The following is a 56,867-nucleotide window of genomic DNA, read 5'->3' as shown; positions in this document are numbered from 1 at the left end:
TCTTCAGCAGGTTCTGCACAGCAGGCACCGGACCGATTCCCATCACTTCAGGGCGGACACCTGCATGGGCGTAGCCCAGAATACGGGCCTTGGGCTTCAGGCCAGCTTTCTGGGCAGCCTCAGCTGTGGCCATGACGATTGCGGCGGCACCATCGTTGATGCCGCTTGCGTTGCCAGCAGTGACACGGCCGTCCTTCTTGAACACCGGTTTCAGGCCGCCAAGTGTTTCCATTGTGCTGGCCTTGGGGTGTTCATCCACCTCAAAGGCCACCATGTCACGCTTCACCTTGACCTCGACCGGCGTGATCTGGCTGGCAAAATGCCCGGCCTCGATTGCCGCAGCGGCGCGGGTCTGGCTGGTCAGCGCAAATTCATCCATCTGGGCGCGCGTGATGTCATGCTCATCCGCGACGTTTTCTGCGGTCACCCCCATGTGACCGGTCCCAAAGGGGCAGTTCAAGGCGCCCAGCATCATGTCGAGCGCGCGGGCATCGCCCATTTTCTGCCCCCAGCGGGCGCTTGGTACGATGAAGGGGCTGCGCGACATGTTTTCGGCGCCACCGGTGAGGGCAAATTCCGCGTCGCCCAGCATCAGCGACTGGATGCCGGAGACAATCGCCTGTGCGCCTGAGCCGCAGAGGCGGTTCACGTTCATCGCAGGCGTACCGTTCGGAATGCCGGCCTGCATCGCAGCGACACGACTCAGGTACATGTCGCGCGGTTCGGTATTGATTACATGGCCAAAGACCACATTGCCGATCTGCCCCGGCTCAACGCCGGAACGTTCCATAGCGGCTTTGGATGCCACGGTTGCCAGATCAATTGGGGTGGTGCCCGCCAGCGATCCACCAAAGGTGCCGATGGCGGTACGGGCGCCATCCAGGATCACGATATCGGTCATGGTCTCTCTCCTCATGAGTTTCGCGCTGATTATGCAGATGCAGCATGGCCTGTCCTGCGAAACGTGCCGTCATAACAGTTTAGCCCTGATGCCGCTCCTGTTTGACAAATGGATTTCAAAGGCGCAGAGATTCCGCCATGACGGAAAATGTAGACGATATCCTGACGCTTCTGCCCGCCCGCCTGAAAGAGGCGCGTCGTGCCCAGGGCCTCAGCCTGGAGGCTGTGGCCAATCTCTCCGGTGTCAGCCGCTCCATGGTGAGCCAGATTGAACGCGGCGAGAGCTCACCAACGATTGCGACCCTGTGGAACCTGACGCGTGCGTTACAGGTGGATTTTGCGGGGCTGCTGGACAGTCAAGAGGCACAGGACCGGATCGAAGTCCTGCGCGATGGCGATGTCCCTTCCATTGAAAACATGGGGGAGGGCTGTCTGATCCGCATTCTTTCTCCACCTGAAGACGCCGGCGGCCACGAGGTCTACGATATCCGGCTCAAAGAAGGGGGCGCATTGAACAGCCAGCCTCATGGGCGCGGAACGGTCGAACACCTGACGGTTCTCGACGGGACTGTTGCGCTCTGTTCGGGCAGTGCGACCGAACGGTTGCACGCAGGGGATACCGCCCGCTATGCTGCAGATGTGACGCATTCCATCGCTGCACAGGACGGTCCGGCACGTCTGTTTCTGATCGTGAAGAATGCGTGATTGGCCAGAATAGGCGTGCCTTCCATTTTGACGGATTTTTGTCCACTATCTTGAAATCCCCTATTTCGGAAATTTATCCGCTATGCTAGAACTCCGACTCGAACGAGAAGGAGTTTCCGCATGTCTACTGATTTTCTGACCGACATCTCCAAGACCCTGGAAGAGATCAAAGCTGATGGTCTTTACAAGCGGGAACGAATGATCACCTCCCCTCAGGGGGGCGAGATCAGGGTTGGGGATGCGGCGGTCATCAACCTGTGTGCCAACAATTACCTTGGCCTTGCAGATCACCCCGACCTCATCGCTGCTGCGCGCGGCGTAATGGATGACAAAGGCTTCGGGATGGCTTCTGTCCGCTTCATCTGCGGCACTCAGGACATTCACCGGGAGCTGGAGCAGCGGCTGGCGAAGTTCCTCGGGAAAGATGATGCAATCCTGTTTGCTGCCTGTTTCGACGCCAATGGCGGGCTGTTCGAGCCGCTCTTGGGGCCGGAGGATGCGATCATTTCCGACAGCCTGAACCATGCCTCGATCATCGACGGTATCCGGCTGTGCAAGGCGAAGCGCTACCGCTACCTGAACAGCGATATGAACGATCTGGAGGCCTGGCTGAAACAGGCCCGGGAGGACGGCGCGCGGCATATCATGATCGCCACCGACGGCGTGTTCTCAATGGACGGTTATCTGGCGAAGCTGCCGGAGATCCGGGCGCTGGCGGACAAATACGATGCCATCGTGATGGTCGATGACTGCCATGCGACCGGCTTCATGGGCGCAACAGGCGCCGGCACGCCGGAGCATTTCGGAGTGGACGTGGATATCGTCACCGGGACATTGGGCAAAGCACTTGGGGGGGCCATCGGCGGTTACATCGCTGGGCCGCAGCCAGTGATCGACCTGCTGCGGCAGCGGGCGCGGCCCTATCTGTTCTCCAATTCGCTGCCGCCATCAATTGTTGCTGCCGGGCTGGAAGCGATCCGGCTGGTGGAGGAAGGTGACGGGCTGCGGGCGCAGCTGTTCGAGAATGCGAAATACTGGCGCGCGGGGCTGGAGAAACTGGGCTTTGATCTGCTGCCGGGTGAGCATCCGATCATCCCGGTGATGCTGGGCGAGGCGCGGCTGGCGCAGGATATGGCGGCGCGTCTGTTCGACGAGGGCGTCTATGTCTCCGGCTTCTTCTTCCCTGTGGTGCCGCGCGGCCAGGCGCGGATCCGCACTCAGATGAATGCGGCGCTGACACGGGATGAGCTGGACCGTGCATTGGCCGCCTTTGGCAAGGTGGGCAAGGAATTGGGGATCCTGTCATGAGCCGTCCGAACACGATGAAGGCGCTGGAAAAGAGCCATCCGCAGGAGGGTCTGTGGATGGTGCAGGCGCCGGTGCCGGAGATCGGCCCGGACGAGGTGCTGATCAAGGTGAAGAAAACCGGCATCTGCGGCACCGACATCCACATCTGGAACTGGGATGAATGGGCCGCCCACACCGTGCCGGTGCCGATGATCACCGGCCATGAGTTCGCGGGCGAGATTGTCGAGATCGGCCGCAATGTCACCGATCTGACGGTGGGGCAGCGCTGCTCCGGCGAGGGGCATCTGATCAAGACCGACTCGCGCCAGAGCCGGGCCGGCAAGTTCCACCTGGACCCGGGCACCCGCGGCATCGGGGTGAACGAGCAGGGGGCCTTTGCCCAGTACCTGAAACTGCCGACATTCAACGTGGTGCCGCTGCCAGATGACATTCCGGATGAGATCGGCGCCATCCTCGATCCGCTCGGGAATGCGGTGCATACCGCGCTGAGCTTTGACCTCTTGGGGGAGGATGTGCTGATTACCGGTGCGGGCCCCATCGGCATCATGGCGGCGGCGGTGGCGAAACATGCCGGCGCGCGGCATGTGGTGATCACCGATATCAACCCGGACCGGCTGGCGCTGGCAGAACATGTGGTGCCGACCGTGCGCGCGGTGAACGTGGCACAGGAAGACCTGCACGACGTGGTGCGGGAGCTGGGGTTGAAACAGGGGTTCGACGTTGGGCTGGAGATGTCCGGCAGCCAGGCGGCACTCGACCAAATGGTGGAGGCGCTGGTAATGGGCGGCAAGATTGCACTCCTGGGCATTCCGCCGGGCAAATCGCCGGTCGACTGGTCACGGATCGTGTTCAAGGCGATCACCATCAAAGGCGTCTACGGGCGCGAGATGTTCGAGACCTGGTACAAGATGATCGCAATGCTACAGAACGGGCTGGATGTGAGCCGGGTCATCACCCACCGGTTCGGCGTCGATGATTTCGCCGACGGCTTTGCGGCAATGAAATCCGGCTCCAGCGGCAAGGTGGTGCTGGACTGGACGTGATGTCGGGAAGAGGGGGCTTTGCCCCCTCGCGCCCCTGGCGCTCACCCCCAGGATATTTGAAGCCAGAAGATGGGCTTATGGGGTGAGGGCCTGTCGGCCTTTGCTGGTGAGCAACCAGACCAGGCCGGATTCGAAAACGGCTGTGCTGAGCGGTTTGCCGAAACCGGCGCCGCTGTCGAGGTTCACGCGATTGCCATAATGTGTAGCGCGCTCCACCGGAGTGTGACCGTGAACGATAAGCTTGGGGTGGGGGGCGCGTTCCTGATGAAAGGACTGGCGTATCCAGACCAGATCATTTTCGATCTGGTTTTCCAGCGCAACGCCAGGCCGGATTCCTGCGTGGACGAAAGCGAGATCGCTGGTTTGATGCATGGTTGTCAAACGTTTCAGAAAGGCGACATGGCTGTCGGGGACCGCGGCTCTCGCCTCGGCATGGACGTCGGCAAGACGGGTTCGCTCTGGGAAGGTCACTCCGTAGCTTTCGAGCGTTTCGAGACCACCGATACGGTCGTGCAACCAGTGATAGCCCACCAGCATATGCGGGTCGTGGCGCGGCGTATCCTCCATGAACCAGGCGAACATGCGGTCGTGATTGCCCAATAGGGTTATCCAGTTGCGACCGTCCTTTTGCCCGGTGATCAGGTGATCGATCACCCCCCGGCTGTCGGGGCCGCGATCAATGAAGTCGCCCAGGAAGACCACCGACGCATCGCGCCCGCCATCTGCCTCGATCAGGTCCAGAGCCTCTTCCAGCATCCCAAGCTGGCCGTGGATATCGCCGATTGCATATATTGGGGCGGTCATGGGACTCTCCTGCGGGATATTCATGGTGCCAAACGAGAAATGCGCCGCCTTCATAGCTCGGCGGCGCATTCATTGAAATCTCTGATAGGCTAGGGATCAGCTGAGATCAAACTGCAGCGGCTTGATCTGGTTGAAAAACTCGGTTTCCGCCAAGGCCGCGCGAGCCGCAGCCGGTACCGGTTCATCAACGTAGAGCAGTGCGATCGCCTCACCGCCGGCCTGCGAACGGCCAAGCGTGAAGTTGGCGATATTCACGCCCATATCGCCCAGAATGCGACCGAGGGTACCGATGATCCCGGGCACATCCTCGTTGGTGGTATAGAGCATATGCGCGCCCACCTCTGCGTCGATATTGATGCCCTTGATCTGGATGAAACGAGGTTTGCCATCCGAGAACACCGTCCCGGCCACCGAACGCTCACGCTTGCTGGTCACAACCGTGACCTTGATATAGCCGTCGAAGGCGCCGGATTTGTCCTGATTGGTGGTGGAAATCTGAATGCCACGTTCGCGGGCCACCACGGGCGCGGAGACCATGTTCACATCGGGATTGAGCTTCTTCATGATGCCCGCGACCACCGAGCAGTTCAGTGCCGCTAGGTTCATCTCGGCGGCCACGCCATCATAGAGGATGTTGATGGCCTGAATGGGTTCATCCGTCATCTGACCGATGAAGCCACCGAGATGCCCGGAAAGCGCGACCCATGGGCCCATCACGCGCGCCTCCTTGGCGGTCATCGAAGGCATGTTCAATGCGTTCTCAACCGCGCCGTCGAGCAGGTAATTCGACATCTGCTCGGCAACCTGAAGGGCAACGTTTTCCTGGGCTTCGCTGGTGGCTGCACCGAGATGGGGGGTGCAGACTACATTTGGCAGGCCAAACAACGGGTTGGTCATGGCCGGTTCTTCGGAGAAGACATCAAAAGCAGCACCGGCGACATGGCCTGAGGTCAGCAGCTCCGCCAGCGCCGCTTCATCCACCAGACCGCCACGGGCGCAGTTGATGATACGCACGCCTTTCTTGGTTTTGGCCAGGTTCTCCTTGGACAGGATATTCCGGGTCTGGTCGGTCAGCGGCACGTGTAGGGTGATGAAATCGGCGCGGGCGAGCAGCTCGTCCAGGTCAACCTTCTCAACACCCATCTTGTCAGCTTTCTCCTGGCTGAGAAACGGATCATAGGCGACCACTTTCATCTTCAGGCCGCGGGCGCGGTCGCAGACGATACCGCCAATGTTGCCGGCGCCGATCACGCCGAGGGTCTTGTTGGTCAGCTCAACGCCCATGAATTTGGATTTTTCCCATTTGCCGGCATGGGTGGAGGCCGAGGCCTCGGGGATCTGCCGGGCGACGGCGAACATCATGGCGATGGCGTGCTCCGCGGTGGTGATCATGTTGCCAAAGGGCGTGTTCATCACGATCACGCCCTTCTGAGAGGCGGCATCCTTGTCAATATTGTCCGTCCCGATGCCAGCGCGTGCGATCACCTTGAGATTGGTGGCATTGTCGAGGATTTTCTGGGTAACTTTCGTCGCGGAGCGGATCGCGAGACCGTCGTAATCGCCGATGATCGCGGCCAGCTTGTCCTTGTCTTTGCCAAGGTCCGGCTGGAAATCAACATCGATGCCGCGATCACGAAAGATCTGAACAGCGGCTTCAGAGAGTTTGTCGGAGATGAGAACTTTGGGAGCCATGAGTGGGGTCCTTCATGCGGGGGTCGGTCGGGCCGAATGTCTGGGTGAAACGCCTGTGTCGGCGGCAAGTCGTCTGATGCCTGCCCAGCTGGTGCGGGGCAGGCGCTTGGGGGTCAGGCTGCGGCGGATTGAGCCGCGATTTCAGCCTCAAACGCCCATTCAAGCCAGGGCAGCATGGCCTCGATATCAGAGGTTTCGACGGTGCCGCCGCACCAGATGCGCAGACCGGCAGGGGCATCCCGATAGGCGCCGATGTCCAGGGCGACATCTTCGTCTTCGAGACGTTTGGCAACAGCCTTGGCGAAGGCAGCACCATCTGCAATGCGCGCATCGGTGAACTTCAGGCAAACCGATGTATTGGAGCGGGTGGCAGGGTCGGCTGCCAGATTCGCAAGCCATGGCTTGGCGGCGCAGAAATTGAAGATTGCCTGTGCATTGGCGTTGGCGCGGGCCTTTAGCCCGTCAAGGCCGCCGACGGACCGCGCCCAGTCCAGCGCGAGAAGATAATCCTCAACGGCGAGCATCGAGGGAGTGTTGATGGTCGCGCCTTTGAAAATACCGTCTATCAGCTTGCCGCCCTTGGTCAGGCGGAAAATCTTCGGCAGAGGCCAGGCGGGAGTGTAGCTTTCCAGTCGTTCAACCGCGCGGGGGCTGAGGATGATCATGCCGTGCGCCGCTTCGCCGCCCAGCACCTTCTGCCAGGAGAAGGTTGTCACATCCAGTTTGTCCCAAGGCAGATCCTGCGCGAAGGCGGCGGAGGTGGCGTCACAGATTGTGAGGCCCTCGCGATCAGCGCGGATCCAGTCGCCGTTTGGGACGCGCACACCGGAGGTGGTGCCATTCCAGGTGAAAACGACGTCCTTGGTGAAATCGACTGTGGCCAGATCAACCAGCTCACCATAGTCAGCGGTCTTGACGGTGGCGTCCAGCTTCAGCTGTTTCACCACATCGGTCACCCATCCTGCGCCAAAGCTCTCCCAGGCCAGCATTTCGGTTCCGCGGGCACCCAGCAGGTTCCAGATTGCCATCTCGACCGCACCGGTGTCAGAAGCAGGAACGATCCCGATCTTATAGTCCGCCGGTACGCCGAGAATTTCGCGCGTGCCTTCGATCGCGGCCAGCAGCTTGTCCTTGCCGACAGCGGCACGGTGGCTGCGTCCCAGAGGAGCGCCAGCAAGCTTGGTCAGATCAAATGCGGGGGGTTTGGCACAGGGGCCGGAGGAGAAACGCGGATTGGCAGGTCGCGCGGTAGGTTCGTGCACGGTTGCGTGCAACGCCGGTTCTTCAATAGCCATAATGCTATCCTTCCAGATAAGCGCCTCTCGTTGGGGAGAGGTGTCCCGCCCTCAGAGCTAGTGTGCTGCAGCGCGGCACGCAATAGAAATTTCGGAAAAATGCGGCTGTTCATCTGTTTTTTGCGACATGAATTTCCACCATCGGAAACTTAGAATTTCCACCGGAAAATATTTGCGCACGGAATCTTCTTGTGATTCAATGGTGAGGCCCACCGGCGTTTCATGTGTAATCTTGTCGGATTAGCAGCCCTTCTTGGGCTTTGAGCGTCGGTGCGGCTTCACCGGAACAGTCTTGGGTCCCGGCTTTTTAGTCGTCCGTACAGTTCGCGTTACCGTCTTGCACGATTTAGCCATTAGCATCACCTCCTTTCTGGAGCAGGCGCTACCAGATCTAGTGTGCCGACGGGCCTCAATCACATCATCAGTGAGTCGCACACAATAAATCAAGCAAAAAGAGTCGCTTAGTCCTTATATTCAGTCGCGTTTTGGCATATTGCCCGCTTCAACCAGTTAAGGAGCCTGCCGATGTACACCGCCACCCTGCTTTGCAATCCCGCCAACCCGTTGCTGGAGCCCGCGCTGATCGAATCGCTGCGCAATGCCTGGGGCGGTGATGAGGCGGTGTGGCTGGCGCTAGGGGCCGCGGCCGAGTTTCCGCTGAAACAGATGCCGGACAACCGCTGGGACGTTTGGGCGGATCTGCAGGATCTCGGCGTGGATCTGGTGATCCAGCCGACAGCGGGGCGCCGGAAGAAGATGCTGCTGGCGGATATGGACTCCACCATGATCCAGCAGGAGTGCATTGACGAACTGGCCGAAGAGGCCGGTGTGGGTGCGCAGGTGAAGGAGATCACGGCGCGGGCCATGAACGGTGAGCTGGATTTCGACGGTGCCCTGCGGGAGCGTGTCGCGCTGCTGAAAGGTTTGCCCGTCGCGGTGATTGATCAGGTTCTGGATCGCCGTATCACGCTGATGCCGGGCGGCCCCACGCTGCTGGCAACGATGAAGGCCGATGGAGCCTATGCCGCCCTGGTGTCTGGTGGTTTTACCGCCTTTACCGAATGCGTTTCGGATCGGTTGGGTTTTGATGAGAACCGGGCAAACACGCTGCTTGTGGCGGATGGCGTCCTCAGCGGTGAGGTCGGTCTGCCGATCCTGGGGCGGGCCGCAAAGGTCGACGCGCTAGAGCAGATCACTGCGCGTCTGGGATTGACCGAGGCGGATGTCATGGCGGTTGGCGATGGTGCGAATGATCTTGGCATGTTGGGGCGTGCCGGGGCCGGTGTAGCACTCCATGCCAAACCATCGGTTGCCGCAGAATGCGACATTCGTATCAACCACGGTGACCTGACGGCGCTTCTTTATATTCAGGGCTATGCCCTGAGCGATTTCAAAGGCTGACATTATGTTCGAGGTAGGGTTTGAAGTCCTGCTGCTGTTGCTGGCAGCAGGGTTTGCGGCTGGGTTCATTGATGCCATAGCCGGTGGCGGCGGGTTGATCACGGTGCCAGTTTTGCTCTTGGCTGGGGCCAACCCAATCACCGCCCTTGCCACCAACAAGATTCAGGGATTGTTCGGGGCGGCCACCGCTGCCCTCAGCTATGCGCGCGGCGGTCACGTCGATTTGCGCGGGCAGGCTGGATCTGCGCTGATTGCAGGTATTGCGTCAATCTGCGGCGCGCTGTTGATTTCGGTGCTGCCGACGACGTGGATCCGGTGGATCCTGCCGCTGTTGCTGATCGGAATTGCCGTGTTCTTTGCCACCAAGAAGGGGCTTGATGACAGCGATCGGGCGCGGCGCCTGTCGCCAGCGATATTTGCTGCCACCATCGTGCCGCTCTGCGGTTTCTACGACGGATTGCTGGGGCCGGGTGCTGGCAGCTTCTACATGCTTGGTTTTGTGTCTCTGGCCGGGCTTGGCATCCTGCGTGCGACGGCACATACGAAACTATTGAATTTCGCGTCCAATGCCGGAGCACTGCTGGCCTTTGCTTTTGTTGCGACGCCATGGTGGGGCGTTGGCTTGGCGATGGGTATCGCGCAGATCGCCGGTGCCCGGGTCGGTGCCGGGTTGGCGCAGAAGCAGGGCGCTCGCATGATCAAGCCATTGCTGGTTCTGACCTCAGTTGTTCTGGCGCTGCGGCTGCTGTGGGACATGCTGTGATCTTCTGAACGTCGGCGTCAACGCGGCAAGACGGATCACAACACTGCTGCGATAGAATTTAACCTATCCATTAATTAACTCATGTGTTAATATTGGGTATGACTCCATTACTCAAATCATTCTCCGCCCTCTCTGACGGCACGCGTATGGCCATCATCGAACAGCTGATGGAACACGGAGAACTGCCAGCCGGTGATCTGGTGCGGGGATCGGGCATCACTGCGCCGGCGATCTCGCGCCATCTCAAGGTATTGCGTGAGGCTGGATTGGTGGCGCAGCGCGCCGATGGGACACGCCGATTGTATTCAGCGCGGCCTGAGGGACTGAAGCTGATCGCAGACTGGACCCTGTCGCGGCAATCGTTCTGGCAAAGCAGCCTCGATCGGCTGGAAGCAGCACTAAGGGAGGAAATGGAATGACGGATTTGCGCTTGGAACGCGAATTCCAGGTGTCGCCGGACTGGCTGTTTGCCTGGATCAGCGATACCGAGAAGCTCCTGCAATGGTGGGGACCAGAGGGGCTGACCGTGCCTGAGCATACGCTGAATTTCCATCAGGAGGGGCCGTGGTCCACGGTCATGATGAATGCCGATGGAGACCGTTATCATGTCTCAGGTGTGGTCACCCATGTGCGTCCGCCGCAGTCGATCGGATTTACCTGGGCGTGGCACGACGAAGCAGGCGCGCGCGGGCACGAAAGCCATGTCACCCTCACCGTTGAAGCTATTGAGACGGGTGCTCGGCTGATTGTTGATCATCGGGATCTGGACAACTCGGAGATGGCCGAAAACCACCGGGTCGGATGGGAATCGTCTCTGCGAAAACTGGTGTCCAAGCTCCCGTGATTGCGGGCTTGCGACAATGAGAAGCTGTTTTAACGAAGACCTAAACAGGGGAGGAGTACCCAATGCCACAGTTCATTTTTGCATATCACGGCGGCAAGACACCGGAGACACCGGAAGAGGGCGCCAAGGTCATGGATGCCTGGAAAACCTGGATGGGCGGGATGGGAGACGCGCTTGTCGTGCCGGGGAATCCTGTCGGCATGTCAAAGACGGTTCAGAAGTCTGGCGTCGCGGACAACGGTGGTGCCAATCCGCTCTCCGGCTATTCCGTGGTCGAAGCGGTCGACATAGATGCCGCCTGTAAAATGGCCAATGGCTGCCCGATGGTGACCAGCGGTGATGGTTCTGTTGAGGTCGCCGAAATCATCGAAATGTGACCACATATAGCTGTCTTGGAACACGCCTTTGATTGCCCCGGTCCGCGTTCTGCGTGCCGGGGCAATCTTTGGTCAGAACTGCATTTCAGCTGAGGGCCGGATCGAACCACAGTCGATGCCTCGGCGATTGATCAGGGGGGCGTTGCGATATTTCAGTGTTGCCGGATGGTCGGCATCCAGAACGCCCAGCCCCACCAGAATACTTGCAATTGCGCATTCGCTGGCGCGGGTGGCACCGTCGGTGATCTTCAGCGCCACACCCAGTTTCTGTTCGGGCAGGATGGCGATGAAGACGGCTTCAGCGCCGGTTTTGATCGCGACCTTGCCACCCATCGCACGCATAAGGTTGGTGCAGGCGCGGGTTTCGCCAGCGACCAGTTCGGGATGCGCTGTCATCGCGGCCACCAGCTGCTGCGCGGCATCGGCATCGCGGTCCGAACGGTCAGAGGCGGAGGCAAACCAGGCCATCGCCCGTGCCAGACCCTTCACGGAGGTTGCGAAATTCGGCGCTGAACACCCGTCAATGCCATAGCCAGGGCTGGATTCGTCGGTCACCTGCTCAAAGGCGCTGCGGCAGGCCTGTTGTACCGGATGGTCGATCTCTACATATTCGGGTCCGGCCCCCAGGTGCTGGGACAGCGTCAGAAAGCCTGCATGCTTGCCGGAGCAGTTATTGTGAACCTGACACGGGCTTGTATCGGTTTTGATCAGCGCGTTTCGCGCCGGAATATCGTCTGGCAGCTGCGGGCCGCAGCGGAAATCATGATCGGTCATGGACAGCTGATCCAGCCAGGCGTTGACGCGGCTGGTGTGAATCTCGGCACCATTGTGCGAAGCACAGGCGAGGGCGAGCTGCTCAGAGGTCAGCCCGTATTTTGCCGCTGCGCCCGATGTGATCAGAGGCAGCGCCTGGATCATCTTGGCGGAACTGCGCGGGTAAATAATCGCGTCGGGATCGCCCCAGCTGCGCACGATCTCTCCCTTGGCGTTACAGACAACGGCATGGCCCAGATGCAGGCTTTCCAAGAGCGGACCGCGCCACACTTCAGTCATCGGTACGGGTTTGGTCATCACAAAACGCCTTTCCTGTTGGCAATTTCCCGCCAAAACGGGCTTTCACACGTGGCGATAGTTACGATAGTGTGTATGAGTACACAAGCGAGGGGATCGGGACCAGACGGCGAAGGTAACGCCGCATGTACCCTGGCTTATTTGAGGTAACGACAGTCTTTGGAGTTGGGACAAATGGCATCAAAACTCGTCCGCTGCGTCGCGGGCCTGTGTCTGGCCGCAATGGCCACCAGCGCATCCGCACAGCAGGCAGAATCTGACAATCGCGTCGCGAGCAATGTCGACTGGAGCGTGTTTCAAGGCGAAAGTCCCAAGGAATGCTGGGGTGTCTCCGCTCCGAAAGAGACCGTAAACACCCGTGACGGCCGCGTGAAAGCCGTGCGTCGTGGCAAGATCCAACTGTTCGTTTTCTATCGGCCAGAAACCGGCGACAAGGGGCAGGTGACTTTCACCGGCGGCTATCCCTTTGCGCCGGGCTCAACCGTGAATCTCGCAGTGGGCGATACCGAATTTGAGCTGTTCACAGAGGGTGAGTGGGCCTGGCCTGCAACGGCTGCGGATGACGCCAAGATCATCACCGCGATGAAACGTGGCGCGCAGGCTGTCCTGACAGCCCGGTCAGCACGTGGGACACAGACCAAGGACACGTTCTCGCTCCTGGGCTTTACCGCCGCGGTCGAGGACGCCGAAAAACGCTGTAACTGATTGCGCTCGGCGGTCGCCCCCAGAGCGTCGCGCACGTGCGAGGAGACCCGGCCTGCATCCGGGTTTTGAGCTGTCGAACGGGTCGGAGGTGTTTTGCCCGGCCCGATAACATCTGTCATGACACCCTAGGAGTTCCACATCATGCGGCGCCACATCGTCACACTCGCCTTGGCATTGCCGTTGCCGGTTCTGGCGGATCCTGCAATGGAATGCAGCGGTGCTGTTTCTCAGGTTGACCTGCGCAGCTGCCTTGAGGCGGATGAAACCCGCGCCAATATGGCTCTTTCACAGGCGTTTGATTATGCCCGCAATACGATGGCCGAACTTGATGATACCACCGGACGACCTACCGCAATCCCTGCACTGGAGGCGGGGCAGGCATCCTGGGAGACGTTCCGTGACGATCATTGCGCGTTTGTCGGGGAGACCTTTGCCGGCGGTTCGGGAACCGGTATCGCGGTTCTATCCTGTCGTATTGGCCTGACACGGGATCGGGTCGACGTGCTGATGGATTACGCCCGGTAAGAGAGTGCCGAAGCAAAATCGGGAGGATTCCTTTTGATCTTTGGCAAGAATCCTATATAGAGCCGCATCCACCCAAACAGACCGAGTCTTTTTGCCATGACCGCCAATGCGCCGATCACCCAGGACGTCCTGACCCTGCCTCGCAAGATGCCTGAGGGCGGCAAGATCAATCTAGTAGGTCTGACCCGCGACCAGTTGCGGGAAACACTGATCGCACATGGTACGCCGGAAAAGCAGGCCAAAATGCGGGTCGGGCAGATCTGGCAGTGGATCTATCAATGGGGCAAGCGCGACTTTGCGGAGATGACGAATCTCGCAAAGGCTTATCGCGCGCAGCTGGACGAGCATTTTGAAATCGCGATTCCCGAGGTGGTGAGCAAACAGGTCTCTACCGATGGCACACGCAAGTATCTGGTGCGTATCGCTGGCGGCCATGAGGTCGAGGTGGTCTACATCCCTGAGGAAGGGCGCGGTACACTGTGTATTTCCTCGCAGGTGGGCTGCACCCTGACCTGTTCGTTCTGCCATACCGGCACGCAGAAACTGGTCCGTAACCTGACGGCGGCCGAGATCGTTGGCCAAATCATGATGGCGCGTGACGATCTGGACGAATGGCCGGTTCCCGGCGCGCCCAAGGATGAGACGCGCTTGCTGTCGAATATCGTGCTGATGGGGATGGGAGAGCCGCTCTACAACTTTGACAACGTGCGCGACGCGATGAAGATCGCGATGGACCCCGAGGGGATCAGCCTGTCGCGGCGTCGCATTACCCTGTCAACTTCCGGTGTGGTGCCGGAAATCGCGCGCACGGCCGAGGAAATCGGCTGCCTGCTGGCTGTGTCCTTTCATGCGACCACCGATGAGGTGCGCGACAAACTGGTACCGATCAACAAACGCTGGAATATCGAAGCACTTCTGGACGCGCTCCGCGCCTATCCGCGCCTGACCAATTCGGAGCGGATCACTTTTGAATATGTGATGTTGAACGGCGTGAATGACAGCGACGAAGACGCCCATCGTCTGGTTGAGCTGATTGATGGGATCCCGGCGAAGGTCAATCTGATCCCATTCAATGAATGGCCAGGTTCGCCCTATACGCGTTCGTCAAACAACCGGATTCACGCCTTTGCCAACATTATTTATCAGGCTGGCTATGCCTCTCCGATCCGTACACCACGGGGCGAGGACATTCTGGCGGCCTGTGGTCAGTTGAAATCGGCTACCGAGCGTGCGCGCAAGAGCCGTAAACAGATTGAGGCCGAGGCGGGGCTAAACCCCTGACCTCGACCTCCAGGCAGGTCCCCGGCTGCCTCAACTGAATATGAAATCCGCTCCCGTGAGGGTGTCGGTGTAGTTGGTCAATTCCACTTCGAACCAATTGGAATAGGAGATGGTGGTGCTGCCGTTATCTTCGACGATGTCGAGCTGGTCGAGACTGCCGATCCAGAGGCCAGACACGTCAATCACATCTGCGCCACGGCCAAAGTCGGTGATCCGGTTGACGTCATAGGCATCTGCCTGATCGAAGACAAAAGTATCCGCACCGGAGCCGCCGGTCAGCGTATCGCTGCCATCGCCGCCGACCAGCGTGTCACGGCCGACCCCGCCCAGCAGTTGATCGTCGCCGGATCCGCCATGGAGCAGGTCGTGCCCACGCTTGCCGTGGAGGATGTCGCTATCGCTACCGCCGGAATAGGCATCATCAGTGGTGCCGCCTATCAAGAGATCTGCACCACTGCCGCCGAACAGCCGGTCTTCGCCCAAGCCCCCGATTATAGTATCGCTACCACCGGCACCGCGCAGGGTATCATCTGCCTCGCGCCCCTGAACATGGTCATTACCACCTCTGGCGTTGATCGTGGTGTTCTGGTCGGTGCCGATCACCGTTTCCGCCGCATTTGTGCTTCGGATGATAATGGGATCACTGCCACCGCCGAGGATCTGCCAACCTGCGAAGCTGTCGCTGCTTCCATAAACGTGCTGCATCGCCTGAATGTCGAACGTACCCAGCTCCGTTACATATGTAGGGCTGTGATTGTATGTCATTACCGTGTTTTCAGGCGTGTCGGCGTGGTGGTCCAGCGTCAGCCCGCCATCATGCGAATGCTGCAAGCCAAGGGCATGGCCAACCTCATGCAAAAGCGTAACATAACCATAGGTACCCTTGGTCATGATGGCTGTGTCGATGGTCAGGTCACCGCGACCGGTGAAGCCATCCCCGGACATCGCAATATTGGCCCAGCCGCCCGCCGTGCTACCGGTCGAGCCAAAGGCATTGATCATGCCTCGGCCTTCGACTTCGATGAAACGCACCCCCGAAATATCTTCGTATTGAGACAGGCTTTCGCGAAACAGATCGCGTTGATCGTCATCAAAGGCCCAATATTCGGTCGCGCCATAGGGGTCGCTCTCAGCCGGATCCGCGAGGCTACCTGTTTCGGTAAAGCTGTAGGTGATGATGGCCTGCGTTCCCAGATCCGCCGGGGCATTCCAACGGAAGTGGTCGCCGTCGAGGTAGTATAGAAGGGCTGAATAATCCGAAACTCGGGGCATGCGACAACTCCACTTGGGTTGTCGTCAATCTGGTCAATGAATGTGGCGCTGATGGGTCGATTCTTGGGGAATTTTTGGGGCGCTCGACGCCGCTACAGATAGAAAGGGCACGAACTGGGCCGGTCGGTACCCCAAGTTTCAGTTCTGTGATGCGCTTGATATTTCTGTTTATTCAGAGGCTTAACCTGATCGCCCAGGCTCCCTCTCGGATGTCGCTCCTCGGGGCTGCGAAAAATGGCGTTTCGGCGCCAAAGCCTCACATTGTGAACAATAGCATTAAATTTGACCGATTCTGATGATTGAGAACTGTCGCGACCGGGGAACAGGAGCGGTCACCGATTGAATCGTCACCAGTTGGTCTGATCTTGCGTTGTCGGCGCGTATTTACTGCTGCGCGCATCAAGAATCGCGGTGCTGCCCAGAAATTTCCACAATCCGGGTACATTTCCGCCATTCCAACAGAACAGTTTCCAAATTGTAGACAGTCGATGGAAGGGAAAGAGATCATGGCAAGTCATACAGCGGCCGCTGCGCCGATTGAGCCCACCGTATTGGATCTGGTTCGCGAGGAACGTGGCAAGGCGTTGAGCCCGCGTGAATGGAAGTTTCGCCTGCGTGGCTATGGTTATGCGATCAAGGATATCGAAGGCGCGCAAGTTCTGACACGTCTGCCCCACGGCAAGCCACTGGGTGTTCTGCCGCCTGAATTCGCCTGAGCCATCCCTTTCAAGGGACGGTTCCCTTCGGCAGGCCCCGCCACGCGCGCTTGGCGGCGCGACGGGGATTCCTGGGTGATCAGCCGTTACGACCGGGCAAGCTGTCACGGGGCGGTGCCGGCTCCCAGTTGTCGATGATGTGAATCGCCTCCTCGGCGGTTTCCACGAACCGGAACAGGTCAAGATCTTCCTCCGAGATGGTTCCGGCATCCGCCAGAGCGTCCCAGTTGATGATTTTTTCCCAGAACTCACGGCCAAACAGCAGGAACGGTACGCGTTCCATGCGGCCGGTCTGGATCAGCGTCAGGCTTTCGAACATCTCGTCCAGCGTGCCAAAGCCGCCGGGAAACACGGTAATGGCCCGGGCGCGCATCAGGAAATGCATCTTCCGGATCGCAAAATAGTGGAAGTTAAAGCAGAGTTCCGGCGTGACAAATTCATTTGGTGCCTGCTCATGGGGCAGCACGATATTCAGCCCGACAGAGGCGCCGCCGGCATCAACTGCGCCGCGATTGCCTGCTTCCATCACCCCAGGTCCGCCGCCGGTCACGATGACATCTTTCCTGCCGCCTGTGGTCATTGATTTCTCGGTCATGAGTTTAGCGAACTTGCGAGCTTCATCATAGAAATGGGACAGGTCCCGAAGCGTCTGCGTGCGCGCTTGCGCCTTGTCTTTTGGCGCCGGGATACGTGCACCACCGAACATGACGATGGTGCTTTCGATACCATGCTCATCCAGCATCAACTGCGGTTTCAGCAGCTCAAGCTGCAACCGAACCGGGCGCAGCTCCTCGCGACAGAGAAAATCTTCGTCTGCAAAGGCCAGCCGGTATGCCGGAGATTCGGTCTGCGGTGTCGATGGCATATGCTCGGCGCGATCCCTGTCAGAATGTGCATCCCGGAATCGGCTATGGCGATCGTCATTCATTGCAAACCTGCTATGTTATTTCAAAAAATACGGAGTTCTATTTCTACCGCTTTGGCGGGCGTGACGCTAGCCCGGATCCATCGCCTTGATATGAAGGTGATCCGGGGTGAAGCCCATCGAAGATGCAAGGAGGGCTTGCACAAGCTGGCACAGGGCTTACGGTCAGCGCGCCGACGGGAAAAGAGGACTGCTCATGCATTGGACACAAGATATTGGCGCCGCTGAAACGCGGATCCGCCCTTATATTCAGCGCACACCGATATTGGAAACCGTCGGCTTCGGCTTCGACCATCCGATCATGATGAAGCTGGAGCATATGCAGCACACCGGCAGCTTCAAGGCGCGTGGTGCCTTCAACACGCTTTTGGGCGGATCGGTGCCGGAGGCTGGGCTGGTGGCTGCATCCGGCGGCAATCATGGCGCGGCGGTCGCCTACGCTGCCAAGAGGCTCGGCTTTCGCGCGCGTGTATATGTTCCGGAAATGGCTGGCCCGGCAAAGATCGCATTGATCAGAGCCTGCGGCGCGGATCTCGAGGTTGTTCCGGGCGCCTATGCCAATGCCCTTGAGAAAGCGCAGGCCTACGAGCAGCGGACTGGTGCAATGCAGGTCCATGCCTATGACGCACCGGCAACGGTTATCGGGCAGGGTACCTGCTTTGCGGAATGGGACGCACAGGGGCTCGTGGCTGACACGCTATTGATTGCGGTGGGCGGAGGCGGGCTGATAGCGGGCGCCATGGCCTGGTATGGCGGATCGAAGAAGATCGTGGCGGTTGAGCCGGAAACCAGTTCGGCCTTAAATAGCGCGCTTGCCGCAGGCAAGCCCGTCGATGTTGAGGTTTCAGGCGTGGCTGCAAATGCTCTCGGCGCGCGGCGGATCGGCAATATCTGCTACGAGCTGGCTGAGGCTCAATCACATGCGGTGACCTCGGTGACGGTGCCCGACGATGCAATCACCGCGGCCCAGACGGCGCTGTGGCAGGAACGCCGCCTGCTGGTGGAGCCGGCAGGGGCAACCGCATTGGCTGCTCTGACCAGCGGCATCTACCAGCCGGCAGCAGGTGAGCGGGTTGCGGTGCTGCTCTGCGGTGGCAATATCGCCAATGATCCAGTTGGAGGCACCTCATGATCCTGCATAGCGCTGGGCCGGGATCTGTGATCGAGCCCCGACGTCGGAGCGACGCTGCATGAGCGCTACGATCTCCGACCGAATTTACCACGCGCTGAGCGAACGGATCGTGACCGGCGCTCTGCCTGCCGGCGAAAAGCTGCGTCAGGACCATATTGCACGCGAGTTCAACGCCAGCCACGTTCCGGTGCGCGAGGCCCTGTTGAGACTGGAGGCGCACGGACTTGCCCAGTCGATTCCACGGCGTGGCATGCGGGTGACAGCATTGGACCCTTCGGAAATACGCGAAGTCATCGAAATGCGCGTCTCGCTCGAGCTGCTGGCCTTGCAAAACGCCTTTGCCCATCTGGGACCCTCGGAGCTGGAAGCGGCAGACACCGCAAGACTCGCCTGCGATGCCGCAACAGACATGGCCGATTGGGAGCAAAAGAACCGCGCCTTTCACCGGGTCATCTTGTCGCCCTGTGCAATGCCGCGTTTGTTGGCGACAATTGACGACCTGCATATTGCCTCGGCTCGTCATCTTTTTGCCAATTGGAAACACCGCTGGAGCCAACGTGTCGACACCGATCATGCGCTGATCGTGCAGGCCATGCGACGTCGGGATGTAACCACCGCCTGCGATATTCTACGCCGCCATCTGCGGCGGGTCCGCTAGAACCACGCCGCTGCCGCCACGATTGGCCGCTGCGGGTGGGGATATTGACGCAATCCGCACATGACCCCGGAGTAAAATGAGGTTATGTAGCGGCGAAACCAACCACACGCCGGAGAAACCCCAGATGTCCAACGCCCAGCTGGAAACCGCAATCGAGGCCGCTTGGGAGGCCCGTGACACCATCACATCCGCCACCACAGGTGAGCAGCGCGAGGCTATCGAAGACACGTTGAACGCCCTGGATTCGGGTAAACTGCGCGTGGCCGAGCGCCAGGACAACGGGGATTGGCATGTCAATCAATGGGCCAAGAAAGCCGTTCTTCTGGGCTTCCGCATCAAGGATATGGAAGAGCAATCCGGCGGCCCCCAGGGTTCTGGGTGGTGGGACAAGGTCGACAGCAAGTTCAAAGGGTGGCGCGCATCCGAATGGAAAGAGGCTGGATTCCGGGCCGTTCCCAACTGCGTTGTTCGCAAATCGGCCTATATCGCCCCCGGCGTGGTCCTGATGCCATCCTTCGTGAACCTTGGTGCCTATGTCGACGAAGGCACGATGGTCGACACCTGGGCAACCGTTGGCTCCTGCGCTCAGATCGGCAAGAATGTTCATCTTTCCGGTGGTGTCGGTATTGGCGGTGTCTTGGAGCCGATGCAGGCAGGCCCGACCATCATTGAAGACAATTGCTTTATTGGCGCGCGCTCCGAAGTGGTTGAAGGCTGCATCGTGCGTGAAGGATCTGTCCTTGGAATGGGTGTGTTCATCGGCCAATCTACCAAGATCGTGGACCGCGAGACCGGTGAAGTCATGTATGGCGAAGTGCCGCCTTATTCGGTGGTGGTCGCCGGCTCCATGCCCTCAAAAAATGGCGTCAACCTCTACTGTGCGGTGATCGTGAAACGGGTAGACGAAAGAACCCGATCCAAGACCGGGATCAACGAGCTGCTGCGCGACTGATCCCATCCCTTCAGTTCGAGCTCATGGAACGCGCCCCACAGGGCGCGTTTTTATTTGTGCTAATCGCCGGGGCCTTGCCCCGGTCCCCAGAGTATTCTTGGAAAGATGACAGGCAGGCCGAGCGGCAGAGCCCCTTTGGCGTTAGAGGATACCGGGCAGGTTCAGCCCGTGTTCGCGCGCGCAGTCCTTGGCAATGTCATAGCCTGCATCCGCATGGCGCATGACGCCGGTGGCCGGGTCGTTCCACAGCACGCGGCCGATGCGGCGGTCGGCGTCCTCGGTGCCGTCGCAGCAGATCACCACGCCGGAATGCTGCGAGAAGCCCATGCCAACGCCGCCGCCGTGGTGTAGCGACACCCAGGTCGCGCCGGAGGCCGTGTTCAGCAGCGCGTTCAAGAGCGGCCAGTCGGACACCGCGTCGGAGCCGTCCATCATCGCCTCGGTCTCGCGGTTCGGGGACGCCACGGAACCCGAGTCCAGATGGTCCCGGCCAATGACGACCGGCGCTGACAGCTCGCCATTGCGGACCATCTCGTTGAAGGCGAGGCCCGCCTTGTGGCGATCACCCAGGCCGATCCAGCAGATCCGCGCAGGCAGCCCCTGAAAGGCGATGCGCTCCTGCGCCATGTCCAGCCAGCGGTGCAGGCCCTCGTTCTCCGGGAACAGCTCCTTCATCTTGGCGTCGGTCTTCCTGATATCCTCCGGATCGCCCGACAGCGCGCACCAGCGGAACGGGCCGATGCCGCGGCAGAACAGCGGGCGGATATAGGCGGGCACGAAGCCGGGGAAGTCAAAGGCGTTTTCCAGCCCTTCCTCCAGCGCCATCTGGCGGATGTTGTTGCCGTAATCGACGGTGGGAACGCCCATCGCATGGAAATCGCACATCGCCTTGACCTGCACGCGCATACTGGCGCGGGCGGCCTTTTCTACCGCTTTCTTGTCCGTTTCGCGGCGCTCTTTCCACTCGCCCATGGTCCAGCCCAGCGGCAGGTAGCCGTTGACCGGGTCGTGGGCAGAGGTCTGGTCGGTGACGATATCAGGACGGATGCCGCCTGCTTCGGCGCGCTTCACCAGCTCCGGGAAGATCTCTGCCGCGTTGCCCAGAAGGCCCACGGATTTCGCCTCGCCCGCAGCGGTCCAGCGCTCGATCATCTCCAACGCTTCGTCCAGGGTTTCGGCCTTCTCGTCGAGGTATTTGGTGCGCAGGCGGAAATCGATCGAGTCCGGGTTGCACTCCACCGCCAGGCAGCAGGCACCGGCAAACACGGCTGCCAGCGGCTGCGCGCCGCCCATGCCGCCCAGGCCGCCGGTCAGGATCCATTTGCCCTTGAGGTCGCCGCCGTAATGCTGGCGGCCGGCTTCGGCAAAGGTCTCGTAGGTGCCCTGCACGATGCCTTGGGTGCCGATATAGATCCAGGAGCCGGCCGTCATCTGGCCGTACATCATCAGGCCCTTCTTATCGAGCTCGTTGAAGTGGTCCCAGTTGGCCCAATGCGGCACAAGGTTGGAGTTGGCGATCAGCACGCGGGGCGCGTCCTTGTGGGTCTGGAAGACGCCCACGGGCTTGCCCGACTGAACCATAAGGGTCTGATCTTCCTCAAGGTTTTTCAGGGTCTCGACGATCAGGTCGAAATCCTTCCAGGTGCGCGCGGCGCGGCCGATGCCGCCGTACACCACCAGCTCATGCGGGTTTTCGGCCACGTCGGGGTGCAGGTTGTTCATCATCATCCTGAGCGGCGCCTCGGTCATCCAGGACTTGGCGTTAAGCTCCGTGCCGGTCGGCGGGAAGATGTCGCGGGTGTTCTTGCGGGGATCGCTCATGCGGGCCTCCAGGTCTGAAGATCGGTGAAAATTTTGGTAAGATGGGCGCGCAGGGCTTCCGCGCGCTCCGGCAGATAGGTCCAGGGCGGGCTTTCCTGGCAGTAGGTGGCCTGCGCCAGTTCCATCTGGATGGCGTGATAGCCCTCCGCGGGCCGCCCGTAATGGCGGGTGGTCCAGCCGCCCTTGAAACGCCCGTTGAGGGTGGAGGTATAACCCTCCGCCGCCACGCAACGGGCCACGGTCAGCGCCTCGATTTCAGGGTCGCAGGTCTGCCCCATGTTGGTGCCCACGTTGAAATCCGGCAGGCGGCCCTCGAACAGGAACGGGATGTCGCCGCGGATCGAGTGGCAGTCATAAAGGATCGCAAAACCGTGGCTCGCCTTCACCCGCTCCAGCTCCGCCATCAGCGCCGCGTGATAGGGGGCGTGGTAGGCATCGCGGCGGCGCGCGATTTCCGCCTCACCCGGCTCCTTGCCCTCTTGCCAGATCGGCAGCCCGTCGAAGTCGGTCAGCGGCACCAAAGTGGTGGTGTTTTGCCCTGGATAGAGACTGATACCACCCGGATCGCGGTTCACGTCGATCACATAGCGGTGGATTGGCGTACGGACGGTTGTGATGTCCTCCGCCAGCCCGGAATAGAGGTCATGGATATGCCAGTCTGTGTCCGCTAGCGCCTTGCCCGTCTCGTTCAGACACTCCCAGATTTCCGCTGGCACATCGGTGCCGGTGTGGGGCAAGCCTAGTACCAGCGGCGAGCTGCCTTGGGTCACTTCGATCATGCCGCCACCTTCACGCCAGCGGCCTCAGCAACCCGGCCTGCGCGGACCATGGCGCTGGCGGATTCAATATCCGGCGCCAGATAGCGGTCCTCTGCCAGCGCGGGGATATCGGCCCGCAGCGTTGCCAGCACGTCCTGCAGCCGCGCGGAGGTCTGCAGCGGCGCACGCGCCTCCACCCCTTGCGCAGCACAGAGCATTTCGACGCCCAGGATCACCGACAGATTGGCGTTCATCCGTCCCAGACGCAGCGCGCCATGGGCCGCCATCGACACGTGGTCCTCCTGGTTGGCCGATGTGGGCGTCGAGTCGGTCACGCAGGGATTGGCCAGATGCTTGTTCTCGCTCATCAGCGCGGCGGTGGTCACCTCGGCGATCATGAAACCGGAGTTCAGGCCCGGGTCAGGCGTCAGGAACGGCGGCAAATCGTGGCTCAGCGTCGGGTCGACCATCAGCGCCACCCGGCGCTGCGCGATGGCGCCGATTTCGGCCACCGCCAGCGCGATCTGATCGGCGGCAAAGCCCACGTATTCCGCATGGAAGTTGCCGCCCGAAACGATCCCGCCTTCGTTCACCAGCACCAGCGGATTATCGGTTACGGCGTTGGCCTCGATCTCCAACGTCCGGGCAGCCATCCGCAGCACGTCCAGCGCCGCGCCCACCACCTGCGGCTGGCAGCGGATGCAGTAAGGATCCTGCACCCGGGTGTCATCCTCGCGGTGGCTTTCGCGGATTTCCGAGCCATCCATGATCCCGCGCATTTCACGCGCCACGTCGATCTGCCCGGCATGGCCGCGCAAGGAATGGATGTCGGCGACCAGCGGCGCGGTGGAGCCCATGATAGCGTCGGTGGTGAGCGAGGCAATCGCCATCGACGCCTCCGCCATGCGCCAGGCGTCAAACAAACCGGCCAAGGCGCAGGCGGTCGAGAACTGGGTGCCGTTGATCAGCCCCAGGCCTTCCTTGGGACCCAGCACAATAGGCTCTAACCCGGCCTTTTTCAGGGCATCAAGGCTGGACATGCGGGTGCCTTCGAACGTGGCCTCCCCTGCCCCGATCATCGCCGCCGCCATATGCGCCAGCGGCGCCAGGTCGCCAGAGGCGCCGACCGAGCCCTGCGACGGGATCACCGGCACCACGCCGCGCGCCAGCATCTGTTCGATCTGTTCGATCACCAGCCAGCGCACGCCGGAGGCGCCGCGGCCCATCGACAGCAGTTTCAGCGTCATCATCAGCCGGGTCTTGTCCTCCGGCAGCGCCTCCCCTACCCCGCAGCAATGGCTTAGGATCAGGTTGCGCTGCAGGGTGGCGGTGTCTTCCGGTGCGATCTTGGTCGAGGCCAGCTTGCCGAAGCCGGTGTTGATTCCATAGACCGCTTCTTCTCCGGCAGCGGCATCGGCCACCATCTGCGCTGCGGCCTCCACCGGCGCACGGGCCGAGGCATCCAGCCTGGCCGGGATCAGGTTGCGGTAGATATCTTCCAGCGTGGACAGCGTCACCGTGCCGGGGATCATCTCGATCATTGTTTGCCCTCATAGATACGGGAGTAAAGCGGGTTGAAGCCGATGCGGTAGGCGAGTTCGCCGGGCGTTTCCACGTCCCAGACCGCCAGATCGGCGCGCATCCCAGCGGAAATCTCTCCGCGGTCCGCCAGCCCCAGCGCGCGGGCTGCGTTGCGTGTGACACCCGCCAGCGCCTCCTCCGGGGTCATCCGGAACAGGGTGCAGCCCATGTTCATCGTCAGCAGCAAGGAGGTCAGCGGCGAGGAGCCGGGGTTGCAGTCGGTCGCCAGCGCCATCGGCACGCCGTGGGTCCGGAAGTGCTCAACCGGCGGCATCTGGGTTTCGCGGATGGTGTAGAACGCACCCGGCAGGATCACCGCAACAGAACCCGAGGCGGCCATCGCCCGGGCGTCGTCTTCGGTGGCGTATTCCACGTGATCGACTGACAACGCACCGTACTTTGCCGCCAATGCGGTGCCTCCCTGATGGCTCAGCTGCTCGGCATGCAGTTTCACCGGCAGGCCAAGTTCCTTGGCAACCTTGAACACCCGTTCGATCTGCGCAGGCGCAAAGGCGATGTTTTCGCAGAAGCCGTCGACCGCATCCACCAGCCCCTCCGCAAAGGCGGCGCGCAGGGCGGGGATGCAGACCTCGCCGAGGTAGTCATCGTCGCGGCCTTTGTACTCAGCAGGCGTCGCATGGGCGCCCAGGAAGGTGGTTTTCACCGTCACCGGGCGCAGCTCGCCCAGACGGCGGGCGGCGCGCAGCATGTTCAGTTCGGTGTCCAGATCCAGCCCGTAGCCGGATTTCACCTCCACCACCGTGGCACCTTCGGCGATCAGGGCATCCAGACGCGGGAGCGCGCCCTGTACCAGCTGCTCCAGCGACGCCTCGCGGGTGGCTGAAACGGTCGAAACGATGCCACCCCCAGCGCGTGCGACCTCTTCATAAGAGGCCCCATTTAGGCGCATTTCAAACTCCAGCGCCCGGTTGCCGCCAAAGACGATATGGGTGTGACAGTCGACCAGACCCGGTGTGATCAGGCGCCCGCCCATCGAGACACGGTCCCAGTTTTCATAGTCTTCTGGCAGCTGATCCTCTGGGCCGACCCACTGGATGCTGCCGTCTTTCACTGCGACGATACCGTCTCTGATCAGACCGTAGGGGGCGTCCCTATCGGCCATCGTGGCTAGCGTAGCGTCGCAGATCAGATAGGAACGGGGGCTGTTCATGGCATCCTCGCAAAAAGCTTGATGATATGAATGTATGTATATAACATTATTATGTCTATACATAAGAGGGGCAAATGCAGTCAATATTTGCACACCACGCGCGCCTGCCTCAGGGGTGGGTCACTGATCTGCGATTGACGGTTGCGGATGGTCGGATCGTCACGCTTGAACCCGGCGCGGTTGCACAGCCTCAAGATCATTGTGTCATGGCGCTGGTCCCGGCCCTCGCCAATCTGCATTCTCACAGTTTCCAGCGGGCCATGGCGGGCATGACCGAAACGCGCGTCTCGGGGAAAGAGAGTTTCTGGTCATGGCGCAAGCTGATGTATCAATTTGTCGATCACCTGACACCCGAACACTATGAGGCGATTGCTGGACTGGTCTTCATGGAAATGCTGGAGGCGGGTTATGCCTCGGTTGGGGAGTTCCACTATGTGCACCACCAATCCGGGGGACGGCCCTATGCCGCGCTGGGCGAGTTGAGCAATCGCGTCTTTGCGGCGGCGGACCTGACCGGGATCGGACTGACCCATCTGCCGGTTTTATACAGCTATGGCGGGGCAGGGCAGGTGCCTCTTTCCGGGGGTCAGCAGCGGTTTGGCAATGATGTGGCGCGCTATGCGGACCTTCTGTCCGATTGTCGTTCGATGGTGACGAAGAGCCTGCCGTCAGATGCGCGTGTCGGCATTGCGCCGCATTCGCTGCGGGCAACCGCACCACAGGATCTGAAAGAGGTCCTGTCGCTGCGGTCGGGCGCGCCGGTGCATATACATATTGCAGAGCAACCGCAGGAAGTGACCGATATCAGCACTTGGCTGGGAGCGAGACCGGTAGAGTGGTTGCTGGAGAATTGCGGTGTCGGCGCAGATTGGTGCCTTATCCATGCGACCCATATGACAGCGCAGGAAACCCGCGATCTGGCGCAGAGCGGTGCCGTGGCCGGCCTCTGCCCGATTACCGAAGCCAACCTGGGCGACGGTCCCTTCAACGGTGCGGCGTTTCTGAGCCACGGAGGGAACTTCGGTGTCGGATCAGATTCCAACGTGCGGATTTCCCTGTCGGAAGAGCTGCGCATGCTTGAGTATTCGCAGCGGCTGCGGGATCTGGCGCGCAATGTGATGGTACCGCAAGAGGGGTCCGTCGGAACGACCCTATATCTGGGTGCGGCCGAGGGTGGTGCGCAGGCGCTTGGCCGCGAGGCCGGTCGTCTGGAAGTCGGTGCTCTGGCGGATCTGATGGCTTTTGATACGACGCATGTCTCACTATGTGCGCTGCGCCCGGACCAGCTCCTTGATGGTCTTTGCTTCGCTTCCGATGATTCCGTGGTCAGCGATGTCTGGTCTGCAGGGCGTCATGTCGTCAGCGGCGGGCGCCATGCAAAGCGTGATCAGATCATCGCGGCTTATGCCTCAGCGGTTGCTGCGCTCCTTGACGCGCTTTAACAGAAGACACTGCTGCGCGCTGGCTGCCGGAGCAGTGGTCGAGCAGACTGGGGGACAGGTATGGTAGAACGGACAAAAATGGGTTTTCAGGATGTCCGTGACAACGTGCTGAAACGCATTCAAGACCGGGTCTGGGCGCAGGGCGACCTGTTGCCGACAGAGCAGGAACTGGCTGAGGAATTCGGATGTGCCCGCGCCACTGTGAACCGTGCGCTGCGTGAGCTGGCGGAGCGAGGTATCATCGACCGCAAGCGTAAAAGCGGAACGCGGGTGGCAATGTTACCCGTGAAACAAGCCAAGCTGGAGATCACGCTGACGCGGCAGCTGGTCGAGGACCGAAATGCCACCTACCGTTACGCATTGGTCCACCGGAGAGAGGGTCCGGCGCCGGGCTGGCTGGCATCGCAATTGCAACTGGCACCAGCGTCGCCCGTTTTGCACGTGCGCGCCATGCACTATGGCGACAACCAGCCGTTCCAATATGAAGATCGCTGGATCAATATCGCCGCGGTGCCAAAGGTGACAGAGGCCGATTTTAGTGCGGTCGGACCAAATGAATGGCTGCTCGCCGAGGTGCCGTTTTCCACCGCCGAGCTGAGCTTTGGTGCCATTGCTGCGGATGCTGAATTGGCCGAGTATCTTGCCTGTCCGGTTGGCGCGCCACTGTTCCAGATGGAGCGGTCGACCTGGTTTCAGGCCCAGCCGGTCACCTTTGTTCGGATGAGTTTCCGTCCCGGCTACCAGATGCGCAGCCGCTATTAGATCGCCCGACCAAGCGGCGATCCGTATTGACCAAACCCATGCCGCAGGGATATGGCGAGCGCATGGAAAAAAAGAAAATCTCCCGTCAGCAGGTCTACACGCTTGTGGTTCAGATCGGTCGCAAGGAAGGTGATGGTCTGCCCGAAGGGGCCACTGGTGCCGCCCTGATGATCTATGCCTCTGGCGTGGATGAGGCTGAAGCCGTGCGTGAAACCGTTGCAATTCTGAAGCAGGCCGATACCGCGCCGCTGGATGTCACCGGCTATGGCACATTGGCCGATCGCGAGGCCGAGGATCACGACATCTCGGATGAGGAACGTGAGCTGATGCAGCGTGCACTGGATGAGAATTCGGTGATCGTTGCGCAGATGACGCCCTTTTTTGACGACGGGCCTGCAACCCTGCACTAGCACGCAGGTCTCGCGTCTGCCGACCAGACTGCCGCCTAAACGGCGACAGGGTGTCGGGCTGTCAGGTCAGGGCGCCTTGCCGAACCACTTTCGATAGATATCGTCGTATTCGCCGTTTTCGCGTAGGGCCAGCAGCGCCCGGTTGATATCTTCCAGATGCTCGGAGCTATCGGGGAGCAGCAAGCCGTAGTCCTCGCGCAGGAATACCTGTCCGACGGCGCGGCCATGCAGACGACCTTCGCCTTCCATGTAGTGGTCCAGAACCGGGGCGTCGAAGACGACAACCCTGGTCTCGCCGCTTTCGAAATCCTTCAGCAAGGACGCCAGATCCGAATATCCGCGATAGCTGATGTCACGGCGTTCGAGAAACCGCGCCGCCGTAGAGCCGTCGAGTGTGCCGACGTCCTTGTCATAGAGGTCATTCACCGAATTGATCGACCCGCTGATCGCCTCGACCGTCATGACAGCTGTGATCTTGGCCACGAAAAGCGACACTACGAACAGGGATGAGACGACGAGGATAACGCCAAATATGCGCCCAATCGGGGTGCGTGGGACGCGTTCCTCAAAGCCGCCGTTGACCACGAGGTTCAGCGCCCACCAGAAGGAGGGGAACCAGGCCTCTTTCAGTGGGCGGTCGAAATAGGGCTGGGCACGTCGCTCCAGGCCCCACATCAGCATCCCGCCCCCCATCAGCAGGACCACAGCGACTGCAATTGCAATCATCAGGTCGGCGGAAAACAGCACGCGGATCAATGAGGGCGCACGGACATCGGCGGCCGCTACCATGATCCGCAGACCGCTTTCGAAGATCGGGTGGCTGAAGTCCATTTCGGTTTCGCGTGCCGAGGTGATCGAAATATTGGCCGCTGCCATATCCACCTGGCCGCTGCGCACCAGATCCAGCATTTCGCCGAATGTATCTGTCCGCACCAGCTGATAATCCCAGCCCAGCCGGTCGCTCAGGCTGCGCACCAGATCAATGGAAAACCCGGTGTCGCGATCACCCTCTGTCATCGAAAACGGAGGGCGCGTGACCGTGCTGACAGTCAGAGTCTCGGCGGCCGCTGCCAGCCCCCACAGCAGATAGATCAGGACAAATGGAGCAAGAAAACGGCGCAACGGAACGATAGAACCCCATGAGACATCATTCGTTTTGTCCTTAGAATGTCCCACAGGCTCAGGCAAGCGTCGTGGTCAGGCGATGCGTCGTTCTGCCAGAACTGCGGCATCAAAGCTGCGCAGCAACGGGGCCGGGTCCACTGCATGTTCGGGAATCGTATTGCGATCCAGATGCGCCAGTGCGCTGGCGTCATAGGCGGCGCGGTTGCGGCGCAAACGCCCCAGATAAAGGCTCTCGACCGCGGTGCCTGCCGCTATGAAACGCTCATGGCGTGGCAGGATGAGCTTCGCCAGATCGACCAGCGGGAAGGGAGCCTGAGGGTCATCGGTAGGATCGGTATCAGCTTGCGTTACCAGCGCAGTCCCCAGCATCATCGCCGCAGTCAGACGGACGTCTGGACGACCAAAAAGGTAGTCGACATCGGTTCCCGAGACCACCAGTGGCTGCTGCGGCGCCAGCAGCAGATCATCTGTCAGCCCGAAGAACGGTGCGCGCAGTCGCAGGGGCGTATCATGGCCAATCGCGGGGACGCGGCGATCTAGCCGATGTAGGACCGGAACAGCTTCTCCTTCGGGTGTCAGAACCAGATCTCCGCGTTGCAGCTGCCCCAAGGGTATATTGCCGTCCGGCGTGGCAACCTTGGTGTGTGGCTCCAGCCCGCCCAGTGGTGCCATCTGTACGATTTCGCTGCTGAGAGAGGCGGAAAGCAGGCCGCAGGCCTCGGCTGAGGCGGGCAGCGCTGCGAGAAGCGTTCTTGCATCGCCGATGCGCAGCGGTGGCGGCGCCTGCAGGTCGGCCGTTGCGATAGTGCTCCCCGAGGCGGTCATCAGCGCAAGTCGCCCCCAGCGTGCCAGACTATCCCAGGAATAGATCAGACGTGCCGCGTTGCTTTCGCTGCCCGAAGGGTTCGGGGCGAGGATGCGTTGGTCCAGATGGCAGCCGGGCTGGCTGAGCGTCAGGGTGACGCCGCGGCCCAGGTTGCGTCTGAGCCGCAACAGCAGCGGCCAACCTTGGCAATCATCCACCGAACGGTCCAGCAGCAGCAGGTCGCCGCTTGGCCTGGCCTCGTCCAGCGACAGATCCAGACACAGGCTGCCCCGTGTCATCAAAACGTCGTCGGGAGCGTTGAGGCAGGTCTCGCGTTCAGTCACCGCAACCGCGATGGACGCCCGTTCGATGCTGCGTGTTGCCAGCCAGCTCATCCGATCAGCGCGCTGCAAGCGTGGCACGCAGAAGCCGCGCTTCATAGCTGCGCAGGCTGGGACGCGCCGCGGGGCCGTACCCTTTTCCGGTGAGCGGATCCAGCTCCGGGAACAGCGCTTGCAACTCGGCCAGAACGTCAGCGTCGAAATGTCGGCTGGTCTGTGGTCCCGGCAGGAAACTCTCGGTCAACAGGCCTTCACTGATGACCAGCTGATGCTCATCGAACATCACATGCACATAGGTCACCCGACCTCCCGGGCGGCGGGTAATCGACTGATCGTTGATCAGATCTTTTGCTGCGATCAGTACCTCATGGGCGCCAAAGAGCATCTCTGCCATCCCGTCGCTGAGCAAGATGCGGTGCTGTGGCGAAACCCAGAGTTCTTCATGATCTCCAAGCGCACCCGCCTTGATACAGATCGGAGCAAACCGCCCCTTGGCCTGAACCTGCCTTGAGCCGATCCAACGTAGCGGCTGCAAGCCGTTGTCCCGCGTCATGACCAGATCGCCGGGCCGCAGGGTCTCGACAGGTTGCAGCCCTTTGTCGGTCAGCAGGCGACTGCCGGTCACGAAGCAGGGGATGCTGGTGGCCTCGACATAGCCAACGTCACTATTGGTGCCGTTGCTGGCTGTATAGGTAAAGGCGAAGTCCTCGACGTCGCCATCGCCGATCAGGGTCAGCGTGCCGTTTGCATTCAGCTGAACCTGCTGGCCGGTGCCAAGGGTAACAACGTCCCCGGCGACAACCGCGACCCCATTGATATGGGTGATCGTCAGCGTGCTTGTGGAGGTGTTGGTGTCATTGGCCAGCACATTGACCACCCGGGATCCATTGGCATCAACACGGGCGAAATCGGTCTGCGCGATCACATCGGTTTGTGCCGAATCGGCAGCGATCAGAAGATTGCTGTCGTAGCTGCCATCCGACACATCGGCGATGCCGATCCGGATGGTGTTTTCCACGCCCGGATCAACCTGCATGGTCAGCGTCATCGTGACGGTCAGACCATCCATTTCGGTGTTGTAGTCGTCGTTGGCGTTGTCGAGATAGATATTGGAGTTCGTATTGGAGTTCACGTTGCCGGGATCGGTATCGCCGTTGCCGAACTCCAGATTGACCATCTCGCCGTTGACCCAGACGCCTACAAAATCCTGAAAGACAGAATCCTGGTATTCCGGGTATTCCTCTGAGGCGAAGACAAATTGAATCGTCATCACCGAGCCATCGGGCACAAACGTGACATCCAGATAGGAGGCGTCGAAGGTCTGCGTGCCAGCGGCGGCATTGAACGTGGGATCTCCGTTGGGGCCGTCGCTTGCGGTGGTCTGATTGGTGGACTGGTTGGCCTCTCCGGTTGAGTTGGTATAGGCGCTGGCCTGCCCGGTGGAGAGGATGATTCCGGTGTCCGACGGCGTCGCACCGGGCGCAATAGAGTCACCGTTGGAATAAATAGCCGACGCGCGGGTGTCACCGGTGTAGCTTGCGCTGATCACTTGCACGCCATCGCCAAAGATGGTCTCGGCCATCTGCACCGCAGTGGCGTTTATGTCATATGTCAGCTCGGATGCTGCAACCATTGTCTTGTCCCACCTCTTCACGATGAGGCAGCGCATGGTCTGGAACATGACACCTACGCAAGGGGTGCCCCTGCGCCGCCTTAGGGCGACGCGATGTCCGATCTGCTCTGTGGCCCCGCTGTTACGGTGGATCCACGGCGATTGATGCTCTGCCTCGAGTCGTATTTTAAGGATTTATTAACACTCTCACCTCCCGCTTGTCCGGTTGGCGCAGACGGGCGTTGGAAATAATGCTGATCTGCGCGGCATTTGCGCCACAAACCGGCGTTTGGATTTAGCCGCTGTGTGGCAGGGGACGTGGATCCGCAGTCTTCTCCCTCTCCGGCAGCAGGAGATTTGCACCGCCGACAGAACCGAGGTAGCCAGAGGTCATGGAAGGGGGCCAGCCATGTCCGGCCCGAGAACCGGAGGACCCAAATGACGCAGCCGCCCGCGCATTCGCCGCTTGACCCGCAACAGCTCACCGCTGACCTGATCCGCTGTGCCTCGGTGACACCGGAGGAGGGCGGCGCGCTTGTCCTGCTCGAGAAAATCCTGACCGCAGCGGGGTTTTCCTGCAGCCGGGTTGATCGCGGCGAGGTCAGCAATCTGTTTGCCCGCTGGGGTCAAAAGGGGCACCCGCGCACCATCGGCTTCAACGGCCATACCGATGTGGTGCCGGTTGGCGATACCGCCGCCTGGACCGTCGATCCCTTTGGCGCAGAGGAGAAAGATGGTTTCATGTACGGGCGGGGGGCGACTGACATGAAGTCTGGTGTGGCGGCATTTGTAGCGGCTGCCGTCGATCTGGTTCAGACCGCGCCACCCGAGGGAGCGATTGTCCTGACCATCACCGGCGATGAAGAGGGTGACGCAGTCGATGGCACCACCGCGTTGCTGGATTACATGGACCGGGCGGGTGAGCAGATGTCGGTTTGCCTCGTCGGGGAGCCGACCTGCCCAAATGAAATGGGCGAAATGATCAAGATCGGTCGTCGCGGCTCGCTGTCAGCTTGGTTCACGGTGACCGGTGTGCAGGGGCATTCGGCCTATCCGCATCGTGCCAAAAACCCGTTGAGTGCAATGGCGCGCCTTATGGATCGTCTCGCCAGTCATGAGCTGGATCAGGGAACCGAACATTTCGACGCCTCCACCCTCGCCGTGGTCACGATCGATACCGGTAATCCTGCGACCAATGTGATTCCGGCAACGGCCCGTTCGACGGTGAACATCCGGTTCAACGACGCCCATTCCGGTGCCGGTCTCAGCGACTGGCTGCGGGCAGAAGCGGATCGCATCGCGGAGGAGTTCGGTGTTGAGATCGGTTTGGAGATCAAGATTTCGGGCGAGAGCTTCATCACTCCGCCCGGCCCGCTGTCGGATCTGGTGAGCACAGCGGTTGAGGCCGAGACCGGGCGCAGACCAGAGCTGTCCACGACGGGCGGCACCTCTGATGCACGTTTTGTGAAACACCATTGCCCGGTTGTCGAGATCGGGCTGGTTGGCAAGACGATGCACCAGGTTGATGAACGTGTGGAGATCGCCCAGATCCATCAGTTGAAATCGATTTATGGCCGTATCCTGCGGGATTACTTCGCCGGGAAGTGACCGGCAGGTGATCTGGCACATGAAGAGCGCGCGCGTCGGACAATGACATCCGGCGCGCGCTTTTCACGATGACCTTGGAGCGCGGGCGTGGTAGCTCAGACCTATGACCCGTATTCCTTCCAAGGCAGAAATCCTCGAGTGGATCTCAGCCCATCCGACCCATAACTCTAAACGCGACATCGCCAAGGCTTTCGGCATCAAAGGCTCCGACAGGATCGACCTGAAAAGGATCCTCAAGGAGCTCGAGGCAGAAGGCCATCTGGAGAAGCGCAAGAAAACCTACCGCGACCCGGAGCGCCTGCCGCCGGTCAGTGTCCTTCAGGTTAAGGCACCGGACAGCGATGGCGATCTTTTTGCGCGTCCGCTGGAATGGCACGGCGAAGGCGTAGAACCCATCGTGCTGGTGATGCCGCGCGCGTCCGACCCTGCGCTGGGCGAGGGGGATCGGATCCTGGCACGGCTAACCCTGGTTCAGGACGCCGAATATCACTATGAGGCACGGCTGATCCGCCGTATTGGCACGAACCCGCGCCGGGTCATCGGGATCTTCCGCAAGGGTGATGAAGGCGGTCGTATCGTGCCTATCGACAAATCGGCATCGACGGAATGGGCGGTCGCGGAAAACGCCACCCATGGTGCGCGCGACGGCGAACTGGTTGAAGCCGAGCAGGCCGGACCGAAATCGCGTCTTGGCCTGCCGCGGGCTCGCGTTGTCGACCGTCTTGGTGATCCGTCAGCGCCCAAGGCGGTCTCGTTGATCGCCATCCATCAGCACGGCATCCCCGACCATTTCCCCGATGAGGTAATTGCGGAGGCCGATGCGGCCAAACCCATGGGGCTGAAGGGGCGCGAGGATCTGCGCGATCTACCGTTGATCACCATCGACCCGGCGGATGCACGGGACCATGACGACGCCTGCTATGCCCATGCGGATGACGACCCGAAGAATCCCGGTGGCCATGTCATCTGGGTCGCGATTGCCGATGTCGCGGCCTATGTGCGCCCCGAGTCGATGCTGGATCGCGAGGCCCGTAAACGCGGCAATTCCAGCTATTTCCCGGATCGTGTCGTGCCGATGTTGCCTGACCGTCTGTCCGGCGATCTCTGCAGCCTCCACGAAGGGGTGCCGCGCGCCTGTATCGCCGTTCGGATGCAGATTGATGCGCATGGAAACAAGATCGGCCATCGCTTTGTGCGCGGGTTGATGCGGTCTGCGGCATCGCTGCACTACGGGGAAGTGCAGGAGGCCATGGATGGGACGCCGAATGATCGCACGGGCCCCTTCTTAGAGCCTGTTATCAAGCCGCTTTATGCTGCCTACGCAGCCTTGGTCAAAGCGCGCGCAGACCGTCAGCCGCTTGATCTCGACCTACCCGAACGCAAGATTGTTCTGGACGAGAAGGGCACGGTCGTCTCGGTTAATTTCCGCGACCGGCTGGATGCGCACAAGCTGATTGAGGAGTTCATGGTGCTTGCCAATGTGGCGGCCGCCGAGGCCCTGATCAAGAAGCGCACCCCGCTGTTGTTCCGCGTGCATGAGGAACCGGCACCAGAGAAGCTGGAAGCGCTCCGCGAAACCGCCCGCGCGGCCGGGCTTTCGCTGGCCAAAGGGCAGGTGTTGCAGACCCGTCATCTGAATGCACTGCTGCATGGGGCTGCGGGGACCGATGACGCTGAGTTGATCAACATCTCGACTCTTCGCTCCATGCAGCAGGCCTATTATGCGCCTGAGAACTTTGGGCATTTCGGTCTCGCCCTGCGCAACTATGCGCATTTTACCTCACCGATCCGCCGCTACGCCGACCTTATCGTGCACCGGGCGCTGATTTCAGCCCATGGCTGGGGCGACGACGGTTTGGCGACCTCCGAAATTGAGCGTCTGGAGCAGATCGCCACCCATATCTCCGAGACTGAGCGGCGGTCGATGATGGCGGAGCGGGACACCACCGATCGTTATCTGGCGGCCTATCTGGCCGAACGGGTCGGCAATGAATTCGAAGGCCGGATCAGCGGCATCGCGCGCTTTGGCGCTTTTGTGAAACTGGACGAAACCGGGGCTGATGGCCTGGTGCCCGTCCGGTCCATCGGCCGGGAGTTCTTTCACTTTGATGCCGAGGCGGGAACCTTGATGGGCTCCGATACCGGGTTGATCATCACCATCGGCCAGCGGGTGAAGGTGCGATTGGCACAGGCGACCCCGGTGACCGGTGGGTTGGAGCTTGAACTTCTGTCTATCGACGACAAGCCGATGCCTGCGGGGGGCGGCAGCGGACGCCGCAGCCCGGCCGGGCGCTCGGTGAAACGCAAATCCGCCAAAGCAAAGGCCAAGCGCAGCAAGATCAAGCGCAAGGTGGAGAGAAAGCGCCGCAGCTAACAGCGGCGCGCCCCTTGTTAGGCTCTAGTTGAAACGGTCCGGGTCCACCCGGGTCTCACCGGCTGCGGTCGTGGAGGCATGATAGGTCAGGGCGTGACGGATCAACCAGCCGTGGCGCAATGGCTCCACATCTTCGACCCGGTCGAACAATACGCCGCGGGTCCCGTCGAATTTGTCCCAGGCTGGATAGCGACTGGCAAAATTGTCGATCACTCTGCTCTGGCAGTGAACGAGCAGGGCGAATCGCGCGTGCTTCGATGGTCCCAGCCGCAGCGGTGTTCCAAGCCCGGAGCGCGCCGCCGCATATGACGGTTGACCCCATTTCAATGTCTCGGCCACCGCCCCGACCTCCGGGGCATTCTCTGCAACCTCAAAGATCAGCTCCCGCAGACGCAACAGGCCTTCGCGCGCGTCCGGGGGGGCTTGATCAAAGACGGCAGCGACTTCGGCGCTGGCAAAGGGGCGTATCATATCCGTTTGGCTCCTTGATGAATGGTCTCTCTGTTTTAGCGGCGCGTGATGACAGAAACTGTCATTAGGGTTAGAGAGTATGAGACATGTCTCGATCTCATCGTCTCTTTCAGCTTATGCAGTTGCTGCGCCAGGGTGCCGGTCCTCATACCGCCGCCGGACTGGCGCAGGATCTGGGAATTTCGGCCCGCAGCGTGCACCGGGACATCGCAACCCTGCGCGAGATGGGGGCGATTATCGACGGAGAGGCAGGCTATGGCTTCACCCTGATCGAAGACAACGCATTGCCGCCCATGGGGTTTCGCGACACTGAATTGGAAGCGCTGGTTCTGGGACTGCGCGAAGTTCAGCAGATCGGCGATCCGGAACTGGCGGATGCCGCCGCCGAGGCCTTGCGAAAGTTGCAGGCCAGATTGCCGGACCGGCAGGCCCACAGGCTGCGCCATGCTGTCCTGTCAGCCTATCGCTTTCAGAGACCGGAGCCGCCGGGTATTGCGCTGGCGGATCTGCGCCGTGCCACATGGGACGAGGTCGAGGTACTGCTGGACTACTGCGATGCCAAAGGCGCCGTCACCAAGCGGCAGGTGAAACCGCTCGGTCTGGTCTATTTCGATCGCTCCACGGTGCTGATCGCCTGGTGCGGGCTGCGCGATGATGTGCGGGTGTTTCGGGTGGATCGGATTGCCGGGTTCGAGGCGACAAACATCAGCTTTCGCCCGCAACGCGTCCCGATGCTGCGGGATGCGCTGGCCCAGATGCGGGCCGATCGTGTCGCCTGCGGGCCAGTCCAAACCGCAGCCCCGGATCCGCCCGAGGCTTGATCCAGGCAGATCGGCAAACCTCCGCACATCCCTTCAGCGGCGCTTTGTGGGAACCTGCGATGCGGGTAGACTGGCAGCGAGCAGAAAAAAATGAGGTGTAAGATGCGATACGATCTTGGCGCCCGAAGGCAAATACTCCTGAAAACGGCGATGGTTGCGGCATTGATGATGACCGCTGTTGGCGCGCAATCCAGCCCGCCAGCTGCAACCGGACGACAGGTGGTGGAGGGGGCGACGTCGCAGCCGCCGCAGGTTTCCCTACGACCGATTGCCCGCCCGGTGGCTGTTTCGGCTGTGACGGAGCCGCAATTGCGGCCTCGGACGCGCCCGCTACAGCAGACAACGGCAGCGGAACAGCCCAGCGTTTCGGCCGCCAAGCAGCGCGCTTTTCAGGCCTGGGTAACGGCCTTTCATCCCCGGGCACGGGCCGAGGGGCTGTCGCAGGCCACTTTGGACCGTGCGTTTGCCGATGTGAGTTTTGACCCGGATATTGTGCAGCGGGATGGCAATCAGTCAGAGTTTGTCACTCCTATCTGGACCTACCTTGAGCGCGCGGTTTCCGAGGCGCGGATCGACAACGGCAAGGCGGCGCTGCGCGACCATGCGCAGACGCTGGCACGAATCGAGGCCCGCTATGGCGTCGACAAGGAAGTCGTTACGGCTGTTTGGGGCATGGAAAGCAACTATGGCCGGTTTCGTGGGGAGCGTGAAATCATCCGTTCGCTCGCCACATTGGCTTTTGACGGGCGGCGCGGGGCCTTCTTTGAGAGCCAGCTGATCGCCGCCTTGAAGATTCTTCAGGCTGGCGATGTCTCCCCGCGTGCCATGACGGGCAGCTGGGCAGGTGCCATGGGGCATACGCAGTTCATGCCGACATCTTATCTGGCCTATGCCGTGGATTTCACCGGGGATGGCAAACGCGATATCTGGTCGGAGGATCCCACAGACGCGCTGGCCTCAACCGCAGCCTATCTCAAGCGGTTTGGCTGGGTCAAAGGTCAGCCATGGGGGCTGGAGGTCCGACTGCCAGCCGGTTTCGACTATGCGCAGGCTGATCGCAAGATCACCAAATCCGCAGAGAGCTGGCGCAGGCTGGGCGTTACCCTTGCAGATGGCAGCCCCTTGCCCGACCATGGCGAGGGAGCGCTGCTGCTGCCCGCAGGCGCGCAGGGCGCGGCCTTCATGGTCTATCGAAATTTCGCGGCCATCGAACGTTACAATGCAGCTGATGCCTATGTTATCGGCGTGGGTCATCTGAGCGACCGGCTGCGGGGCGGTGGTCCGATTCTGGCCAGCTGGCCGCAGGACAGCCGCCCCCTGACCTACAAGGAGCGGCGCGAACTCCAGCAGCGGCTGACAGGGGCGGGATATGGCACCGGCGGCGCGGACGGGCGGATCGGGCCAAAAACCCGCGCCGCCCTGCGCGCCTATCAACTGGCGATGGGTCTGACGCCCGATGGTCACCCCTCGCTCACGGTATTGAATCGGCTGCGCTGACGGCCCTAGCCGAGCGCAGCCGTTGCAAAGGCAATGGCCAGTCCCAGCCCCAATCCGCAAAGACCGGGCACAACCCAGCCGGACGCCCCTTGGCGGCGTCGGCTTCGGTCGGCGTTCTCATGGGTCTGCGCGATCAGCGCCTGTTCGACCAGCGCGGGCAGGCGGGGGCCGAAGCGCGCCATCACCTTGGCGGTGCTCATCAGATCGCCGACCACCGCGCGCGGGCCGATGGATTTTTTGATGTAATCCTCAACCACGGGGCGCGCTGAATTCCAGATATTGATATGCGGATCCAGCGACCGCGCCACGCCTTCCACCACCACCATGGTGCGTTGCAGCAGAATCAGCTCGGTGCGGGTCTCCATGCCAAAACGTTCGGTCACCTCAAACAGGTAGTTGAGCAAGCGACCCATTGAGATATGGGTGGCATCCATGCCAAAAATCGGCTCGCCCACGGCGCGCAACGCACGGGCAAATTCATCGACATCGCGGTCGGCCGGTACGTAACCGGCCTCGAAATGCACCTCGGCCACCCGCTTGTAATCACGCTTGATGAAGCCAAAGAGGATCTCGGCGTAGACGCGGCGGGTGTATTCGTCGATGTGCCCCATGATGCCAAAATCATAGGCGATGATATCGCCATTGGCGGCGACCTTCAGGTTGCCCTGGTGCATGTCGGCATGGAAATAGCCGTCGCGCAACGCATGGCGCAGAAACAGCGAAAGCACGCGCTCCGCCAACACCCGGCGATCGTGGCCAGCGGCATCCAGCGCGGCATTGTCGCCAAGTGGGAGCCCATCGGCCCAGCCCAGTGTCATGACTCGGCGGGCCGAGTGATTCCACAGGATTTCCGGCAGCTGAAATCCGTCGTCACCCTTGGTATTGGCGGCAAATTCCGAGGCTGCCGCGCTTTCCAGTCGCAGGTCCAGCTCACCCTGCACCACGCCGTCGAAATGCTTGATCACATCCATCGGCTTGAGCCGCCGCGCGCCGGGCGCAAACAAATCGGCGATCCGTGCGGCAAAATAGAATGCGTCCACATCCTTGCGGAAGGCGCGTTCGATGCCGGGGCGCAGAACCTTCACCGCCACTTCGCGACCGCTCTCGACGAGCCTTGCGCGATGGACCTGCGCGATGGAGGCAGCCGCAATCGGTTCGCTGAATTCGGAATAGATATGCTCGACCGGCTGGCCCAACTCGTGTTCGACCTGTGCCATGGCTTCGGCTCGGGAAAACGGCGGCAGCTTGTCCTGTAGAACGCGCAGCTGTAGCGCCAGATCGTCACCGACCACATCGGGTCGGGTCGATAGCACCTGACCGAACTTAATGTAGGCAGGCCCCAGCGCGGTCAGCGCTCGGGTGGCGGGCGGCATCGAGGGATCGCCCTTGTAGCCGAGCCATTTGAACGGCCAGCCAAGGGTGCGGGCCAGAATACGCAGCGGTTTCGGCGCCTCGAAAGCATCAAGCACCACGTTCATGGCGCCAGTGCGCTCAAAAGTGGCGCCTGTGCGGATCAGGCGGATAATATTGTGGGGTCCACGCATGGATCAGATCTTCCAGCCGGAGTGCAGCGCAGCGATTCCCAACGACAGGTTGCGGTATTTGGCATTGGCAAAACCAGCCGCGCGCACCATCGACAGAAAGGTCTCCTGATCGGGGAAGTTGCGGATCGATTCGACCAGATACTGGTAGCTGTCATAATCGTTCGCGATCATCTGCCCCATGCGGGGAATCACGTTGAAGGAATAGAGGTCATAGGCCTTTTGCATGGCCGGGTTCGGCAGCTGGCTGAACTCCAGCACCATCAGGCGCCCTCCCGGCTTCAAGACACGGTAGGCTTCATTCAGGGCTTCCTGAGGGCGGGTGACGTTCCGAATGCCAAAGGAGATGGTGTAGACATCAAAGCTATTGTCCTTGAACGGCAGCGCCATGGCATCGCCGGTGACCCAATCCAGGCTATCGGCCATCTGCGCGGCTTCAGCGCGTTTGCGTCCCTCTTCCAGCATCGGGGCTGTCAGATCGAGCACCGTAGAGTGGCCATAGCCTGCGCGCTTCAGAAACCGGAAGGAAATGTCACCGGTCCCGCCGGCAACATCCAGCAGTCGCTGGCCAGGGCGCGGCGACAGCCAGTCCATCATCGCATCTTTCCAGATACGATGAATTCCCATGCTCATGACATCGTTCATAACGTCATATTTTGAGGCGACCGAGTTGAACACGCCCTGCACGCGCCCTGCCTTCTCCGACTCGGGCACGGTTTCGAACCCGAAATGGGTGGTATCTTCAGATCTCTGAGTCATGCGGCTTGCCGTTTGTTGTGTGTCGCCCCAGTTATAGGGCGCTGGAAGGGCGGTACAATGCGGCCCTTCGGCCCCATGTTGGTGCAATGTGTCAGGAGGGATGTAATGCCAGAATTGCCCGAGGTCGAGACGGTGCGCCGCGGATTGTCCCCCGCGATGGAGGGCGCGGTGATCGAAAAGGCCACTGTAAATCGCCCGGATCTGCGCTGGCCCTTCCCGGAGCGTATGGCGGAACGGCTGACAGGCCGCCGCGTCAATGCGCTTCGGCGGCGATCAAAATACATCCTGGCCGACCTCGACAGTGGCGAGACATTGCTGGTGCATCTGGGCATGTCGGGCCGCATGACGGTATCTGGGGATCCCTTGGGACAGTTTGTTCATGATCATCCGCAGGCGCAGAAACATGATCATGTGGTTTTCGATATGGATAATGGGGCGCGCATCACCTTCAACGATCCGCGCCGGTTTGGCGCCATGGACCTGCTGGATACGGCCACGGCGGATGAGCACAAGCTGCTGGCAGTTCTGGGACCGGAACCGCTGGGCAATGCCTTTCACGAGGATCATCTGATTTCTGCCTTCAGGGGGCGCAATACGCCGGTGAAATCGGCGCTGCTGGATCAGGGAATCATCGCGGGTCTCGGCAATATCTATGTCTGCGAGGCGCTTTTCCGCGCCGGAATATCACCGCGGCGCAAGGCCGGGCAGATCGCCGCGCAGCGGGTTGCCACCCTGGTCCCGATCATCAAGGAGGTCCTGGCAGACGCCATCAAAGCGGGCGGATCATCGCTCAAGGATTTCCGACAAGCTGATGGAGAACTTGGATATTTTCAGCACAGCTTTGATGTATACGGCCGCGAGGGAAAGCCCTGCCGACGCGCCGGATGTGACGGGAGCATTGCGCGGCTCGTCCAGTCCGGGCGATCATCCTTCTACTGCGGCAAATGCCAAAGATAGCTTGATCGCGAGGTGTCGCGTGATAATGACTCTTCCCTGAACGGAACAATCGAAAGCGAATACCATGGCCTATGAGACGATCAACGTCGAAGTGCAGGACCACGTTTGCCAAATTAAACTGAACCGGCCCGAAGCGTTGAACGCGCTCAACTCCGAGCTTTTGAGTGAACTTTGCACCGCCCTGGAAGAGGCCGATGCCAGCGACAAGGTGCGCTGCATTATCCTGACCGGATCGGAAAAGGCCTTTGCCGCCGGCGCCGATATCAAGGAGATGTCGGAACAGAGCTTTACCGAGGTTTTCTCGAACAATCTGTTTGCCGATGTGAACGACCGTATCAGCGCGATCCGCAAGCCGATCATCGCAGCTGTGGCCGGCTACGCACTGGGCGGCGGCTGTGAGCTGGCCATGCTCTGCGATTTCATCATTGCGGCAGATACTGCCAAATTCGGTCAGCCCGAGATCAATCTGGGCGTGATCGCCGGCATTGGTGGCACCCAGCGCCTGACTCGTTTTGTGGGCAAATCCAAATCCATGGATATGAACCTGACCGGTCGTTTCATGACCGCCGAGGAGGCAGAGCGCGCCGGGCTTGTCTCTCGCGTGGTGCCCGCCAAGAAACTGCTGGATGAGGCGACGGCCGCTGCCCACAAGATTGCGGAGAAATCCCTGCTGACGGCGATGGCCGTGAAAGAAGCGGTGAACCGCAGCTACGAGCTGCCGCTGAACGAAGGCCTGCTGTTCGAACGTCGTGTGTTCCACTCGATGTTTGCCACCGAAGATCAGAAAGAGGGCATGGCTGCCTTTCTTGAAAAACGCGAAGCCCAGTTCCGCGACAAGTGACCGACAGCATCGAATGAATGAAAACGGCAGGCCCTGGGCCTGCCTTTTTCTTGCTTAACCTTATGCAGAATGACTGCGCGTGTCCGTGCAGATGCGGATATTCCGACAGCCACTCACCAGCGCGGACGAGGTGGCTTGCATTCCGTCGGTTTTGACGCTACTACCCGCCGCCATACATGCGCGTGCAGCCCGCTTGGCTAGAATCACACCGGTGGATCGGATCCGGGTTCGGCTGGCATTGCGCCTATTGAAAACACGAAACCAAAGTTAGGTCCTACACCATGGCAAATTCGCCTCAGGCAAAAAAGCGCGCCCGTCAGAACGAGAAACGCTTTGCTGTCAACAAAGCCCGTCGTTCGCGCATCCGTACCTTCCTTCGCAAAGCTGAAGAAGCTATCGCATCCGGCGACAAAGAGGCAGCCGCCGCAGCCGTGCGCGCAGCTCAGCCCGAGCTGATGCGTGGCGTGACCAAAGGCGTCTACCACAAGAACACAGCAGCGCGGAAAATCTCCCGCCTGACAGCGCGCGTCAAAGCGCTGGGCTAATCGGGTCTTTCGTAGGCGCCTGCTGATTCCATCGCACCCGCGTTCAGCCGCCCCTCGACAAGCCGGAAAAAACACAAAGGCGTCGCGTTCAGCGGCGCCTTTTGCATTTTGGTCACAGCTGGTGCGGTGGTTGCGGGCGCAGGGGATTCTTTGTCCCCAATCCCTGAGTCAACATCATAGTTTCGTTGCTGCCACCCCTCCCGAATTGCTACCACTGTTACAGCGATTCACTCGCTGGGGGGACAGGCTGCTCGCGGTATCCTTGATGGGACTCAAGGAGGCTGATTGTGCTGGTACACAGGTATTTGATACACCGTGCACCACGCTCCTGCTGTGTTTCTGGATCTATCCAGACGGCGGGCCTGTTCCAATTGTGTATGTATTTGGTTCGACCATTCGACCGCTGCAAAGCGACTTGCCGGTTGATGTAGACGCGATCCTGAACTTTGCCTTCTGCAAGGCAGTGCTGCCCAAACTATGGGTCAGTACACACATCCGTTGTGCGTGAACGTCGTCTGGGATTGGGCCAGACTGGGGATGAAACAAGAGGCCAAATAAGGGCCGATGCTATTGGGACGCGTGAGGCGCAGAATGACGGAAGATAACTGGGGACGGTTGAGACAGCGTTTGTTGAAAACCGTGGGGCAAAACAACTTTACAACTTGGATCGAACCTCTGGAGTTTACCCGTGTTGATAATGGCGTTGCCATCTTCAACGTGCCGACGAACTTCATGGGCAACTACGTCAGCCAGAACTTTGCTGACCTGATTCTGCATGAGCTGAACATGTCGGGCGAACCGGTCCAGCGCCTGGCTTTCAGGGTTGCGGCCAATACGACGGCGCGACCGGCTGCCACTGCGACCAAGGGCGCTGCCGATGATCTGCCGCTGGACCTGGATGACGAGGCGCTGACCGAACTGCCGCGCGCCCGTGCTGCCACAGGTTACGCAGCCAAGGATCAGGGCGACACGCTGCAGGCTGCGCCTTTGGATCCGCGCTTTACCTTCGACAGCTTTGTCGTCGGCAAGCCGAACGAGCTGGCCCATGCCGCCGCTCGCCGCGTCGCCGATGGCGGTCCTGTTACTTTCAACCCGCTGGTGCTTTATGGTGGCGTTGGTCTGGGTAAAACGCACCTGATGCACGCGATTGCATGGGAACTGACAGCGCGAAATCCAGAGTTGAATGTGCTCTATCTGTCGGCAGAACAGTTCATGTATCGTTTCGTGCAGGCCCTGCGCGAACGCAAGATGATGGACTTTAAACATCTGTTCCGCTCGGTGGACGTGCTGATGGTCGATGACGTCCAGTTCATCGCCGGCAAGGACAGCACGCAGGAAGAATTCTTCCACACGTTCAACGCGCTGGTTGACCAGAACAAGCAAATCATCATTTCCGCCGACCGCGCCCCGGGTGAGATCAAGGATCTTGAGGATCGTGTCCGGTCGCGTCTGCAATGTGGTCTGGTCGTTGACCTGCATCCGACCGACTACGAGCTGCGTCTGGGCATTCTGCAGTCCAAAGTGGCGCAGCAGATGCAGACCTATCCGGATCTGCGCATCGCCGACGGCGTGCTGGAGTTCCTGGCGCATCGTATCTCGACCAACGTGCGTGTTCTCGAAGGTGCGCTGACACGTCTCTTCGCCTTTGCCTCCCTCGTCGGTCGTGAGATCGACATGGAGCTCACCCAGGATTGTCTGGCCGATGTTCTGCGCGCCTCCGAGCGCAAAATCACGGTCGAAGAGATTCAGCGCAAGGTCTCCGAGTATTACAACATCCGCATGTCCGATATCATCGGCCCCAAGCGTCTGCGTTCCTATGCGCGCCCGCGTCAGGTGGCGATGTATCTGTGCAAGCAGCTGACCAGTCGCAGCCTGCCGGAAATCGGTCGGCGCTTTGGTGGTCGCGATCACACCACGGTCATGCACGGTGTGCGCCGCATCGAAGAGCTGAAGACAATCGACGGCCAGATCGCCGAAGATGTCGAAATGCTGCGCCGCTCTCTGGAGGCGTAAGACACTCCTGTTGTTCTGGCAGATCGCGCGTTGATCATCGCCCCAGGCGGTAAACCCAATAGTCCCGCAATGACCCCGGCCCGTCCGGGGTCTTTTGCCCTCCGGGTCAGGACAGCTGGGCGCGCGCGGCGGCGGGTGAAACCGGCAAACCATGCCAGAGCGCCACGTTTATCGGGGATAAATCGAGCCCGGGGTGATCCGCCCTTGACGCTGCGGGCAATCCCTTGGACAAATCCATAAAAAGCCTTGTGCCGAAGGGGTAAAGCGTTACGTTGCTTCTCCCGGCCAGACGTTAGAGGACTTAGGGACATGAAGATCAGCATCGAACGCGGCACCCTGTTGAAAGCTGTGGCTCAGGCCCAGTCTGTGGTTGAGCGTCGCAATACCATTCCGATCCTGGCAAATGTGCTGATTGAAGCGGAAGGGGACATCGTTCAGTTCCGTGCGACCGATCTGGATATCGAGGTGGTCGACAAGGCCCCGGCCCAGGTCGAGCGGGCAGGCGCCACCACCGTGGCCGCCACCACGCTGCATGAAATCGTGCGCAAACTACCGGATGGCGCTCTGGTCACACTCACAGCCGATGCCGCAAGCGGCCGTCTCACGGTTGAGGCAGGCCGATCAAATTTCTCACTGGCGACGCTGCCGCGTGAAGATTTCCCGGTCATGGCTTCTTCGGAATATCATTCCAATTTCACGGCCAACGCTGCAGTGTTGCGTCGGCTGTTCGACAAGTCGAAATTCGCCATCTCCACCGAGGAAACCCGCTATTATCTGAACGGCGTCTATATGCATGTGGCGGATGGGGTCGAAGGCGGCAAGGCGCTGCGCTGTGTGGCTACCGATGGCCACCGCCTGGCGCGTATCGACGCCAATCTGCCGATGGGGGCAGAGGATATGCCCGGCGTGATCGTACCGCGCAAGACGGTGGGCGAGCTGCGCAAGCTGCTGGATGACGACGAAATGGATATCGCGGTTTCGGTGTCCGAGACCAAGGTCCGGTTTGCCACGCCCAGCATTACCCTGACATCAAAGGTGATCGACGGAACCTTCCCCGATTACACACGCGTCATTCCGGCAGGCAATACGCGCCGTCTGGAAGTGGACGCGGCGGAGTTTGCCCGCGCTGTTGACCGGGTTGCTACGGTTTCCTCGGAGCGGTCGCGTGCGGTGAAGCTGCAACTGGATGAGGATCGGCTGATCCTGTCCGTCAATGCACCGGACAGCGGCGCTGCCGAGGAAGAACTGGCCGTGGCCTATCGCGATGAACGGCTGGAAATCGGGTTCAACGCCAAATACCTGCTGGAGATCGCCAATCAGGTTGATCGTGAAAATGCGGTGTTCATGTTCAACTCCTCCGGCGATCCGACCCTGATGCGCGAAGGCAGCGACGAAAGCGCCGTTTATGTCGTGATGCCGATGCGTGTTTGACGTGGCCGATGGCACGGCCTGCTCTCCTGGCGGCTGAGCCGCCCGCCGCAACGGGCGATTTGAGTATTTTTGGAAAGATGACATCGGATCCCGCCCCATGCTGGCGCTGACTGAGCTGACACTGTCGCACTTCCGCTCGCATCTGCGGGCGGATTTGCATTTGGACGGGCGCCCGGTTGCCATCCATGGTGCCAATGGTGCCGGTAAGACCAATATTCTTGAGGCTGTCTCGCTGTTTTCGCCGGGACGGGGCCTGCGGCGGGCCAGTGCCGCCGATATGGCGCGGCGGCCGGAGGAGCTGGGATGGAAGCTGAAAGGGCAGCTGACCGTTGCGCGCCGGAGCTACGAGGTCGAGACCTGGTCCGAGGGTGGGAGGGCGCGACAGGTCAAGATCGACAACAAATCTGCCAGCCAGATTGACCTCGGCCAGATCTGCCGGGTGGTCTGGCTGATTCCTGCGATGGACCGGTTGTGGATCGAGGCCGCCGAAGGGCGCCGCCGGTTTCTGGACCGGATCGTGCTCAGCTTTGATCCCGGCCACGCCGAGGCGACGCTGCTCTATGAAAAGGCGATGCGTGAACGCAACCGCCTGCTGAAGGAACAGATCCGCGACCCCGCCTGGTACCGGGTTCTGGAAACACAGATGGCTGAGAGCGGGCATCGCATACATGCAGCGCGCACCGCGGCGGTCGATCGGCTACGTATGGCGCAACAGGCTGCAGAGACGGCTTTTCCTGCGGCGGAACTGGAGTTGATCCAGTCCGACGGCGGTTTGCCGGACAATGCGTCGGATCTGCGCGAGGCGTTTGAGGAAGGGCGATTCCGTGATCTGGCAGCGGGGCGGACCTTGCTCGGACCTCATCGCACCGATCTGCTGGGCACCTATGAGGCGAAGGCGCTGCCCGCGCGCGAATGTTCGACGGGCGAGCAGAAGGCGTTGCTGGTATCGCTGATCCTCGCCAACGCACGCGCGCTCATTGCAGAAGGCGGCGCGCCTCCTATTCTGCTGCTGGATGAGGTTTCGGCGCATCTGGATGTGGGACGCCGCGCAGCGCTCTATCAGGAAATCGTCCTGCTCGGGGCGCAGGCCTGGATGACTGGCACCGGCCCTGAATTGTTTGAAGAATTTGAGGGGAAGGCGCAGATGCTTGCCGTAGAGGAAGGCGCCATGGGCTCCGAGGTGGTGGCGGGATGAGCATCTCTGTCTGGGATCTGATGCTTTATGCGGGTGGGCTATTCGTTCTGTTCCTGACGCCGGGTCCGGTTTGGCTGGCAGTGATTGCACGGGCCATGTCGGGCGGGTTCCAGGCGGTCTGGCCGCTGGCCCTGGGCGTGGCCTGCGGCGATATTCTGTGGCCGCTGGTTGCAGTGGCGGGCGTGTCGTGGATTGTGTCTGAGATTGCCGGGCTGATGGAGCTGCTGCGCTGGGTCGCAAGCGCGATGTTTCTGGTTATGGGGGGTATGTTGTTGCGACATGCAGATGCCCGGATCGAAAGCGACAGCGCCCTGACCCGTCCGGGGCTCTGGGCCGGATTTATCGCCGGCATCGCCGTCATTCTGGGCAACCCAAAGGCGATCCTGTTCTACATGGGCGTCCTGCCGGGGTTCTTTGACCTGCGCGCTGTGACGTGGCTCGATATCCTTGCCATTGTGGTGCTGTCGTTCCTGGTGCCATTGGTGGGGAATCTATGTGTGGCCGCTCTGGTGCACCGGGTGCGCTGGCACATCACATCCCCGCCGACGCTGCGCCGGATCAATATCGTGTCGGGCTGCCTGCTGATCGGTGTCGGCTGTCTTATTCCCTTTGTCTGATCAGTTCCGCCCTGCGTTGCTCACTGCTGTGGGGCCAGCCAGGGTGTGAGATACAGCAGCAGATCCTCGCGGAAGCTGCTGGGCGTATCATGCGCTGCACAGAATGACAGGGCGAGCACATGGTTGAGGAACGCCTGCATCCCCTCGGCCAGGACATTTGCGGGCTGATCCTGGCGCAGGGCGCCGCTGGCTTGCAGCTCTGCCACCCATCCCGACCACAAAGAGATCTGGCGGAAGAAACTCTGGGTGATCACCGCATCGGTTTCGGTGCCGGTGGTGCCTGAGTAGCGCAGCAGCAGATCGAAAATCACCCGATCCTGCGCCACGAACTGAACCACCGGCAACAGACGATCAATCAGCGCGTCCAGAGTGTCGGGGGTAGGGAGGGCTTCGGTTTCGTCGAGCACGGCCATTATGCGCGGGCCGATTAATGCGGCGAGCAGACCGTTCTTGTCGCCGAAATGCGAAAACAGCGTGCCCTTTGCAACGCCGGCCTCAGCCACGACATCCTCGACCCTCAGCCCGCTGTAGCCAGCGGTGAGGATCTGCGCGTCGGCGACCTCCAACAGGCGGGCGCGGGTTTCCAATCGACGTTGCTGCGGAGGGCGGGACATGGCGACCTTTCATAGAATTTGACCGTGGTCATTTTATATATTGACCACGGTCAGTTTTTGAATAAATTGACCTCAGTCAGTTTTAGGATTCAGAGGTTCTCATGTCCACGCGAAAAATCATTATCCTCAATGGTCACCCGGCGCCCAGCTCACTGTCGCAATCGCTCTGCCAGGCCTATCAGGCCGCAGCTGAGGGAGAGGGGCACGCGGTCCGGTATCACGATTTGTCCGCGATGCGCTTCGACATGGACTATGGCCAGGCGGGGTATCAGAATGTGAAACCTCTGGAGCCGGATCTGGCAGCATTTCTGACCGATCTCGAATGGGCCGATCACGTTGTGATGGCGACCCCGATGTGGTGGGGGGCCGTTCCGGCAAAGCTGAAGGGCGTTTTTGACCGGGCGCTATTGCCGGGGCGGGCCTTTGACACGCGAAACGTCAACTTCATGGGCGTACCCGCACCGATGTTGACCGGCAAAACCGCGAGGGTGCTGCTCACTTCGGATACGCCCGCTCTATGGCTGCGGCTGATCTACGGCAATGCCATCAGGCGGATTATCAGCAGTCAGATCCTGGGGTTTGTGGGCATCAAGCCGACCCGGTTCTCTTCCTTTGCCCCGGCCACGGACGCCTCTGAAGGGACCGTAAATTCCTGGCTGCGCAAGGTTGCGTCTCTGGGCGCCAGAGCGGCTTGATTCAACCAAGAAAAAAAGGGGCTTGCGCGTGACATTCCCGGCCAGACTTCGTATAAAATCCTGAAGCAAAGACAGGAAGATGTGAATGTCCGGAAACGAGCAGGCCCCCGCAGAATATGGCGCGGATTCCATCAAGGTTCTCAAAGGGTTGGAGGCGGTTCGCAAACGTCCCGGCATGTATATCGGGGACACCGATGATGGCTCTGGGTTGCACCATATGGTGTATGAGGTCGTCGACAACGGCATCGATGAAGCCCTGGCCGGTCACGCGGACCGGGTGGTTGTGAAAATTCACGCCGATTCCAGTGTTTCGGTGCACGACAACGGGCGCGGTATCCCGGTCGATATTCATGCTGAGGAAGGCGTCTCAGCCGCTGAAGTCATCATGACGCAGCTACATGCCGGTGGTAAGTTTGACAGCAACTCCTACAAGGTGTCTGGCGGCTTGCACGGTGTGGGCGTGTCTGTGGTGAATGCGCTCTCCGATTGGCTGGAGCTGCGTATCTGGCGAAACGGCAAGGAGCATGTCGCCCGGTTTGAGCGGGGCGATACCGCGGAACATCTTAAGGTGGTCGGCGACTGCGGGGATCAGACCGGGACCGAGGTCCGTTTTCTGGCCTCGACAGATACCTTCTCCAACCTGGAATACTCCTTTGAAATGCTGGAAAAGCGCCTGCGCGAACTGGCCTTCCTGAACTCTGGCGTGCGGATTGTCCTGATTGACGAGCGTCCGGCCGAACGGCTGGAAGTGGAGCTGTTCTATGAGGGGGGCGTCAAGGAATTCGTCAAATATCTCGATCGGTCAAAATCCCCTGTTATGGAGGCGCCGATCTATATCACCGGTGACCGGGATGATATCGGGGTCGAGGTCGCCATGTGGTGGAACGACAGCTACCACGAAACCGTGCTGCCGTTTACCAACAATATTCCACAGCGCGATGGCGGGACCCATGTTGCGGGTTTCCGTGGCGCCTTGACCCGGACCATCAACAACTATGCGCAGTCGTCCGGCATCGCCAAGAAGGAAAAGGTCTCCTTTACCGGCGATGATGCCCGCGAAGGGCTGACCTGCGTCTTGTCGGTCAAGGTGCCGGATCCGAAATTCTCCAGCCAGACCAAGGACAAGCTGGTCTCCTCAGAAGTGCGGCCCGTGGTTGAAAGCCTCGTCAATGAGAAGCTTGCCGAATGGTTCGAAGAAAACCCAAATCAGGCCAAGCAGATCGTCGGCAAGATCATCGAAGCCGCCCTCGCGCGGGAGGCTGCCCGAAAGGCCCGTGAACTGACTCGCCGCAAGACCGCGATGGATGTCAATTATCTGGCAGGCAAGCTCAAGGACTGCTCAGAGAAAGATCCCGCCAAAAGCGAAGTCTTCCTGGTCGAGGGTGACTCGGCCGGCGGTTCCGCCCAGACCGGCCGGGACCGGATGACACAGGCAATTCTGCCCCTCCGCGGCAAGATTCTGAACGTCGAACGCGCACGGTTTGACCGGATGCTGGGCAGTCAGGAAATCGGCAACCTCGTTATGGCGCTTGGTACCGGCATCGGGCGCGATGAATTCAACATCGAGAAACTGCGTTACCATAAGATCGTCATCATGACGGATGCTGACGTTGACGGCGCCCACATCCGCACGCTGCTGCTCACCTTCTTCTATCGTCAGATGCCCGAGCTGATCGAGGGCGGGTATCTCTATATCGCCCAACCGCCGCTCTATAAGGTGTCGCGCGGCAAATCCGAGGTCTATCTCAAGGATCAGGCTGCGCTGGATGAATATCTGATCAATCAGGGTGTCGACGGCGCGGTTCTGAAACTGGGCAGCGGCGAGGAGCTGGTGGGTCAGGATCTGGCCCGTGTGGTTGATGAGGCGCGCCAGCTGAAGCGCGTTCTGGATGCCTTCCCGACGCATTATCCGCGCCATATCCTTGAGCAGGCGGCAGTCGCCGGTGCCTTTGTACCCGGCGCCGTTGATGCCGATCTTCAGGGAGTCGCCGACAAGGTTGCGCAGCGTCTTGACCTGATTGCGCTGGAATATGAACGCGGCTGGCGTGGCCGTATCACTCAGGATAACGGTATTCGCCTGTCGCGTATCCTGCGCGGCGTCGAAGAGCTCAGGACACTGGACGGTCCGATGCTGCGCTCTGGTGAGGCACGGAAAACAGGGAGCTTTACCAACAGCCTGCAAGAGATCTACGGCTCAACTGCCACGCTTGTGCGGCGTGACCGCAGCCAGGCCATCCACGGCCCGCTCGGTCTGCTGAAGGCGATCCTCGATGAGGGTGAAAAAGGTCTGGCGCTACAGCGTTACAAAGGCTTGGGAGAAATGAACCCGGATCAGCTGTGGGAAACCACGCTGGACCCCGACGCGCGCACCCTGTTGCAGGTGCGGGTTGAGGATATGGTCGAAGCGGATGATCTCTTTACCAAGCTGATGGGCGACGTCGTGGAACCTCGCCGCGAATTTATCCAGAAAAACGCGCTCAGCGTGGAAAACCTGGATTTCTGATCGCATTTAGAGATCCGATAGCGCGGCGGGTTTACCCTCGACGCGCGTTCCATTCTTCGGACTTTGATGCCCCGCAGGTCACTGCGGGGCATCTTCCAGTTGACAGGCTGGATGCTCGGGCCGCGCGGTTCACGCTGACAGGAGTGCCCTTTGAGCCCCCAGGTCCACCCTGACCGAGGAGTCATTGTTGCGGCTATTGAGTGCAGGCAGTTCGCACCTAGCCATTCAGGTTTGCTTTCGACAGGCGCAAGCCGCAGGGGCGTTCATCTTATGATTGCATATCTGAGAGGCTGCGATCATCGCTACTCCTCCGCGCCGACGCCTTTCATGCGGTCAGAGGTCTGCCTATCGCTCGGGGCAGCATGTAGCGGAAGCGATGCGCTTTACTCTCTATATGGGCGGGTTCATCGCAAGTTCTGTGGAAGTTTACCATTCTACCGCAGAATGTTGACGCAGAATCGCTCGAAGGTTAAGAATCGGTTAACAAAACGCGGCTGGACCGCGATTTTCGGAGCAGCCGGGGGTAGTTTGAGCCGATGTTGAGCTTAAAGAAAGACAGTGTAACAAGTTCCGAGGCCGCAGAGACCGGTGATCGGTCTGCCCGCACGGTCAGGATTGATGGTGTGATTACCTCTAGCAACAGCGCGCTTCGCTCGCCCCAGACGGGAAAAACCCGCAACACGGCAAATATTGCCGCAGTGTCTTCGGTCGCCACGGGTCAGGCCCCATCAGGCGGTGCTGCCAGCTCGACCGCCAAACCGGGCACGCACGGAAACCATGCGGCAAAGCCAAAGGTAAGAGGGCTTGGCACCGGGATGTCCCCGATTGCGAAACTTGGCGCCGCTGCGGCTGTTCTGGCGCTTTTTGCCGTTGGCCTGGCCGTGTTGCAGTTTGGATCTGATGACGTGGCAGAGCCTGCGGCTGCCAAGCCGCGTGTCGCCCAGCTGCTGACCCCGCAGGCATTGGCCGGGCTTGATCCCACTGCGACATCTGCCGAACGTGCCGCCGCCGAAGAGCTGCTGACAGCAGCTGTTGAAACGGCGGCCCCCCTCAGCGCCGAGGATGCGTTGGTTGTGCAGATGACTGCCGGGACACTGGCGGCGCTGCGCCGTGGCAGCCAGACCGCCGCTGCCGCACAACCGGCGGCCCCGGCTCCCGCCGCATCACAGGCGCACACGGCCCTTTATAGTATGGTACTGCGTGCCGTTGGGCAGGGCCAATCGCCCGCCTATATCGACCAGATGGTGAATGATGCCTATCGCAGCCAGTCGATCACGGTCCCCGCAGCTTTGATAGGGGCCGATGGGCGCGTTGACACGGCAACCATCCTGGCGCTGTTCGTCGGCCAGTAATACCGGCGCAAGGCGCCCGCGATTCCCGGTTTTCTGCATTGGCCGCAACGGATGCTTTGCAGAGATGCCTGCTTTCCACAAATCACGAGACAAAGAGGCGGCGCCCATCAGTGGCGCGGGACGCCCAGCTAAACCCAAGAGGGACAAGATGAGAAAACACCTGATCGCGGCGCTGTGTTGCGTCGCAGGCCTGCTGGCCAAACCCGTGGCGGCGGAAACCTGCGGCGGCACATATAAGGTGCGCCCCGGCGATAGCCTGTCGCTGATTGCCGACCGGCTTTACAAGGATGTGGGCATGTGGAGCGCAATCCATAGCCGCAATATCGACGCCATCGGCCCGCGCCCAGACGCGATCCGCGTCGGGATGGAATTGACCATGGCCTGCCTGAACGGGCTGCCCACCGGATTGCCCGGCGGCAAAGCGGTGGCGGATGCACAGCCCGTCGTCGCGGCGCCGGTCAGGGTGAAGCCCGGTACCGCCGCCGTGCGCAGCAAGATCAACCTGCTGACCGGCGACGACTATGCGCCTTTTACCTCCAAGACGGCACATAACGGCGGGTTGATCACCGAGGTGGTGAATGCAGCGATGACCGATGCGGCACCTGCGCAGGGGTTTGCGATCCACTGGGTGGATGACTGGGCGTCCCATTTCGACCCACTGCTGTCGAACGCGCTGCTGGACCTCGGCTTTCCCTGGTACCGCCCGGATTGCGATACCATGCCGGAGAGCTATCGCTGCGTGAACTTCCTGTTCTCGGACCCGATGTTCGAAACACTGATGCTGCTGTTCGTGGATAAGTCACGCCCCTTCACCTTTGAGAGTGACGCCGATATCGAGGGCAAGACCCTGTGCCGCCCGGCTGGTTATCTGACCTTCGATCTGGATGGCTATGGTCGCCGCTGGATGGAAGACAAGAAAATCACTCTGAAGCAGCCGCATAAGGTGGCCGACTGCTTCGAGATGGTCGCCCGGGGAGAGGCAGACGCCGTCGCGATCAACGAATTCACCGGGCGCAGCGTGATGAAGGAAAATGACCTGCTGGACCAGTTCGATGTGCTGCCGCTGCCCCTGTCCGTGCTGGGGATCCATGTGGTGGTTCACAAAACCCACCCGCAAGCTGACGATATGCTGTCGATGATCAACACAGGCCTGCGCAATATTCGCGGCAATGGTCAGTATCAGGCCATCATCGAAGACCACATGGCCAGGATCTGGGCCGGCTTCTGAGGGAGGGCGCCATGCTGAGACATCTTTCAACACTGGCGGTCGCATTGGTGATGGCCACAGGGCTTGCGCCCGGCGCGGCCCATGCCATCTGCAACGTCGATTACCGGGTTCAGCCCGGCGATACGCTCTTCTCGATTGCCGAAACCCACTATAATGACCGCAGCCGCTGGACGCTGATTTATTACAGCAACCAGCATGTGCTCGCAGGACCCAGCGTCATCCCGGGCAAGACCCTGCATATCCCTTGCGCGCAGCAGGCCTCAGAACCCGATGCCACACCTCTGCGTAAGGATGATGCCGAAATGAAGCTTCTGACCGGTGGCGGTTTTGCGCCTTTCACCGATCAGGCGCTGCCCGGACAGGGCATGGTCACCGAACTGGTGAACGCGGCGCTGGAGCTGACCCCGGCACCGGTCTCCTATTCCATCACCTGGGAGCAGGACTGGTCAAAGCATCTGTTCCCGATGCTGGATGAAAAGCAGTTCGACATGGGTTTTCCCTGGCTGAAACCGGATTGTTCGGCGACGCCTGACGACAAGCGGTGTGTGAACTTTCATTTTTCGGAACCGCTGATGACCATTCCGATCATGGTCTTTGTGCGGGCGGATGCACCCTTTGCCTTCGACAGCGACGCCGACATGCTTGGCAAGAGGCTCTGCCGCCCCGAAGGCTACTACACTCATGATCTGGAACGCAGCGACCGCAAGTGGTTGAGCAGCGGTCAGGTCACTCTTGTGCAGGCGGCTGATCCTGGTGCCTGTTTCCGCAAACTGATGGCGCGCGAGGTGGATGCCGTCTCGCTGAACCTGTTCCTCGGGGCCAATACGCTGATTGCCGAAGGGCTGCGCGATCAGGTGATCCCGCTGGAGCGTCCACTGTCAGAAGAAGGGCTGCATGTGGTGATCTCGAAACGCCATTGGCGTGGCACCTCCCATCTGTACCGCATCAATGCGGGGCTGAAGGCGCTCAAGGCGGATGGCCGCTTCCAGGAAATCGTTTCACGTCATCTCGAGCTGTTCTGGGCTCAACTGCAATAATCGGCGGATGCTGTCGGCGGGTTATGCCTGCCGCCTCGCAGAGGCCTCCCGCCCGAATTGGAAAGAGCTCCCAATTCCGTTGGGCCAAGCGCCGCGTCCCCTGCCGGGGGCGCGGCGTGCGCATATTGAGGGGACAGCATATTGTGCTGTCCGTGTTCCGCTGGACTGCAAGGACTGTGCCTTTCGACCCGGCTGCGTGGCTCACACATCTGACGCATATAGTAGACACATATGACGAACGGGCTGCGGCAGGCACCGATAGGCAGGGGGAAGTCTATCCAGGTGGCTCGATATGTCCGACCCTCATCTGCGCGGCGGACTTACCCCGCGCGGCCATGTACCCTCATCGAGCGGCGCATCACCCCTTACTTCTGGATTTTGCCTCGGGTCCTCCTGAAACCGTCTGAGGTTCACGGTGTTAGGTGTGATTCACGGGTTTTGGGTGTTCTGGGGTGTGGATATGTTGGGTGAGTCTGTGGGTAAGTGGCTTATGGGGGTTTCTGTGGGTGTGGTCTGGCGGTTTTCTGCGGGATTTCGGGTCAGGTCTGCTGACTTTGTTTCCATGTAAGCT

At 60.6% G+C, this 56,867-nt stretch carries 52 protein-coding genes (1 of these 52 running past the window's edge); 34 read left to right on the top strand and 18 right to left on the bottom strand.

Annotated elements, in window-relative coordinates:
* Positions 1-901: the 5' portion of an acetyl-CoA C-acyltransferase family protein gene (locus VXL81_RS02485; RefSeq protein WP_416539855.1), read on the bottom strand. The gene continues 275 nt to the left of window position 1, outside the view; 901 of the gene's 1,176 nt are visible here — the first part of the coding sequence; it begins with the start codon at positions 899-901; its stop codon lies beyond the left edge, outside the window.
* 137 nt (positions 902-1,038) lie between these two features.
* Here VXL81_RS02485 and VXL81_RS02480 point away from each other — a divergent pair, with 137 nt between their 5' ends.
* From VXL81_RS02480 to tdh, 3 genes are all read left to right on the top strand, one after another.
* Positions 1,039-1,605, top strand: coding sequence for a helix-turn-helix domain-containing protein (locus VXL81_RS02480; RefSeq protein WP_340547193.1), 567 nt, complete (start codon positions 1,039-1,041; stop codon positions 1,603-1,605).
* A 120-nt stretch (positions 1,606-1,725) separates the two neighbouring features.
* Positions 1,726-2,913, top strand: coding sequence for a glycine C-acetyltransferase (locus tag VXL81_RS02475; protein WP_416552815.1), 1,188 nt, complete (start codon positions 1,726-1,728; stop codon positions 2,911-2,913).
* A 14-nt stretch (positions 2,914-2,927) separates the two neighbouring features.
* On the top strand, positions 2,928-3,956 hold the full coding sequence (gene tdh / locus VXL81_RS02470; RefSeq protein WP_416552936.1) for an L-threonine 3-dehydrogenase: 1,029 nt from the start codon (positions 2,928-2,930) through the stop codon (positions 3,954-3,956).
* Positions 3,957-4,031: 75 nt separating this feature from the next.
* Here the strand turns inward: tdh and VXL81_RS02465 are convergent, their stop codons facing one another.
* The 3 genes from VXL81_RS02465 to VXL81_RS02455 all read right to left on the bottom strand — a co-directional run bounded on the left by VXL81_RS02465 (position 4,032) and on the right by VXL81_RS02455 (position 7,747).
* A complete protein-coding gene (locus tag VXL81_RS02465) occupies positions 4,032-4,760 on the bottom strand; it encodes a metallophosphoesterase family protein (protein ID WP_416534306.1) in 729 nt (242 codons plus the stop codon).
* A 96-nt stretch (positions 4,761-4,856) separates the two neighbouring features.
* Entirely contained in the window at positions 4,857-6,452 is a 1,596-nt protein-coding gene (gene serA, locus VXL81_RS02460) for a phosphoglycerate dehydrogenase (RefSeq protein ID WP_416552813.1), read from the bottom strand.
* A 113-nt stretch (positions 6,453-6,565) separates the two neighbouring features.
* Positions 6,566-7,747: a phosphoserine transaminase gene (locus tag VXL81_RS02455; RefSeq protein WP_416552811.1), complete on the bottom strand. Its 1,182-nt coding sequence runs from the start codon at positions 7,745-7,747 to the stop codon at positions 6,566-6,568.
* Between the two features lie 525 nt (positions 7,748-8,272).
* Between VXL81_RS02455 and serB the strand changes: the two genes are divergently transcribed.
* The 5 genes from serB to VXL81_RS02430 all read left to right on the top strand — a co-directional run bounded on the left by serB (position 8,273) and on the right by VXL81_RS02430 (position 11,132).
* Positions 8,273-9,148, top strand: a complete 876-nt coding sequence (gene serB, locus VXL81_RS02450; RefSeq protein ID WP_416552809.1) for a phosphoserine phosphatase SerB — start codon at positions 8,273-8,275, stop codon at positions 9,146-9,148.
* Between the two features lie 4 nt (positions 9,149-9,152).
* On the top strand, positions 9,153-9,911 hold the full coding sequence (locus VXL81_RS02445; RefSeq protein ID WP_416538108.1) for a TSUP family transporter: 759 nt from the start codon (positions 9,153-9,155) through the stop codon (positions 9,909-9,911).
* A 98-nt stretch (positions 9,912-10,009) separates the two neighbouring features.
* Positions 10,010-10,330 carry an ArsR/SmtB family transcription factor gene (locus VXL81_RS02440; RefSeq protein ID WP_340547200.1) on the top strand — a complete coding sequence of 107 codons (321 nt, stop codon included), beginning with the start codon at positions 10,010-10,012 and terminating at the stop codon, positions 10,328-10,330.
* Positions 10,327-10,755: an SRPBCC family protein gene (locus VXL81_RS02435; RefSeq protein WP_416552807.1), complete on the top strand. Its 429-nt coding sequence runs from the start codon at positions 10,327-10,329 to the stop codon at positions 10,753-10,755. The genes VXL81_RS02440 and VXL81_RS02435 overlap by 4 nt, the downstream gene beginning before the upstream one ends.
* 62 nt (positions 10,756-10,817) lie before the next feature.
* Positions 10,818-11,132, top strand: coding sequence for a hypothetical protein (locus VXL81_RS02430; RefSeq protein WP_340547202.1), 315 nt, complete (start codon positions 10,818-10,820; stop codon positions 11,130-11,132).
* A 72-nt stretch (positions 11,133-11,204) separates the two neighbouring features.
* On the opposite strand, the gene VXL81_RS02425 is transcribed toward VXL81_RS02430, so the two are convergent.
* Entirely contained in the window at positions 11,205-12,203 is a 999-nt protein-coding gene (locus VXL81_RS02425) for an asparaginase (RefSeq protein ID WP_416534301.1), read from the bottom strand.
* A gap of 174 nt (positions 12,204-12,377) precedes the next feature.
* On the opposite strand from VXL81_RS02425, the gene VXL81_RS02420 reads away from it, so the two are divergent.
* The 3 genes from VXL81_RS02420 (at position 12,378) to rlmN (ending at position 14,714) form a co-directional block, all read left to right on the top strand.
* The gene (locus tag VXL81_RS02420; RefSeq protein WP_340547204.1) at positions 12,378-12,908 is read left to right on the top strand and encodes an invasion associated locus B family protein; all 531 of its coding nucleotides are present in this window, start codon (positions 12,378-12,380) and stop codon (positions 12,906-12,908) included.
* 141 nt (positions 12,909-13,049) lie between these two features.
* The gene (locus VXL81_RS02415) at positions 13,050-13,433 is read left to right on the top strand and encodes a lysozyme inhibitor LprI family protein (protein ID WP_416552805.1); all 384 of its coding nucleotides are present in this window, start codon (positions 13,050-13,052) and stop codon (positions 13,431-13,433) included.
* 96 nt (positions 13,434-13,529) lie between these two features.
* Positions 13,530-14,714, top strand: coding sequence for a 23S rRNA (adenine(2503)-C(2))-methyltransferase RlmN (gene rlmN / locus VXL81_RS02410; protein WP_416538111.1), 1,185 nt, complete (start codon positions 13,530-13,532; stop codon positions 14,712-14,714).
* Positions 14,715-14,744: 30 nt separating this feature from the next.
* On the opposite strand, the gene VXL81_RS02405 is transcribed toward rlmN, so the two are convergent.
* Positions 14,745-15,986 (bottom strand): metallopeptidase, encoded by a 1,242-nt coding sequence (locus VXL81_RS02405; protein WP_416538112.1) that lies wholly within the window; start codon positions 15,984-15,986, stop codon positions 14,745-14,747.
* Between the two features lie 506 nt (positions 15,987-16,492).
* On the opposite strand from VXL81_RS02405, the gene VXL81_RS02400 reads away from it, so the two are divergent.
* On the top strand, positions 16,493-16,702 hold the full coding sequence (locus VXL81_RS02400) for a hypothetical protein (RefSeq protein WP_340547208.1): 210 nt from the start codon (positions 16,493-16,495) through the stop codon (positions 16,700-16,702).
* A gap of 79 nt (positions 16,703-16,781) precedes the next feature.
* Here VXL81_RS02400 and VXL81_RS02395 read toward each other — a convergent pair whose 3' ends face one another.
* Positions 16,782-17,630 (bottom strand): LOG family protein, encoded by an 849-nt coding sequence (locus VXL81_RS02395; protein ID WP_340547209.1) that lies wholly within the window; start codon positions 17,628-17,630, stop codon positions 16,782-16,784.
* Between the two features lie 193 nt (positions 17,631-17,823).
* On the opposite strand from VXL81_RS02395, the gene VXL81_RS02390 reads away from it, so the two are divergent.
* The 3 genes from VXL81_RS02390 to dapD all read left to right on the top strand — a co-directional run bounded on the left by VXL81_RS02390 (position 17,824) and on the right by dapD (position 20,369).
* On the top strand, positions 17,824-18,759 hold the full coding sequence (locus VXL81_RS02390) for a threonine/serine dehydratase (RefSeq protein WP_340547210.1): 936 nt from the start codon (positions 17,824-17,826) through the stop codon (positions 18,757-18,759).
* 58 nt (positions 18,760-18,817) lie between these two features.
* A complete protein-coding gene (locus VXL81_RS02385) occupies positions 18,818-19,417 on the top strand; it encodes a GntR family transcriptional regulator (RefSeq protein ID WP_340547211.1) in 600 nt (199 codons plus the stop codon).
* Positions 19,418-19,541: 124 nt separating this feature from the next.
* Positions 19,542-20,369, top strand: a complete 828-nt coding sequence (gene dapD, locus VXL81_RS02380; RefSeq protein ID WP_340547212.1) for a 2,3,4,5-tetrahydropyridine-2,6-dicarboxylate N-succinyltransferase — start codon at positions 19,542-19,544, stop codon at positions 20,367-20,369.
* A gap of 141 nt (positions 20,370-20,510) precedes the next feature.
* On the opposite strand, the gene hutU is transcribed toward dapD, so the two are convergent.
* Genes hutU through hutI form a run of 4 tightly spaced genes read right to left on the bottom strand, consistent with a single transcriptional unit; the run spans position 20,511 to position 25,700 of the window.
* Positions 20,511-22,190: a urocanate hydratase gene (gene hutU / locus VXL81_RS02375; protein ID WP_416552803.1), complete on the bottom strand. Its 1,680-nt coding sequence runs from the start codon at positions 22,188-22,190 to the stop codon at positions 20,511-20,513.
* On the bottom strand, positions 22,187-22,969 hold the full coding sequence (gene hutG, locus VXL81_RS02370) for an N-formylglutamate deformylase (RefSeq protein WP_416544579.1): 783 nt from the start codon (positions 22,967-22,969) through the stop codon (positions 22,187-22,189). Before hutG ends, hutU begins: the two co-directional genes overlap by 4 nt.
* A complete protein-coding gene (gene hutH, locus VXL81_RS02365; protein WP_416552801.1) occupies positions 22,966-24,489 on the bottom strand; it encodes a histidine ammonia-lyase in 1,524 nt (507 codons plus the stop codon). The genes hutG and hutH overlap by 4 nt, the downstream gene beginning before the upstream one ends.
* Positions 24,486-25,700, bottom strand: coding sequence for an imidazolonepropionase (gene hutI, locus VXL81_RS02360; RefSeq protein ID WP_416552799.1), 1,215 nt, complete (start codon positions 25,698-25,700; stop codon positions 24,486-24,488). The genes hutH and hutI overlap by 4 nt, the downstream gene beginning before the upstream one ends.
* A 74-nt stretch (positions 25,701-25,774) precedes the next feature.
* On the opposite strand from hutI, the gene VXL81_RS02355 reads away from it, so the two are divergent.
* The 3 genes from VXL81_RS02355 (at position 25,775) to VXL81_RS02345 (ending at position 28,314) form a co-directional block, all read left to right on the top strand.
* Positions 25,775-27,142: a formimidoylglutamate deiminase gene (locus VXL81_RS02355; RefSeq protein WP_416552797.1), complete on the top strand. Its 1,368-nt coding sequence runs from the start codon at positions 25,775-25,777 to the stop codon at positions 27,140-27,142.
* Positions 27,143-27,202: 60 nt separating this feature from the next.
* Positions 27,203-27,904 (top strand): GntR family transcriptional regulator, encoded by a 702-nt coding sequence (locus tag VXL81_RS02350; RefSeq protein WP_416552795.1) that lies wholly within the window; start codon positions 27,203-27,205, stop codon positions 27,902-27,904.
* A gap of 62 nt (positions 27,905-27,966) precedes the next feature.
* Entirely contained in the window at positions 27,967-28,314 is a 348-nt protein-coding gene (locus VXL81_RS02345; RefSeq protein WP_340547219.1) for a hypothetical protein, read from the top strand.
* Between the two features lie 66 nt (positions 28,315-28,380).
* Here VXL81_RS02345 and VXL81_RS02340 read toward each other — a convergent pair whose 3' ends face one another.
* From VXL81_RS02340 to VXL81_RS02330, 3 genes are all read right to left on the bottom strand, one after another.
* Entirely contained in the window at positions 28,381-29,436 is a 1,056-nt protein-coding gene (locus VXL81_RS02340; RefSeq protein ID WP_416539839.1) for a transporter substrate-binding domain-containing protein, read from the bottom strand.
* A 75-nt stretch (positions 29,437-29,511) separates the two neighbouring features.
* Positions 29,512-30,639 (bottom strand): Hint domain-containing protein, encoded by a 1,128-nt coding sequence (locus VXL81_RS02335; RefSeq protein ID WP_416552793.1) that lies wholly within the window; start codon positions 30,637-30,639, stop codon positions 29,512-29,514.
* Positions 30,640-30,643: 4 nt separating this feature from the next.
* Positions 30,644-32,218, bottom strand: coding sequence for a Hint domain-containing protein (locus VXL81_RS02330; protein ID WP_416552791.1), 1,575 nt, complete (start codon positions 32,216-32,218; stop codon positions 30,644-30,646).
* 417 nt (positions 32,219-32,635) lie between these two features.
* On the opposite strand from VXL81_RS02330, the gene dapE reads away from it, so the two are divergent.
* A complete protein-coding gene (dapE, locus tag VXL81_RS02325) occupies positions 32,636-33,805 on the top strand; it encodes a succinyl-diaminopimelate desuccinylase (RefSeq protein WP_416539836.1) in 1,170 nt (389 codons plus the stop codon).
* Positions 33,806-33,908: 103 nt separating this feature from the next.
* Positions 33,909-36,179, top strand: coding sequence for a ribonuclease R (gene rnr, locus VXL81_RS02320; RefSeq protein WP_416552789.1), 2,271 nt, complete (start codon positions 33,909-33,911; stop codon positions 36,177-36,179).
* A gap of 24 nt (positions 36,180-36,203) precedes the next feature.
* On the opposite strand, the gene VXL81_RS02315 is transcribed toward rnr, so the two are convergent.
* Positions 36,204-36,650 carry a DUF1801 domain-containing protein gene (locus VXL81_RS02315; RefSeq protein ID WP_416534288.1) on the bottom strand — a complete coding sequence of 149 codons (447 nt, stop codon included), beginning with the start codon at positions 36,648-36,650 and terminating at the stop codon, positions 36,204-36,206.
* Between the two features lie 86 nt (positions 36,651-36,736).
* Between VXL81_RS02315 and VXL81_RS02310 the strand changes: the two genes are divergently transcribed.
* Together VXL81_RS02310 and VXL81_RS02305 are read left to right on the top strand one after the other, a co-directional pair.
* Positions 36,737-37,471, top strand: coding sequence for a helix-turn-helix transcriptional regulator (locus VXL81_RS02310; RefSeq protein WP_416538124.1), 735 nt, complete (start codon positions 36,737-36,739; stop codon positions 37,469-37,471).
* Between the two features lie 102 nt (positions 37,472-37,573).
* On the top strand, positions 37,574-38,968 hold the full coding sequence (locus VXL81_RS02305) for a lytic murein transglycosylase (protein WP_416552787.1): 1,395 nt from the start codon (positions 37,574-37,576) through the stop codon (positions 38,966-38,968).
* 5 nt (positions 38,969-38,973) lie between these two features.
* On the opposite strand, the gene ubiB is transcribed toward VXL81_RS02305, so the two are convergent.
* Positions 38,974-40,512, bottom strand: a complete 1,539-nt coding sequence (ubiB, locus tag VXL81_RS02300; RefSeq protein ID WP_416552785.1) for a 2-polyprenylphenol 6-hydroxylase — start codon at positions 40,510-40,512, stop codon at positions 38,974-38,976.
* A 3-nt stretch (positions 40,513-40,515) separates the two neighbouring features.
* A complete protein-coding gene (gene ubiE, locus VXL81_RS02295) occupies positions 40,516-41,268 on the bottom strand; it encodes a bifunctional demethylmenaquinone methyltransferase/2-methoxy-6-polyprenyl-1,4-benzoquinol methylase UbiE (RefSeq protein ID WP_340547229.1) in 753 nt (250 codons plus the stop codon).
* 105 nt (positions 41,269-41,373) lie between these two features.
* On the opposite strand from ubiE, the gene mutM reads away from it, so the two are divergent.
* The 7 genes from mutM to VXL81_RS02260 all read left to right on the top strand — a co-directional run bounded on the left by mutM (position 41,374) and on the right by VXL81_RS02260 (position 48,867).
* Entirely contained in the window at positions 41,374-42,225 is an 852-nt protein-coding gene (mutM, locus tag VXL81_RS02290; protein WP_416552783.1) for a bifunctional DNA-formamidopyrimidine glycosylase/DNA-(apurinic or apyrimidinic site) lyase, read from the top strand.
* 64 nt (positions 42,226-42,289) lie between these two features.
* Positions 42,290-43,066, top strand: a complete 777-nt coding sequence (locus VXL81_RS02285) for an enoyl-CoA hydratase (protein WP_340547231.1) — start codon at positions 42,290-42,292, stop codon at positions 43,064-43,066.
* A gap of 281 nt (positions 43,067-43,347) precedes the next feature.
* The gene (rpsT, locus tag VXL81_RS02280) at positions 43,348-43,611 is read left to right on the top strand and encodes a 30S ribosomal protein S20 (protein ID WP_340547232.1); all 264 of its coding nucleotides are present in this window, start codon (positions 43,348-43,350) and stop codon (positions 43,609-43,611) included.
* A gap of 591 nt (positions 43,612-44,202) precedes the next feature.
* Positions 44,203-45,624 (top strand): chromosomal replication initiator protein DnaA, encoded by a 1,422-nt coding sequence (dnaA, locus tag VXL81_RS02275; RefSeq protein ID WP_416552781.1) that lies wholly within the window; start codon positions 44,203-44,205, stop codon positions 45,622-45,624.
* A gap of 309 nt (positions 45,625-45,933) precedes the next feature.
* Positions 45,934-47,055: a DNA polymerase III subunit beta gene (gene dnaN / locus VXL81_RS02270; protein WP_340547234.1), complete on the top strand. Its 1,122-nt coding sequence runs from the start codon at positions 45,934-45,936 to the stop codon at positions 47,053-47,055.
* Between the two features lie 97 nt (positions 47,056-47,152).
* The gene (recF, locus tag VXL81_RS02265) at positions 47,153-48,250 is read left to right on the top strand and encodes a DNA replication/repair protein RecF (protein WP_416552779.1); all 1,098 of its coding nucleotides are present in this window, start codon (positions 47,153-47,155) and stop codon (positions 48,248-48,250) included.
* A complete protein-coding gene (locus tag VXL81_RS02260) occupies positions 48,247-48,867 on the top strand; it encodes a LysE family translocator (RefSeq protein ID WP_340547236.1) in 621 nt (206 codons plus the stop codon). The genes recF and VXL81_RS02260 overlap by 4 nt, the downstream gene beginning before the upstream one ends.
* Before the next feature lie 20 nt (positions 48,868-48,887).
* On the opposite strand, the gene VXL81_RS02255 is transcribed toward VXL81_RS02260, so the two are convergent.
* Positions 48,888-49,481 (bottom strand): TetR/AcrR family transcriptional regulator, encoded by a 594-nt coding sequence (locus tag VXL81_RS02255; RefSeq protein WP_340547237.1) that lies wholly within the window; start codon positions 49,479-49,481, stop codon positions 48,888-48,890.
* Between the two features lie 101 nt (positions 49,482-49,582).
* Between VXL81_RS02255 and VXL81_RS02250 the strand changes: the two genes are divergently transcribed.
* From VXL81_RS02250 to VXL81_RS02230, 5 genes are all read left to right on the top strand, one after another.
* Positions 49,583-50,176, top strand: coding sequence for an NAD(P)H-dependent oxidoreductase (locus tag VXL81_RS02250; RefSeq protein WP_416552777.1), 594 nt, complete (start codon positions 49,583-49,585; stop codon positions 50,174-50,176).
* 85 nt (positions 50,177-50,261) lie between these two features.
* Positions 50,262-52,679 carry a DNA topoisomerase (ATP-hydrolyzing) subunit B gene (gene gyrB, locus VXL81_RS02245; RefSeq protein ID WP_416552775.1) on the top strand — a complete coding sequence of 806 codons (2,418 nt, stop codon included), beginning with the start codon at positions 50,262-50,264 and terminating at the stop codon, positions 52,677-52,679.
* An 815-nt stretch (positions 52,680-53,494) separates the two neighbouring features.
* The gene (locus tag VXL81_RS02240) at positions 53,495-54,031 is read left to right on the top strand and encodes a hypothetical protein (RefSeq protein WP_416552773.1); all 537 of its coding nucleotides are present in this window, start codon (positions 53,495-53,497) and stop codon (positions 54,029-54,031) included.
* A gap of 148 nt (positions 54,032-54,179) precedes the next feature.
* On the top strand, positions 54,180-55,259 hold the full coding sequence (locus tag VXL81_RS02235) for a transporter substrate-binding domain-containing protein (RefSeq protein ID WP_340547241.1): 1,080 nt from the start codon (positions 54,180-54,182) through the stop codon (positions 55,257-55,259).
* Between the two features lie 11 nt (positions 55,260-55,270).
* The gene (locus tag VXL81_RS02230) at positions 55,271-56,296 is read left to right on the top strand and encodes a transporter substrate-binding domain-containing protein (protein ID WP_416534280.1); all 1,026 of its coding nucleotides are present in this window, start codon (positions 55,271-55,273) and stop codon (positions 56,294-56,296) included.
* Positions 56,297-56,867 lie beyond the last annotated feature (571 nt).

Source organism: Phaeobacter sp. JH204B (assembly GCF_048055755.1).
GTDB classification, from domain to species: Bacteria; Pseudomonadota; Alphaproteobacteria; order Rhodobacterales; family Rhodobacteraceae; genus Phaeobacter; species Phaeobacter bryozoorum.
Note: the sequence above shows the minus strand (reverse complement) of the source record. Positions and strands in the feature narration are given on the sequence as shown.

Coding starts and splice junctions, on each gene's coding strand:
- VXL81_RS02480 (WP_340547193.1), top strand. CDS start 1,039: ATGACGGAAAATGTAGACGATATCCTGACGCTTCTGCCCGCCCGCCTG.
- VXL81_RS02475 (WP_416552815.1), top strand. CDS start 1,726: ATGTCTACTGATTTTCTGACCGACATCTCCAAGACCCTGGAAGAGATC.
- tdh (WP_416552936.1), top strand. CDS start 2,928: ATGAAGGCGCTGGAAAAGAGCCATCCGCAGGAGGGTCTGTGGATGGTG.
- VXL81_RS02465 (WP_416534306.1), bottom strand. CDS start 4,760: ATGACCGCCCCAATATATGCAATCGGCGATATCCACGGCCAGCTTGGG.
- serA (WP_416552813.1), bottom strand. CDS start 6,452: ATGGCTCCCAAAGTTCTCATCTCCGACAAACTCTCTGAAGCCGCTGTT.
- VXL81_RS02455 (WP_416552811.1), bottom strand. CDS start 7,747: ATGGCTATTGAAGAACCGGCGTTGCACGCAACCGTGCACGAACCTACC.
- serB (WP_416552809.1), top strand. CDS start 8,273: ATGTACACCGCCACCCTGCTTTGCAATCCCGCCAACCCGTTGCTGGAG.
- VXL81_RS02445 (WP_416538108.1), top strand. CDS start 9,153: ATGTTCGAGGTAGGGTTTGAAGTCCTGCTGCTGTTGCTGGCAGCAGGG.
- VXL81_RS02440 (WP_340547200.1), top strand. CDS start 10,010: ATGACTCCATTACTCAAATCATTCTCCGCCCTCTCTGACGGCACGCGT.
- VXL81_RS02435 (WP_416552807.1), top strand. CDS start 10,327: ATGACGGATTTGCGCTTGGAACGCGAATTCCAGGTGTCGCCGGACTGG.
- VXL81_RS02430 (WP_340547202.1), top strand. CDS start 10,818: ATGCCACAGTTCATTTTTGCATATCACGGCGGCAAGACACCGGAGACA.
- VXL81_RS02425 (WP_416534301.1), bottom strand. CDS start 12,203: ATGACCAAACCCGTACCGATGACTGAAGTGTGGCGCGGTCCGCTCTTG.
- VXL81_RS02420 (WP_340547204.1), top strand. CDS start 12,378: ATGGCATCAAAACTCGTCCGCTGCGTCGCGGGCCTGTGTCTGGCCGCA.
- VXL81_RS02415 (WP_416552805.1), top strand. CDS start 13,050: ATGCGGCGCCACATCGTCACACTCGCCTTGGCATTGCCGTTGCCGGTT.
- rlmN (WP_416538111.1), top strand. CDS start 13,530: ATGACCGCCAATGCGCCGATCACCCAGGACGTCCTGACCCTGCCTCGC.
- VXL81_RS02405 (WP_416538112.1), bottom strand. CDS start 15,986: ATGCCCCGAGTTTCGGATTATTCAGCCCTTCTATACTACCTCGACGGC.
- VXL81_RS02400 (WP_340547208.1), top strand. CDS start 16,493: ATGGCAAGTCATACAGCGGCCGCTGCGCCGATTGAGCCCACCGTATTG.
- VXL81_RS02395 (WP_340547209.1), bottom strand. CDS start 17,630: ATGAATGACGATCGCCATAGCCGATTCCGGGATGCACATTCTGACAGG.
- VXL81_RS02390 (WP_340547210.1), top strand. CDS start 17,824: ATGCATTGGACACAAGATATTGGCGCCGCTGAAACGCGGATCCGCCCT.
- VXL81_RS02385 (WP_340547211.1), top strand. CDS start 18,818: ATGAGCGCTACGATCTCCGACCGAATTTACCACGCGCTGAGCGAACGG.
- dapD (WP_340547212.1), top strand. CDS start 19,542: ATGTCCAACGCCCAGCTGGAAACCGCAATCGAGGCCGCTTGGGAGGCC.
- hutU (WP_416552803.1), bottom strand. CDS start 22,190: ATGAGCGATCCCCGCAAGAACACCCGCGACATCTTCCCGCCGACCGGC.
- hutG (WP_416544579.1), bottom strand. CDS start 22,969: ATGATCGAAGTGACCCAAGGCAGCTCGCCGCTGGTACTAGGCTTGCCC.
- hutH (WP_416552801.1), bottom strand. CDS start 24,489: ATGATCGAGATGATCCCCGGCACGGTGACGCTGTCCACGCTGGAAGAT.
- hutI (WP_416552799.1), bottom strand. CDS start 25,700: ATGAACAGCCCCCGTTCCTATCTGATCTGCGACGCTACGCTAGCCACG.
- VXL81_RS02355 (WP_416552797.1), top strand. CDS start 25,775: ATGCAGTCAATATTTGCACACCACGCGCGCCTGCCTCAGGGGTGGGTC.
- VXL81_RS02350 (WP_416552795.1), top strand. CDS start 27,203: ATGGTAGAACGGACAAAAATGGGTTTTCAGGATGTCCGTGACAACGTG.
- VXL81_RS02345 (WP_340547219.1), top strand. CDS start 27,967: ATGGAAAAAAAGAAAATCTCCCGTCAGCAGGTCTACACGCTTGTGGTT.
- VXL81_RS02335 (WP_416552793.1), bottom strand. CDS start 30,639: ATGAGCTGGCTGGCAACACGCAGCATCGAACGGGCGTCCATCGCGGTT.
- VXL81_RS02330 (WP_416552791.1), bottom strand. CDS start 32,218: ATGGTTGCAGCATCCGAGCTGACATATGACATAAACGCCACTGCGGTG.
- dapE (WP_416539836.1), top strand. CDS start 32,636: ATGACGCAGCCGCCCGCGCATTCGCCGCTTGACCCGCAACAGCTCACC.
- rnr (WP_416552789.1), top strand. CDS start 33,909: ATGACCCGTATTCCTTCCAAGGCAGAAATCCTCGAGTGGATCTCAGCC.
- VXL81_RS02315 (WP_416534288.1), bottom strand. CDS start 36,650: ATGATACGCCCCTTTGCCAGCGCCGAAGTCGCTGCCGTCTTTGATCAA.
- VXL81_RS02310 (WP_416538124.1), top strand. CDS start 36,737: ATGTCTCGATCTCATCGTCTCTTTCAGCTTATGCAGTTGCTGCGCCAG.
- VXL81_RS02305 (WP_416552787.1), top strand. CDS start 37,574: ATGCGATACGATCTTGGCGCCCGAAGGCAAATACTCCTGAAAACGGCG.
- ubiB (WP_416552785.1), bottom strand. CDS start 40,512: ATGCGTGGACCCCACAATATTATCCGCCTGATCCGCACAGGCGCCACT.
- ubiE (WP_340547229.1), bottom strand. CDS start 41,268: ATGACTCAGAGATCTGAAGATACCACCCATTTCGGGTTCGAAACCGTG.
- mutM (WP_416552783.1), top strand. CDS start 41,374: ATGCCAGAATTGCCCGAGGTCGAGACGGTGCGCCGCGGATTGTCCCCC.
- VXL81_RS02285 (WP_340547231.1), top strand. CDS start 42,290: ATGGCCTATGAGACGATCAACGTCGAAGTGCAGGACCACGTTTGCCAA.
- rpsT (WP_340547232.1), top strand. CDS start 43,348: ATGGCAAATTCGCCTCAGGCAAAAAAGCGCGCCCGTCAGAACGAGAAA.
- dnaA (WP_416552781.1), top strand. CDS start 44,203: ATGACGGAAGATAACTGGGGACGGTTGAGACAGCGTTTGTTGAAAACC.
- dnaN (WP_340547234.1), top strand. CDS start 45,934: ATGAAGATCAGCATCGAACGCGGCACCCTGTTGAAAGCTGTGGCTCAG.
- recF (WP_416552779.1), top strand. CDS start 47,153: ATGCTGGCGCTGACTGAGCTGACACTGTCGCACTTCCGCTCGCATCTG.
- VXL81_RS02260 (WP_340547236.1), top strand. CDS start 48,247: ATGAGCATCTCTGTCTGGGATCTGATGCTTTATGCGGGTGGGCTATTC.
- VXL81_RS02255 (WP_340547237.1), bottom strand. CDS start 49,481: ATGTCCCGCCCTCCGCAGCAACGTCGATTGGAAACCCGCGCCCGCCTG.
- VXL81_RS02250 (WP_416552777.1), top strand. CDS start 49,583: ATGTCCACGCGAAAAATCATTATCCTCAATGGTCACCCGGCGCCCAGC.
- gyrB (WP_416552775.1), top strand. CDS start 50,262: ATGTCCGGAAACGAGCAGGCCCCCGCAGAATATGGCGCGGATTCCATC.
- VXL81_RS02240 (WP_416552773.1), top strand. CDS start 53,495: ATGTCCCCGATTGCGAAACTTGGCGCCGCTGCGGCTGTTCTGGCGCTT.
- VXL81_RS02235 (WP_340547241.1), top strand. CDS start 54,180: ATGAGAAAACACCTGATCGCGGCGCTGTGTTGCGTCGCAGGCCTGCTG.
- VXL81_RS02230 (WP_416534280.1), top strand. CDS start 55,271: ATGCTGAGACATCTTTCAACACTGGCGGTCGCATTGGTGATGGCCACA.